The 57,671-nt window shown below is 41.7% G+C and carries 52 protein-coding genes and 1 other RNA gene (2 of these 53 cut by a window edge); 15 read left to right on the forward strand and 38 right to left on the reverse strand.

Annotated features, from left to right (window positions below; translation table 11 throughout):
- From C9J48_RS03495 to C9J48_RS03515, 6 genes are all read right to left on the reverse strand, one after another.
- Positions 1 to 780, reverse strand: the 5' portion of a protein-coding gene (locus tag C9J48_RS03495) for a M28 family metallopeptidase (protein WP_006231040.1). 363 nt of this gene lie to the left of the window's left edge; the window shows 780 of its 1,143 coding nt (coding positions 1-780); its start codon is at positions 778 to 780; the stop codon falls past the left edge of the window.
- A 671-nt stretch (positions 781 to 1,451) separates the two neighbouring features.
- Entirely contained in the window at positions 1,452 to 1,736 is a 285-nt protein-coding gene (locus tag C9J48_RS03500; RefSeq protein ID WP_006231039.1) for a hypothetical protein, read from the reverse strand.
- Positions 1,737 to 1,894: 158 nt separating this feature from the next.
- Positions 1,895 to 2,050: a hypothetical protein gene (locus C9J48_RS27795; protein WP_086004183.1), complete on the reverse strand. Its 156-nt coding sequence runs from the start codon at positions 2,048 to 2,050 to the stop codon at positions 1,895 to 1,897.
- A 681-nt stretch (positions 2,051 to 2,731) separates the two neighbouring features.
- Complete coding sequence (locus tag C9J48_RS03505; protein ID WP_006231037.1) at positions 2,732 to 4,186, reverse strand: sucrose-6-phosphate hydrolase; 1,455 nt, start codon at positions 4,184 to 4,186, stop codon at positions 2,732 to 2,734.
- A 41-nt stretch (positions 4,187 to 4,227) separates the two neighbouring features.
- Positions 4,228 to 5,157 carry a fructokinase gene (gene cscK, locus C9J48_RS03510; RefSeq protein WP_107281037.1) on the reverse strand — a complete coding sequence of 310 codons (930 nt, stop codon included), beginning with the start codon at positions 5,155 to 5,157 and terminating at the stop codon, positions 4,228 to 4,230.
- Between the two features lie 191 nt (positions 5,158 to 5,348).
- Positions 5,349 to 6,788 carry a sucrose-specific PTS transporter subunit IIBC gene (locus C9J48_RS03515; protein ID WP_006231035.1) on the reverse strand — a complete coding sequence of 480 codons (1,440 nt, stop codon included), beginning with the start codon at positions 6,786 to 6,788 and terminating at the stop codon, positions 5,349 to 5,351.
- A 248-nt stretch (positions 6,789 to 7,036) separates the two neighbouring features.
- Between C9J48_RS03515 and C9J48_RS03520 the strand changes: the two genes are divergently transcribed.
- The gene (locus C9J48_RS03520) at positions 7,037 to 8,023 is read left to right on the forward strand and encodes a LacI family DNA-binding transcriptional regulator (RefSeq protein ID WP_006231033.1); all 987 of its coding nucleotides are present in this window, start codon (positions 7,037 to 7,039) and stop codon (positions 8,021 to 8,023) included.
- 49 nt (positions 8,024 to 8,072) lie between these two features.
- On the opposite strand, the gene C9J48_RS03525 is transcribed toward C9J48_RS03520, so the two are convergent.
- A complete protein-coding gene (locus C9J48_RS03525) occupies positions 8,073 to 9,446 on the reverse strand; it encodes a carbohydrate porin (RefSeq protein ID WP_006231032.1) in 1,374 nt (457 codons plus the stop codon).
- A gap of 470 nt (positions 9,447 to 9,916) precedes the next feature.
- Here C9J48_RS03525 and C9J48_RS03530 point away from each other — a divergent pair, with 470 nt between their 5' ends.
- Positions 9,917 to 10,621 carry an SGNH/GDSL hydrolase family protein gene (locus C9J48_RS03530; RefSeq protein WP_006231031.1) on the forward strand — a complete coding sequence of 235 codons (705 nt, stop codon included), beginning with the start codon at positions 9,917 to 9,919 and terminating at the stop codon, positions 10,619 to 10,621.
- Between the two features lie 354 nt (positions 10,622 to 10,975).
- Here the strand turns inward: C9J48_RS03530 and C9J48_RS28390 are convergent, their stop codons facing one another.
- Both C9J48_RS28390 and C9J48_RS03540 read right to left on the reverse strand, forming a co-directional pair.
- Positions 10,976 to 11,059 (reverse strand): hypothetical protein, encoded by an 84-nt coding sequence (locus tag C9J48_RS28390; protein ID WP_107281059.1) that lies wholly within the window; start codon positions 11,057 to 11,059, stop codon positions 10,976 to 10,978.
- Between the two features lie 87 nt (positions 11,060 to 11,146).
- Positions 11,147 to 11,872 (reverse strand): TetR/AcrR family transcriptional regulator, encoded by a 726-nt coding sequence (locus tag C9J48_RS03540; RefSeq protein ID WP_006231030.1) that lies wholly within the window; start codon positions 11,870 to 11,872, stop codon positions 11,147 to 11,149.
- A gap of 292 nt (positions 11,873 to 12,164) precedes the next feature.
- On the opposite strand from C9J48_RS03540, the gene C9J48_RS03545 reads away from it, so the two are divergent.
- Together C9J48_RS03545 and C9J48_RS03550 are read left to right on the forward strand one after the other, a co-directional pair.
- Entirely contained in the window at positions 12,165 to 13,310 is a 1,146-nt protein-coding gene (locus tag C9J48_RS03545) for an efflux RND transporter periplasmic adaptor subunit (protein ID WP_242610836.1), read from the forward strand.
- 2 nt (positions 13,311 to 13,312) lie between these two features.
- Positions 13,313 to 16,372 (forward strand): efflux RND transporter permease subunit, encoded by a 3,060-nt coding sequence (locus tag C9J48_RS03550; RefSeq protein WP_006231028.1) that lies wholly within the window; start codon positions 13,313 to 13,315, stop codon positions 16,370 to 16,372.
- Between the two features lie 144 nt (positions 16,373 to 16,516).
- Here the strand turns inward: C9J48_RS03550 and C9J48_RS03555 are convergent, their stop codons facing one another.
- The 3 genes from C9J48_RS03555 to C9J48_RS03565 form a co-directional block, all read right to left on the reverse strand.
- Positions 16,517 to 16,798: a TnsA endonuclease N-terminal domain-containing protein gene (locus C9J48_RS03555; RefSeq protein ID WP_131541643.1), complete on the reverse strand. Its 282-nt coding sequence runs from the start codon at positions 16,796 to 16,798 to the stop codon at positions 16,517 to 16,519.
- 207 nt (positions 16,799 to 17,005) lie between these two features.
- Positions 17,006 to 17,102, reverse strand: an RNA gene (gene ffs, locus C9J48_RS03560) — signal recognition particle sRNA small type.
- Positions 17,103 to 17,268: 166 nt separating this feature from the next.
- Positions 17,269 to 18,000, reverse strand: a complete 732-nt coding sequence (locus tag C9J48_RS03565; protein WP_006231025.1) for a VP0952 family biofilm-associated protein — start codon at positions 17,998 to 18,000, stop codon at positions 17,269 to 17,271.
- 97 nt (positions 18,001 to 18,097) lie between these two features.
- On the opposite strand from C9J48_RS03565, the gene C9J48_RS03570 reads away from it, so the two are divergent.
- Positions 18,098 to 18,409 carry an MGMT family protein gene (locus C9J48_RS03570; protein ID WP_006231024.1) on the forward strand — a complete coding sequence of 104 codons (312 nt, stop codon included), beginning with the start codon at positions 18,098 to 18,100 and terminating at the stop codon, positions 18,407 to 18,409.
- A gap of 72 nt (positions 18,410 to 18,481) precedes the next feature.
- Here the strand turns inward: C9J48_RS03570 and C9J48_RS03575 are convergent, their stop codons facing one another.
- On the reverse strand, positions 18,482 to 18,901 hold the full coding sequence (locus C9J48_RS03575) for a YbaY family lipoprotein (protein WP_006231023.1): 420 nt from the start codon (positions 18,899 to 18,901) through the stop codon (positions 18,482 to 18,484).
- A 121-nt stretch (positions 18,902 to 19,022) separates the two neighbouring features.
- Between C9J48_RS03575 and tesB the strand changes: the two genes are divergently transcribed.
- Positions 19,023 to 19,892, forward strand: a complete 870-nt coding sequence (gene tesB / locus C9J48_RS03580) for an acyl-CoA thioesterase II (RefSeq protein ID WP_006231022.1) — start codon at positions 19,023 to 19,025, stop codon at positions 19,890 to 19,892.
- A 173-nt stretch (positions 19,893 to 20,065) separates the two neighbouring features.
- On the opposite strand, the gene C9J48_RS03585 is transcribed toward tesB, so the two are convergent.
- From C9J48_RS03585 to C9J48_RS03595, 3 genes are all read right to left on the reverse strand, one after another.
- The gene (locus tag C9J48_RS03585) at positions 20,066 to 21,844 is read right to left on the reverse strand and encodes a SmdB family multidrug efflux ABC transporter permease/ATP-binding protein (protein ID WP_006231021.1); all 1,779 of its coding nucleotides are present in this window, start codon (positions 21,842 to 21,844) and stop codon (positions 20,066 to 20,068) included.
- Positions 21,844 to 23,586 carry an ABC transporter transmembrane domain-containing protein gene (locus C9J48_RS03590; RefSeq protein WP_006231020.1) on the reverse strand — a complete coding sequence of 581 codons (1,743 nt, stop codon included), beginning with the start codon at positions 23,584 to 23,586 and terminating at the stop codon, positions 21,844 to 21,846. The genes C9J48_RS03585 and C9J48_RS03590 overlap by 1 nt, the downstream gene beginning before the upstream one ends.
- A 315-nt stretch (positions 23,587 to 23,901) precedes the next feature.
- A complete protein-coding gene (locus C9J48_RS03595) occupies positions 23,902 to 24,363 on the reverse strand; it encodes an Lrp/AsnC family transcriptional regulator (RefSeq protein WP_006231019.1) in 462 nt (153 codons plus the stop codon).
- Between the two features lie 180 nt (positions 24,364 to 24,543).
- Between C9J48_RS03595 and C9J48_RS03600 the strand changes: the two genes are divergently transcribed.
- Together C9J48_RS03600 and queC are read left to right on the forward strand one after the other, a co-directional pair.
- Positions 24,544 to 25,629: a PLP-dependent cysteine synthase family protein gene (locus tag C9J48_RS03600; protein ID WP_006231018.1), complete on the forward strand. Its 1,086-nt coding sequence runs from the start codon at positions 24,544 to 24,546 to the stop codon at positions 25,627 to 25,629.
- Between the two features lie 217 nt (positions 25,630 to 25,846).
- The gene (queC, locus tag C9J48_RS03605; RefSeq protein WP_006231017.1) at positions 25,847 to 26,545 is read left to right on the forward strand and encodes a 7-cyano-7-deazaguanine synthase QueC; all 699 of its coding nucleotides are present in this window, start codon (positions 25,847 to 25,849) and stop codon (positions 26,543 to 26,545) included.
- A 123-nt stretch (positions 26,546 to 26,668) separates the two neighbouring features.
- Here queC and prmB read toward each other — a convergent pair whose 3' ends face one another.
- On the reverse strand, positions 26,669 to 27,601 hold the full coding sequence (gene prmB / locus C9J48_RS03610) for a 50S ribosomal protein L3 N(5)-glutamine methyltransferase (protein WP_006231016.1): 933 nt from the start codon (positions 27,599 to 27,601) through the stop codon (positions 26,669 to 26,671).
- 53 nt (positions 27,602 to 27,654) lie between these two features.
- On the opposite strand from prmB, the gene smrB reads away from it, so the two are divergent.
- On the forward strand, positions 27,655 to 28,185 hold the full coding sequence (smrB, locus tag C9J48_RS03615) for an endonuclease SmrB (RefSeq protein ID WP_006231015.1): 531 nt from the start codon (positions 27,655 to 27,657) through the stop codon (positions 28,183 to 28,185).
- A 107-nt stretch (positions 28,186 to 28,292) separates the two neighbouring features.
- On the opposite strand, the gene C9J48_RS03620 is transcribed toward smrB, so the two are convergent.
- On the reverse strand, positions 28,293 to 28,655 hold the full coding sequence (locus C9J48_RS03620) for a hypothetical protein (protein ID WP_006231014.1): 363 nt from the start codon (positions 28,653 to 28,655) through the stop codon (positions 28,293 to 28,295).
- A gap of 229 nt (positions 28,656 to 28,884) precedes the next feature.
- Positions 28,885 to 29,355, reverse strand: coding sequence for a phosphohistidine phosphatase SixA (gene sixA / locus C9J48_RS03625; RefSeq protein WP_006231013.1), 471 nt, complete (start codon positions 29,353 to 29,355; stop codon positions 28,885 to 28,887).
- A 342-nt stretch (positions 29,356 to 29,697) separates the two neighbouring features.
- Here sixA and C9J48_RS03630 point away from each other — a divergent pair, with 342 nt between their 5' ends.
- Positions 29,698 to 32,463 carry an insulinase family protein gene (locus C9J48_RS03630; RefSeq protein WP_006231012.1) on the forward strand — a complete coding sequence of 922 codons (2,766 nt, stop codon included), beginning with the start codon at positions 29,698 to 29,700 and terminating at the stop codon, positions 32,461 to 32,463.
- A 249-nt stretch (positions 32,464 to 32,712) separates the two neighbouring features.
- Positions 32,713 to 33,072 carry a hypothetical protein gene (locus C9J48_RS03635; protein WP_006231011.1) on the forward strand — a complete coding sequence of 120 codons (360 nt, stop codon included), beginning with the start codon at positions 32,713 to 32,715 and terminating at the stop codon, positions 33,070 to 33,072.
- A gap of 372 nt (positions 33,073 to 33,444) precedes the next feature.
- Here C9J48_RS03635 and fadJ read toward each other — a convergent pair whose 3' ends face one another.
- Positions 33,445 to 35,592 carry a fatty acid oxidation complex subunit alpha FadJ gene (gene fadJ / locus C9J48_RS03640; RefSeq protein WP_006231010.1) on the reverse strand — a complete coding sequence of 716 codons (2,148 nt, stop codon included), beginning with the start codon at positions 35,590 to 35,592 and terminating at the stop codon, positions 33,445 to 33,447.
- Positions 35,592 to 36,902 (reverse strand): acetyl-CoA C-acyltransferase FadI, encoded by a 1,311-nt coding sequence (gene fadI / locus C9J48_RS03645; RefSeq protein ID WP_006231009.1) that lies wholly within the window; start codon positions 36,900 to 36,902, stop codon positions 35,592 to 35,594. The genes fadJ and fadI overlap by 1 nt, the downstream gene beginning before the upstream one ends.
- Before the next feature lie 711 nt (positions 36,903 to 37,613).
- Between fadI and C9J48_RS03650 the strand changes: the two genes are divergently transcribed.
- The 4 genes from C9J48_RS03650 (at position 37,614) to C9J48_RS03665 (ending at position 42,053) form a co-directional block, all read left to right on the forward strand.
- A complete protein-coding gene (locus C9J48_RS03650; protein ID WP_107281038.1) occupies positions 37,614 to 38,186 on the forward strand; it encodes a sigma-70 family RNA polymerase sigma factor in 573 nt (190 codons plus the stop codon).
- Complete coding sequence (locus C9J48_RS03655; protein WP_006231005.1) at positions 38,173 to 38,886, forward strand: DUF3379 domain-containing protein; 714 nt, start codon at positions 38,173 to 38,175, stop codon at positions 38,884 to 38,886. The genes C9J48_RS03650 and C9J48_RS03655 overlap by 14 nt, the downstream gene beginning before the upstream one ends.
- 321 nt (positions 38,887 to 39,207) lie before the next feature.
- Positions 39,208 to 40,443, forward strand: a complete 1,236-nt coding sequence (locus tag C9J48_RS03660; RefSeq protein WP_006231006.1) for an outer membrane protein transport protein — start codon at positions 39,208 to 39,210, stop codon at positions 40,441 to 40,443.
- A gap of 356 nt (positions 40,444 to 40,799) precedes the next feature.
- Positions 40,800 to 42,053, forward strand: coding sequence for an outer membrane protein transport protein (locus tag C9J48_RS03665; protein WP_107281039.1), 1,254 nt, complete (start codon positions 40,800 to 40,802; stop codon positions 42,051 to 42,053).
- 115 nt (positions 42,054 to 42,168) lie between these two features.
- Here the strand turns inward: C9J48_RS03665 and C9J48_RS03670 are convergent, their stop codons facing one another.
- From C9J48_RS03670 to C9J48_RS03750, 17 genes are all read right to left on the reverse strand, one after another.
- On the reverse strand, positions 42,169 to 42,981 hold the full coding sequence (locus C9J48_RS03670) for an MlaA family lipoprotein (protein ID WP_242610835.1): 813 nt from the start codon (positions 42,979 to 42,981) through the stop codon (positions 42,169 to 42,171).
- Between the two features lie 74 nt (positions 42,982 to 43,055).
- Complete coding sequence (gene ccmI, locus C9J48_RS03675; RefSeq protein WP_006231002.1) at positions 43,056 to 44,282, reverse strand: c-type cytochrome biogenesis protein CcmI; 1,227 nt, start codon at positions 44,280 to 44,282, stop codon at positions 43,056 to 43,058.
- A complete protein-coding gene (locus C9J48_RS03680) occupies positions 44,279 to 44,806 on the reverse strand; it encodes a cytochrome c-type biogenesis protein (RefSeq protein ID WP_006231001.1) in 528 nt (175 codons plus the stop codon). The genes ccmI and C9J48_RS03680 overlap by 4 nt, the downstream gene beginning before the upstream one ends.
- Complete coding sequence (locus C9J48_RS03685; protein ID WP_006231000.1) at positions 44,803 to 45,357, reverse strand: DsbE family thiol:disulfide interchange protein; 555 nt, start codon at positions 45,355 to 45,357, stop codon at positions 44,803 to 44,805. Before C9J48_RS03685 ends, C9J48_RS03680 begins: the two co-directional genes overlap by 4 nt.
- The gene (locus C9J48_RS03690; RefSeq protein ID WP_006230999.1) at positions 45,350 to 47,338 is read right to left on the reverse strand and encodes a heme lyase CcmF/NrfE family subunit; all 1,989 of its coding nucleotides are present in this window, start codon (positions 47,336 to 47,338) and stop codon (positions 45,350 to 45,352) included. Before C9J48_RS03690 ends, C9J48_RS03685 begins: the two co-directional genes overlap by 8 nt.
- Entirely contained in the window at positions 47,335 to 47,820 is a 486-nt protein-coding gene (ccmE, locus tag C9J48_RS03695) for a cytochrome c maturation protein CcmE (RefSeq protein WP_006230998.1), read from the reverse strand. The genes C9J48_RS03690 and ccmE overlap by 4 nt, the downstream gene beginning before the upstream one ends.
- Positions 47,817 to 48,023 (reverse strand): heme exporter protein CcmD, encoded by a 207-nt coding sequence (gene ccmD, locus C9J48_RS03700; RefSeq protein ID WP_006230997.1) that lies wholly within the window; start codon positions 48,021 to 48,023, stop codon positions 47,817 to 47,819. The genes ccmE and ccmD overlap by 4 nt, the downstream gene beginning before the upstream one ends.
- A gap of 7 nt (positions 48,024 to 48,030) precedes the next feature.
- On the reverse strand, positions 48,031 to 48,762 hold the full coding sequence (locus C9J48_RS03705) for a heme ABC transporter permease (RefSeq protein ID WP_006230996.1): 732 nt from the start codon (positions 48,760 to 48,762) through the stop codon (positions 48,031 to 48,033).
- A gap of 166 nt (positions 48,763 to 48,928) precedes the next feature.
- Positions 48,929 to 49,597 carry a heme exporter protein CcmB gene (gene ccmB / locus C9J48_RS03710; protein ID WP_006230995.1) on the reverse strand — a complete coding sequence of 223 codons (669 nt, stop codon included), beginning with the start codon at positions 49,595 to 49,597 and terminating at the stop codon, positions 48,929 to 48,931.
- Positions 49,598 to 49,602: 5 nt separating this feature from the next.
- Positions 49,603 to 50,253, reverse strand: coding sequence for a cytochrome c biogenesis heme-transporting ATPase CcmA (gene ccmA / locus C9J48_RS03715; protein ID WP_006230994.1), 651 nt, complete (start codon positions 50,251 to 50,253; stop codon positions 49,603 to 49,605).
- Between the two features lie 627 nt (positions 50,254 to 50,880).
- On the reverse strand, positions 50,881 to 51,315 hold the full coding sequence (locus C9J48_RS03720; protein WP_006230993.1) for a DUF2802 domain-containing protein: 435 nt from the start codon (positions 51,313 to 51,315) through the stop codon (positions 50,881 to 50,883).
- Positions 51,315 to 51,809, reverse strand: coding sequence for a chemotaxis protein CheW (locus tag C9J48_RS03725; RefSeq protein ID WP_006230992.1), 495 nt, complete (start codon positions 51,807 to 51,809; stop codon positions 51,315 to 51,317). Before C9J48_RS03725 ends, C9J48_RS03720 begins: the two co-directional genes overlap by 1 nt.
- 23 nt (positions 51,810 to 51,832) lie before the next feature.
- The gene (locus tag C9J48_RS03730; protein ID WP_006230991.1) at positions 51,833 to 52,972 is read right to left on the reverse strand and encodes a chemotaxis protein CheW; all 1,140 of its coding nucleotides are present in this window, start codon (positions 52,970 to 52,972) and stop codon (positions 51,833 to 51,835) included.
- On the reverse strand, positions 52,962 to 53,741 hold the full coding sequence (locus C9J48_RS03735) for a ParA family protein (RefSeq protein ID WP_006230990.1): 780 nt from the start codon (positions 53,739 to 53,741) through the stop codon (positions 52,962 to 52,964). Before C9J48_RS03735 ends, C9J48_RS03730 begins: the two co-directional genes overlap by 11 nt.
- Positions 53,742 to 53,751: 10 nt before the next feature.
- Positions 53,752 to 54,930: a protein-glutamate methylesterase/protein-glutamine glutaminase gene (locus C9J48_RS03740; RefSeq protein ID WP_006230989.1), complete on the reverse strand. Its 1,179-nt coding sequence runs from the start codon at positions 54,928 to 54,930 to the stop codon at positions 53,752 to 53,754.
- 86 nt (positions 54,931 to 55,016) lie between these two features.
- Complete coding sequence (locus C9J48_RS03745) at positions 55,017 to 57,254, reverse strand: chemotaxis protein CheA (RefSeq protein WP_006230988.1); 2,238 nt, start codon at positions 57,252 to 57,254, stop codon at positions 55,017 to 55,019.
- A 9-nt stretch (positions 57,255 to 57,263) separates the two neighbouring features.
- On the reverse strand, positions 57,264 to 57,671 hold the 3' portion of the coding sequence (locus C9J48_RS03750; RefSeq protein WP_006230987.1) for a protein phosphatase CheZ. It continues 309 nt past the right edge of the window; only the last 408 of its 717 coding nucleotides appear in the window; its start codon lies beyond the right edge, outside the window; the stop codon is at positions 57,264 to 57,266.

Raw genomic sequence — 57,671 nt, forward strand, 5'->3', positions numbered from 1 at the left:
ATGGATAATATATTTCGCATCCTCACCATTTACATCTATCGAAGCTTGTAACATAGCATCGCGGAATTTTGTCTCTGTTGTGTAATTGGTTTCGTTGAGGCCTAGTGATTCGCACTCACCCTTATATTCCTCATAATCAGAATGGGCAGCATGAACATAAACGATATCACCACCGCCAACTGTGTCATAGTTGATCATACCTATAACGTTATCTAGTTCGTCATTGTCTATGGCATTTTTGACGTAATGCAATGAACCATTTAAACCGTTCTCTTCAGCACCAGGAAATAATATACGGACGTTATAAGGCAGATCGGTTAGTTGGAGTTTTTCAGCAATTGCAATTGCGGCAGCAAGGCCTGCTCCATTGTCTGTCGCCCCTAAAGAGCCATGGTCTGACCCCGTGGAGTCATAGTGGGCAGAGAGTACAATTGTTTTATCCTGAGCTCCCTTCTTTTCAATAATATAATTATTCGAAATAAGTATGGTATCAACACCACCCACTTTTTTTGTGTAAGTAAAAGGTTGAATCGTTACATCATAACCAAACCCTGTTAGCTTATCGTATATCCATGCACCTGTTTCGAGTTCTTGTTGTGTGCTTGCTTCTCGTGCACCTATACCTTGTGTTTCATCAGCAATTTCGACCAAATAATCCATCGCTTTTGCGCCATAATCAATCTCTGCTGTTTTACCGTCGTCGTTATTATTATCGTTATTACAACCTGCAAGAGTAAGCGCTACCGCCAATGCGGAGCAGTAAAAAATTCCATTTTTCATGATCGTACCTTCTATTTATTATTGGTATATAAACAATCCATAGGTATTATCTGTAATATTTGGTATGCAACTGTGATATTCATCTTATTTAAATTTAAATTGTGATCTTTATTATTAAGGTGTGTGTTATATCACCTTTTCGAATTCTTGCTCTAATTAATCGTCATCATTACTTTATTGAAAATATATTCATTTATTATTCATACCATTAGTTCAACATAATAATAAAGAGTACATAAAAATAAACTTTACCACTTAACACCCCATTAATTAACTTTGCGATATACGCTACTAATTTTTGTATAAATAATCATTGATAAAGTCATGGTAAAATTTAAAAAGTTTTCACTAAATATTCATGAATAACAATACTTCTATAACCATTTCAATTTCGGCGGGCGAAAAAATAACTATGAACATAAACAGGCTAATTTTAACTCTGATGATATCAAATACTTTTCCTCCTCCTCATACTCTTATCTTTACGGCTAGCTGAAAACTAGCGTACAGATAACGACCTGTAAGATTTTTCCGAGATTATGATTACAACTTTTATAATAAACCGGTATCAAACGGACCTGATGTTACGACAAAAAAAGCCACCCAAAAAGGTAGCTTTACGTTCTAAATATCAACGAAAAATCCGTGCGACATAAGGTGTATTTTCAGTATTATTCTTTGATTACACCAGCAACTTTAGTTTGATCCATACCGATGATGCGATTTAACACACCAAGGAATGATGAGGTATCCGAAACCGTCGATTTAACTGTAACGATTTCAGCATTACTAGGTACTAAATCCATAGCACGCTCTTGCGTATCACCACCTGGGAATTGCAAAAACAACACATTGACACTTTCTGCATGCGCATCAAACGCTTTGTCTGTTTGATGAATACCAGAACAACCAGACAAACCGAAAGCAATTAGAGACAGTAATAATAATTTTTTCATTTTTAATCCATTTGAAACCCAATAAAACGATGTATTATTAAGCCATTAAAAGCAATTAATTGCAATGCGTAAGTTAAAGTATCGTGAAATAACTTTGTACGCTCAGAAACAAAAAAGGCCGCCAATTGGCAGCCTTTCGAAAAATCGCAGTTAAAATATTATTTTTCGTTTCTACATCCATACTTATCGCAAGTAACTTTTTCTGTTGAGGCAACCCAATGCTTTGAACGTACTTTTGTGTTAATACGACATCCTGTAGTTCCACCTTTAGCACCTTTATGTACGATACCTGTAGGGGTGTGTTTTACAGTCATTTTTTAATCCTTTTTGGTGATTAGTATAGATAGTATTGTTTATCTAATTAGAACGATATAGATAAAACCTTCTGGCAGGGCAATAAAAGACGTTATAGATGATGCATATTCGAGGTAGTAGCAAATATCAAACTCAAGATATGACTTAACGGTCATAACTTGATTCATCTTAGCACTGACAAACTTAAAAAGGTTCTTTTCGCGGGAGTGTTTTAACTTGCAGCAATACAAAATAGAGCTGTTTTACTACAAAAAATAGCTTATGGTGAAAACACCAAACGTGTTGCATGCGGCATAAGCCGACATAGTGTCACTAAACTGTCAGCATGTTAACACAATATCTGCACCGTTAGTGGACATAAATATAAAGCATTAAACGTTTGTTATAGTTGTTATCCTGTAATCATGGCTTGTACTGAGTAAATGCCAGGGAAACAAGAAGTTGGGCTACTACCTATTGCCCAAATAACATATTGAAAACTAACTAAAGATGGTGTGACCGAAAACGTTGCAATGTCAAAAATTAAACTAGAAGCAGACCCCCTGTAACTTCGAGTGTGATTAAAGATAGATGACCTAATTTGTCCAGAACAGACACTGCTTCATTGTAGGGCCGATGAATAACCTATCTGAAATAGTAAAGCACTGCTGTTTAGCAATGCTTTTTTAGTCAATGCCTAACTATTTCATGTTAGAAACGCTTAATGATTTCATTGGATAATAAGTCGGTTTAAGTGATGTAGATACTTTAAGGTAACTCAAATCGTCAATAAAGAAACGACTCGTCATCGTATGCTTACCATCATTAATAAATATCTCTATCACTGACTGATCAACATACATTTCAATTTGTTGGGTTAGGCTTAACCTTGGAGCTTTGCGAGTTAAACCGAACTCTTCAGCGTAAACTTCACTCATCTGTGAACGGTCGAGAATAAACTCAGCTTCCGTCCCTTTGAGTTCAATCTTATCTCCAACACTGTTCCCTAACTCAATAGAAAAATCCACGGTGTCGATATCAAGAGTTAAATAGAAACTATTGCTTGGTAGCTGGAGAACATCCTCAAATTCAATTGCCTCACCACGCAGCGCTTCTAACTCTTCTAACGCTTTTTGAACCATAAACCCATTTTCTATTCTCAGCTCTCTTGGGAGTGATAGCATTCCTGCCCATTCATGTTTCACCGAAGGGGTATCGATATCTGGTAACCCTACCCAAGCATAGAGAATGCGACGCCCTTTATCATCGACATAGGTTTGGGGCGCATAAAAATCAAAACCATAATCTGGCTGTCGAATACTTTGCTCGCCCTCTAGCTCCATAGAACTAAAGTTCAATCGGTCACCAATTAAGTAGGTCACGGAAAAAGCATTTTTAAAATCATAAGGATTAGACGATGACACACCTTGCGGTGAAAATAGCATCACAGCTTTTCCATCTAGTTCGAAAAAATCAGGACACTCCCACATGTAACCAAAATCATTGTACGTCGTTTTGATTGGTCCCTTATGCTCCCACTTAGACAGATCCTGACTATGATAAAGGATCATCGCCCCTTTTAAATCTTGTGTTTGAGCGCCAACCACCATGTAAAAATCATCACCTTGTTTCCACACTTTTGGATCTCGGAAGTGTTCTGTGTAGTGGTCATTTTCAATGATGATTCCTTTCTTTTCTATCTCACCTGCTGTATTCATCGTTGCGTAACATTGCGTTGGAATTCGTTTCCAATTCTCATCACGTTTATTGCCTGTAAAGAACAGCAATGCACTATCGTTCTCCACAATCGCGCCACCTGAGTACACGCCATGCGAGTCATAATCTTGATCTGGATGAATAGCGGCACCATGATCGGTGAAATGAATAAAGTCTTTGGTAGAAAGGTGATACCAGTACTTCATGCCATGAACGGGACCAACAGGCGTCCATTGATAAAAAATATGATGTTCACTATTAAAGTAGCACAAACCATTTGGGTCATTTAATAAGCCAAAAGCAGGGGCGATATGATAGTTTGGGTACCCATTATCAAGGCTTCTTTTTTCCGTCATCTCAGTGATTTGAGTATGGGAAATGTCCTCTAAACGACGATATCTTTGTTCAACCGTCCAGTTTTTCTTTGCTTCTCTAGCCATACACTTAAACCCGTTATTTCGACAGTGAGTGATTCATTTACCTAGGGCTTGTTGTTTATAAAATCAGACAGTTCTTTTTCGGTCGGAAGTGCACTCATCGCCCCCTTTTGAGTTGTGGCTAACGCGCCACAAGCATTTGCCCACAGGATTGCAGCTTGAATTGTCGAAGTGCTTTGCCACTCTGATGTTTGAGACAACTTCGCCAGTAGTCCACCAACAAACGCATCACCAGCACCTGTTGTATCTACGGGCTTAACGATCGTGCCCGAAACCAGCTCTCGTACTCCATCAACATCGATAAGAACGCCCTTAGCACCTTGAGTGACCAATACAAGCTTATTGCCAAAAGACCCAATAACATCTAGCCCTTCAGCAATGCTGTTCGTATCGGTAAGAAACGCCAATTCTTCTTCTGAAAATTTAACAACATCAGCAAGTTGAATGGCATCCAATACCACGGACTTAATCTCAGCTGGATTATTCCAAACTTCATCGCGTAAGTTCGGGTCGAAACTGATGTAACCACCTGCGGCTTTCACTTTTTTAAGTGCTGTTAATGTCGAAGAACGGCTTGGTTCATTAGCTAATGCAATAGAACATACGTGCAGCCATTCCCCGGCAATAAACTCTGGTACATCTTTGATCTGAGTAAATTGGTCAGCGCTTGGTTTAACCATAAACGTAAATGTTCGTTCACCATCTTCATCTAAATCGACTAATACCGTGGATGTACGCTGATTGTCGTCTTTAACCAAATAATGTGTATCTACCTGTTCGTCTGACAGCGTCATAGCCATGAAATGCCCAAAGGGATCATTACCAACACGACCAAAAAAGGCTGCGTTTCCACCAAGCCGGGAAATCGCAACCGCGACATTAGCCGGCGCACCACCCGGACACTTCAATAAGGTATTGCTTGAATCAGGGATCAGATCCACAACTGCATCCCCAGTAACCCATACTCGACTCATAATACTCACCATTGAAAAGACTAATCATTGCTCGCTGCTGAATTTGACCGGTCAGCAACAGGGATATTCTAAAAATGCTAGTCAAACTTCCGGCTTGACGAGCAGCCCTAAAACTAGGAAAAGAGAAGCTGCAAAAGGGGGAGCAGCTTACTCCGGAGGCAACAGAAATAAATGTCGTTACTAAAGATTGGTTAAGCGGTAATTTTTACATTTTGCTTAGCCCGCTCACGTAATCCTAAAACTATCGTTAAGCCAAATGCAGTAACAAATGCAATAAGCATCCCTACTACGTAGTAACCAATTTTATCTGGAGCAATTGAAATAATGCCCGGTATACCAGCAGCACCAAGAGCTTGTGCTTTAACGTTAAACATAGTGATAAACGCACTAGATAGACCAGCTGCCGTAATAGCGGCTATAAATGGGTAGCGAAGCTTTAAGTTCACACCAAACATTGCGGGTTCAGTAATACCTAACAGACCCGTTATGCCTGATGGAATTGCAATACCTTTCATCTTCTTATCTTTGCTCATTACACCAACAGCTAATGCTGCTGCACCCTGAGAGACGTTTGACATCGCTGCGATAGGGAAAATGAATGTACCACCAGTAATGGCTATATCAGCCAGTAACTGCGTTTCAATAGCAATGAAGCTGTGGTGCATGCCAGTAATAACAAATGGCGCATAAATAAAGCCAAATAGAGCTCCACCGATAAAACCAGCTGAGTTATATAGCCAGTTAAGACCATCACCCAATAAGAAACCAATATCACGAGTAAATGGACCAACAATAGTAAAGGTCAGAAAACCAGTAATAAAAATAGCTAACATTGGAGTCAGTAGGTTATCTAATACCGACGGAATAACTTTTCTTAAACCAAGTTCAACTTTCGCCAGAATGAAAGCCGCAACCAATACAGGAAGTACCGAGCCCTGATAACCAACCTTCTCGATCTCCAAGCCCATAATATTCCACACAGGAATCGTACCGGACACTGAAGCACCACCAAAACCCCACCCATTGAGTAAGTCTGGGTGCACCATCAACATGCCGAGAGCAGCGCCCAAAAATGGGTTACCCCCAAACTTTTTGCTAGCTGAGAACGCAAGCAAAATTGGCAAGTAGACAAAAGGCGCATTAGCAAAAGTATTGATCATGCTTGCAAGGTCAGTTAGACCAGGGTTTGCATCAATCAAAGAGAGCCCATCAATAAAAAGGCCCTGAGCGGTCAGAAGGTTGTAGATACCCATTAATAAACCACCAGCAACAATTGCTGGAATAATGGGTACAAAAATGTCAGAAAGACCTTTTACTGCGCGCTGTAAAATATTTTGTTTTTGTGCCCCCGCAGAAGCAACATCATTGGTCGACATTTCACTCATGCCAGTTAACTTTGCCATTTCTGCATAAACTTGGTTCACAATGCCAGAGCCAAAAATCACTTGATACTGACCTGCTATTTTAAACTGCCCTTTCACGCCTTCTAAGTTGTCGATTGCATTTTCATCAATCAAAGACTCATCGGCTACAGCCAAACGCAAACGCGTCGCGCAGTGCGCCAGTGCGGTAATATTGCTCTTGCCACCTAAATGAGTGATTAGCTCTTTTGCTATTGATGGATAATTCATTACAGACCCCGATTTTATATCTAGTTTAACTATGCTTGAATCTTTTTTGGGAACGTTTGCAATAAAGATTCTTGCTGATCCAGACTAGATCGTCAAAGGGAAACAACAAATTGTGTGAAATTGATCGTCTAAAAGTCTCCATCATGAGCAGAAAGCACTGTAGAATCGGCTTTAACAAAGGGGTTCATAGCTGAAAAATTGCAAACAATCCCAGTTTAATGAAAGTATAACGAGATGGATTAACGAAGATGGCAAGCCTACACGATGTCGCCCTAATTGCTGGGGTATCAAAATCAACGGTGTCACGAGTTATTAATGACGAGTACGGCGTAAAAGGCGCGACAAAGATCAAGGTACAAAAGGCTATTTCAGAATGTGGTTATATTCCCAATCAAGTCGCTAAAGATCTTAAATCACAGAAAACTAATTTAGTTGGCGTTATTGTTCCACGCGTCTCTTCTCACGCCACGGCGTTAGGGGTAGATGGACTGACTAGCATTCTTGATAAAGCAGGAAAGCACGTATTACTTGCCAGTACGCACCAAGAACATCAAAAAGAACTCGAATATATACAGATCTTTAACCAAAAACGCGTGGAAGGGATCATCCTATACGCGACACATCTCGACAAAACCCTTGTTAATGCGATTCAAATATCAAACGTACCAGTGATATTAGTGGGTCAAGATGGTTCTATGCATAATATTCCGAGTATTGTTCATGATGACTACCGCGTTGGCTATGAGGCAGGAAACCGACTGACAGCAAAAGGCTGTAAAAAAATTGGCTTTATTGGTGTTCAGGGCGACGATCTAGCGGTGGATAAGCTGCGCTCTCAGGGTCTAGCTCAAGCGCTTGAGTTTAACCAGCTCTCGTTACTCTTCCACGCTCGTGGAGACTTCTCCATCGAATCGGGTTACGAAACAGCGAAAGAATATTTAAGCAAATTCACCGAAACCGATGGAATTTTTTGTGCGACAGACCGAATTGCCATAGGAGCAATACGCGCAATTCAAGAAAATGGAATCACACCAGGAAAGGAGATAAAAGTGCTTGGTGTAGGTAACGACGAACTTGCTTCTGTTTGCACCCCTTCCTTATCAACGTTTAATTATGCTTTTGATAAAGCTGGTGAAAATGCAGCAAAGTTACTATTAGAGCGAATCAACAACCAAGGTTTCGAAATGAGTAAAGTGGTACTTACTTTTCAAAATGTTGAACGTGAGACCTGTTAATCGCTATAACAACGCCAGCCTCCAAGGCTGGCGAATTATGGTGTATCTTTTAGAACCACGTTTCCATTTGAAGCGCGAATAGTACTTCGCCACCATCACCCATGGTTGCAGCATCTGCATCAAGACTGACTGCGTAATCATTAAGATCTTCGCTCCAATCCACATAACTTACCGCAAAACGTAATTCAGGGCGGTCAAAGAATCCCTTACTGGTAGATAACTTCAAGGTTGGTGCAATCGTCGCTTTGTAGAAGCTACCACTCGCTTTATCTGTTGAGTTATCTAAGTCCATATACTGATATGAGCCTTCATACACCATCTCAAAGTTCTCAGTGAACTCTTGTGCCAGACGCAGATTGACAGAAGCCCATGCAAATTCATCATTTTTCTCAAAACGGTCTTGGCTATACTCCGCCATAAACGAAGGTGCCGCACGCCAATTTTCTGCAAAACGAGTCACACCATAGGTAAACGCACGAACAGCCTGAGCATTTTCCGTCAACAAGCCATTTGAACCAATGCCTTTCAACTCAGCACCCAGACCGTCTCCAAATAGTACGCCTGACTTAGCGAACCCTTCTCCTGCACCATAAAAGCTATCAGCATGGTAAGCCAACAAAGCATGGAAGCCTTTATCTGCCGAGCCTTGCGTCAGCTCTTTGTTATCTGAAGCCGTCATACCACTTAACATGAACTGCCAGTTACCTACCCAGTTGTTTATTGTTGCGATATAGTTTTCGATATCCGTTGATGAACTATCGATATTTCCAAAATCACGACCATAGATTGAGAAGTTAGCTTTCCAATCATCCGACAGTTGGACATCATAAACACCAGCTCCGGTACCTGATAAGAAAACAATATCAGAATCTAAGAAATGGATATCGTAGTTGGCACGATCAAACCGTTTTCCAGCCCAGAACGTTGCATTTGATAGTGCTTCAGAGTCACTAAACGCACGCAAGTTCGCTAACTCGGAGTATACCTGACGCACATTCAGCTGACTCTCTTCAGCCGTCCATTCATTGTTTGTTTCTACACTATCTGCCAGCATAATATGGAAGCGAGCACTAGAACCATCATCTAGATAACGATTATGAATTAGGTTTGCTTCCACATAGTTGTCATCTTCAACGCCTAAACGGCCAATTGGAGCGCCAATAGCACCTGCAGCAGTCATGTAGGGGCCAGTTCCCGTCGCGCCATTCAAGTTATCATTAATCAGCAAGCCCGCACGAGCATAGCCATGAAACTCAAAAGATGAGGCTTGGTCGCTTGCTTCTTCTGTTACTTGTTCCGTTTTGACTAAGCGTGCTTCTAGTTCATTAATGCGTTGTTCTAGCTCTGCTACATCTGTATTCGCTATTACTGAGGTAGATCCAAGCCCTAACACCACTGCTAAGGTAAGCGTATTCATTTTCATTGTTATATTTCTCCGTTTTGGATTGCAAATAGGCATCGAATTGCAAACGTTCCCATTCATACAAATACAAGCAGATGAAATATTATTCCTACTGTAAGCAGGCATATAAAGTAACCAGTAACTCATAAAGTGAACTGATTACTCGTACACTTTATAGTTACTCGAAGAATATACATAAATCTTCGGGAACGATCCCGAAACAATGTGAAAAATGTAATTCCAATCACGTTAATAGTCGTTTTCCATAATATGTAACGCAGTAATAACTGGAATTAGACGTCTTATAGCAATGGGAAGTATTATTAATGCATTGCACACCAGCCAATACAGAGGCATGAAGCACCATAACATTGACCTAGTGTTGCAAATGATTAGAGTTGATTGATCACGATACCTTCTCCACCCCATTAAGAAAAATTGGTTCTATGATTGATAAGGCTGGTGATGAATACATTTGATAAGGAGATGCCATGTTACATCAATTAGTACTATTGCTTATGGCTCCGGTATTATTACCGCAAGGGATTTCTATCCGTAAATCAACGCCTAGATTAAAAGAAGCGGCAGGTCCACGTCATGGAATTGAAGGACAAGGTAAGTCTCTTCGGCTGCTTCTTTTAGGTGATTCTGCCGCAGCGGGAGTTGGCGTTGAACATCAATCACAGGCGTTATCAGGGCAGCTTATTAGCGCGCTATGTGATCAATTTAGAATAGATTGGCAGTTAATCGCTAAAACGGGTGTTACGACAAAGAAAGTGTGGCGAAAGCTTTCAGAGCACCCTAAGCAAGATTACGACATTGTTATTGTCTCTTTAGGGGTAAACGATGTGACCACGCCGTTGAGTTCAAGCGAATGGATGAAGCAGCAAAAGTACCTCGTTGCTCAGTTACGTGATTACTTTTCTTGCCAACAAATTATTCTCACCAAGGTTCCTCCAATGGATAAGTTTCCTGCGCTTCCCAACCCGCTTCGTTGGTATTTAGGCAGTAAAGCCAAAGCCTTTAATCGAAAACTTGCACTCTGGGTTTCTACTCAAAATGATTGCGAAATAATTACCATTGAACACCAATTAGAACCCGATCAAATGGCGAGTGATGGATTTCATCCTGGACCTGAGATCTATCAACACTGGGGAAATGCTGTTGCTCAAGTCATTAGGGCACGCTGGTTATAACGGCATAGTTTGGCGGATGTCTTAATAAGTTGTTACGGTATTCGCCCTTGCCTTTACTGAAAATCATGCATTCAGAGTAGCAATGCAGAAAAATAGGCTATGACAGCTTATGATGCAAGTTATGACAAGAGGTAGGGAAAATATGTCAGCTTATGGTGCAAACTACAAACGCTGTTGCTTGCAGCATAAGCTGACATAGCACAACGAAACAATCAGCATGTTAACACAATATCTGCACCATTAGTTGACATAAATATGAAGCATAAGTCGACATAAACTTTACCGCTTTACCATTCCTGATTCCAACCTGTAAGATACTTTCTTACAGCCTCTAAATACCTAAGAACTTTACATCTATATAGGACACTTCTGAGTTACAATCGCAAATCTACTTACTGTATGATTATGAGTATCTACAACATAAACGGTACCATTGATGTCGTCAAAAGCGTTACATCAATAAGTAATTGACTACGAGATATCTGCTTAATAGCTACAGTAAATTAAGGAAAAAAGAAGCTAAATCTATCGTAAATCATTTTCGATGAGCACCAACTCAATTTCAGATAACTCTTCTCGTGTAACGGGTTCTTTCCAAGGGTAGCTATTCGTCATACGGATAGTCGCTCGCAGTAATGGGTGATCCAAAGTCAACGGTACATTAACGTTTGTCTTAGCTTCGTTAATATGAGTCTCATGCGGGTGGTTAAGGATTTGTGTATATCCAATATTTACGGCCCAATGCAGCAACATAAACTCTTCAATCAGAGCTTCTTTTTCTTCTTCTTCACAAAGTAATTCTTCTGAACGTACGGCCTCTCGTAGCGCACCTTGAAACTGAAGCCTAATTTCTGTTGACACTAAAGATAATTTAGTTAGCCATTTATCAGAGGCTTTGGCTAACAAGTCTCTGCTGCTTAGAAGCGTAAGTAGCTGATAAGAAAAAGAATAAGTATACATTGCTTCTTGTGACACAAGGTTAATTGCCACTATCTTCGCTGGAAGTGAATATGGTAGAGCAAGAATCTCTCGAATGACATTGGATGCTTGACTGTCAAGACGTACAGACAGAGCAACCAATACATCTTCTTTAGATTGAATATGCTTATAAACAGAGCCCATCGATAATCCGGCTTTTTTAGCAATCGCCGACATCTTAAAATCGATCAACGAAGTGTCGAGGATGCATTGTGCGGCAGCGTCTAAGATGAGTTGTTCTTGTTCAGCGATAGTGTGCTTAGGTGCAGGCATAGTGAACCTTCATTCGAATAATATTCGGATGAATGCTAATAAATCCCCCCACGTGAGTCAATCTTTATAGGTAAGCTGCTACGAATACGAAAACATTGTCAATGAATATAATTCTCACTCAAGAATACCATGTCTATACTATTGATATTTAAATATAAAAATAGAGTTCTTCTCCTTAATCCCCCCTGAATTTTAAATCTCTCTATTTGACAATAAATACTATGCATTTAGGATGTGAACCATGTTCGAATACCATTCGAATGCGATTATTGTAATTAATTGTGGTGAGTTTATGAAAAAGAAAAGGTCTTCATTCGCAGGTTGGCTATGGGTGCTATCAAGCTTAGTCTTGATTATCGGTGGATTGGGGTATTACAAATACAATCAAATAAAAGTAGCTATAGATATGGCCGCATCCTTCCCAGAACACTACGAAGTCGTCGATGCCACATACGTAAAAGTTTCGGATCATACACCGACTGTCAGCGTGCTTGGCAGTGCCGCATCGCCACTGCAATCTAATTTATCCCTAGAGCTGTCGGGGAAAGTTGCCTTTGTTGGTTTCCAACCGGGTGAAAAGGCTAATGCAGGAGACCTGTTATTTCAGGTCGATATTTCTGAAGAACGCGCTCGAATAAAGTCGGCACAAGCGCGCAAAAAACATGCTCAATCAGTACTTCAACGTTATCAAACCTTGTTGGAAAAAAAATCGATTAGCCAAGAGCAATATGATCAAGCTTATGCTGATCTTATCGTGGTTCAATCTGAAATTGAGGTACTACAAGCCACAATCAAACAAAAGACCATTGTCGCTCCATTTGATGGGGTGATAGGTCTTCATGATATCAAGTTAGGAGACTATGTATCTGCTAACCAAGTACTTTCAACTTTTATTGGAGACAGTGACAAAATCTGGGTAGATTTTAGCGTTCCACAATTTTACCCAGAGCTCAAAATAAGCTCTCAAATACGTGCGAGAAACATTGATTATCTTGGTACATCATCTTTCCAGCTGGCAACTGTCATAGCAAAAGACACACAAATATCGGATACAACTCGTAGCCTGAGATATCGCGCAGAGGTTAGCCGAACTCTCGCCCCCTACACACCAAACATGCCATTGGAAGTGCTCATTCCGATAAGTGATAACAAGACGGTATATCAAGTCCCTGTTACCTCTGTTAATCAAGATATTTATGGCTCATATGTCATGAAGTTAACCGCACTCAACAGTGAGCCCGGAGCTTACCGCGCAAAACGCGCTTCCGTACAAGTTATCTCAGAGATTAATGGCTCAAAGCTAATCACTGAAGGCATACATGAAGGTGAAAAGATAGCAACTGCTGGTGCATTCAAACTCTATGAAGGCTTGTTGGTACGCTCAAAGGAGGGCACTTCACAACAAGAGTCCTCACTGGTTGCAGCTGTTGGAGAATAATAATGGATATCTTTGTTAAAAAGCCCGTTCTTGCAATAGTCATTTCTCTGATCATTATCATTGCTGGAACCATGGCATCACAACGATTATCGATCTCGCAGTTTCCCCAGATAGAAAGTTCTTCGCTAGTTATCACCACTGAGTATGTTGGCGTGTCTGCTGATGTCGTAAAAGGCTTCGTGACGGAACCAATTGAAAGAGCTGCAATGAGCGTTCCTGGCGTAGACTACGTTGATTCATCAACGACGGCAGGAATGAGCAAGGTTACGGTATGGCTCAAACTCAACGAAAATAGCACTAATGCGCTTGCTGAACTCAACTCACGGCTCAGCCAGATCTCTTATGAACTGCCAGATGGCGTGCAAGACCCAAGTGTTTCCGTTGCCCGCGTCGACAGGCCAGGAGCCACTTTTTACCTGAATATTTCTAGCACAACAATGGACAGGGCAGAGCTCACCGACTTTTTAGAACGCGATGTAACACCTTGGTTTGCGTCTGTGTCTGGAGTTCAAAGTGCGGATGTACTTGGTGGACGCAAGCCAGCTATGCGTGTGTGGCTCGATCCTCTGAAAATGGCAAGCTTGAATATTGGTGCAGATCAAGTTCATCAGGCCTTAATCGACAACAATGTAATCGCTTCATTAGGTCATGTAGAAAGCGCTAGCCAAAACATAAGCATCATGAGTAATGCACTATACCAAAGCGCCGACGATTTTCGCCAAATGATCGTGAAAAAGAGTGGTGATACTTTTATTTACCTTAGCGATATCGCTCGTATAAAGCTTGGAGAGGATCGCGGCACCGACTCTGCACGCCTAGATCTTAGTGAGTCAGTTTTTATCGGCATCGTAACTTCACCTGGTTCGAACGAAATTTCAATTGGCGATGCATTATACAAGCAACTTGTGGTCACTAATTCACGCTTACCAGAAGGAACAAGCATCACCATTGGCTATGATGGCACTCAATATATGCGAGACGCACTCAAGGAAATTTTCACCACTCTTGTCGAAACGGTGTTGCTGGTAGGCGTAGTGATTCTGTTGCTAATGGGATCATTTCGAACGGCGTTGGTGCCTTTGGTGACGATTCCTATTTCGATTTTAGGTAGCATAGCAGCGATGCTATTAGCGGGTTTCTCACTTAATTTGCTGACCATTTTGGCAATCGTCTTATCTGTAGGGCTGGTTGTCGATGATGCGATTGTAGTTGTAGAAAATGTCGCACGTCATATGCGAAATGGTAAAGGCCGAATTGAAGCAGCACTAGTAAGCTCAAGAGAACTACTGCGCCCTATTTTTTCTATGACAATCACCTTGGCTTTAGTATTTGTACCCATTGGTTTTGTCGGCGGTTTGTCTGGTGCTCTATTTAAAGAGTTCGCGTTTACGTTAGCCATTGCTGTTCTTTTTTCCGGTATCGTTGCTATTACTTTATCGCCAATCATGAGTGCCTACGTCTCTCAAGAAAAGGGGCAAGAAAGTCGCCTAACGCACAAGGTCAACCTCATATTCGACCGATTGTCAGCGCGTTATGAGAATGGACTATATCGTGTTTTCTCTCATCACCGAGCCCTATTAACAGGAGCATTTGTACTATCTCTTTTGATCGTTCCTTTCTATATGTTTTCACAGCAAGAGCTTGCTCCTGTTGAAGACCAGAGTTCGCTATTTGTTATTTCTGAAGCTCCTTCAGGTGGTTCTTTAGACTATAGCAATCAATTTATGCAAAAGGCGGTCAGCTCTATCGAGCAAATGGAAGGCATAGACATGGTATGGCAGACTCTTACTGAGTCAGGCGGTTTCAGTGGAATTAACTTCGTTCCATACGACCAACGCCCATACTCAACCTCAGATGTTGTCCAAAATATTTACTTTGCACTCAAAGAAATCACTGGCTTAAGAGTTTACCCAACGTCACCGATGCCACTGCCGACGGCTGGGCAATTTGATGTAGAAATGGTAATTCAATCGCAAGACAGTTATACCAATATGCTGCCATATGCTTACCAACTGTTAGAAGCCGCGCACAAAAGTGGCAAATTCATGTTTGTTAATACGGACCTTAAGATCGATATGCCTCATGCCCGACTCGAGTTTGACAATACAAAAATGATGGACTTAGGGTTAACAACCAAAGCGGTAACAGACCAAATATCACTGATGGTGTCGGAACAAGACGTGACACGTTTTGATAGTAATGGTAAGGCCTATCGTGTGATACCCATGGTTGATGAGCAACAGCTAAATAGCAGTGAAACATTACTCACCCTACAAATAAAAACACCGAATGGCGATTTTGTACCGTTAAGTAGTATCGCAAACTTAGAGCAAACAGTCAGCGTACGCAGCGCGAACCGATTTAACCAACTTAACTCGTTTCGTGTTTTAGGTGGATTGGTGCCAGGGACAACACCCGATCAAGCGCTGAGTATTCTAGAGCAAAAGGCAGAGAAGATATTACCGTCTGGATACCAAGTGAACTATGCGGGCGGCTCTCGTCAACTCCGCCAAGAAGGAAACAGTTTATTCTCTGTGCTTGCCGTCTCTTTATTCATGGTTTACATGGTTCTAGCGATACAGTTTAACAGCTTTCGTTCGCCACTGGTTGTATTACTCGGGTCCGTACCCTTGGCCCTTGCTAGCGGCATGTCGTTCTCATTTCTTGGTATGACAACCATGAATATCTACGCCCAAATCGGTTTTATTACTCTCGTGGGTTTAGTCGCAAAAAATGGAATTTTAATCACAGAGTTTGCGAATGAACTTCAACAAAAAGGGTATCGGAAATTGGATGCTGTCGTACATAGCGCAAAGTTAAGGTTACGACCTATTTTAATGACAACTGCTGCGACAGTACTTGGTCACTTTCCTCTAGTTTTAGTGACTGGGCCAGGCGCAGAAGCCAGAAATAGTATCGGTATTATTTTGGTAGCAGGCATGTTTATCGGCACTATCTTTACCCTATTTGTGTTACCGGCAGTCTATTTGGCTCTAGCAGAAAATCTCGATAAATCCACAAACGGCTCCTGTGATGAGAGACAAGCCTTGTTAATTAAATAAACATTGAGGGAGCTGAGGCGAGTATCGCCGTTGTTGAGTTATGGCAGATGCTTCGCAAAGGTCAGATGAAAAATGCTGGAGATATGTCTGCTAGGGAGCAATTTTACTCCCTAGCGGCCTAATTGTATCTGGAAATAAGTGTTTCTACATTCCAATTCCAAGATGCAACAGAACCAGTTTTTGTGCTTTTTCCTGCTTAGCTTTAAAGCGTTGAAGAAAGTCTGGATTCAGGGTTTTCGCGAAAGGTTTCACTTCAATCCACTTAGCGGTATCGTTCTCAATAATCTGAAAATCAGGAGTATAAGGAAGATCTCGATCATCAAGGTGATAAATAAAACCTTCAGGCTGGGCAATAAAAGACGTTATCGATGATGAATATTCGAGGTGGAGGCAAGTATCGAACTCAAGATATGACTCAACTGTCATGACTTGATTCATCTTAGCACTGACAAACTTAAAAAGGTTCTTTTCGCGGGAGTGTTTTAGCTTTCGGCGGTACATAATAGACCAGCCCATTTGTCGTTTTACTACAACAAAAATAGCTTATGCAGACTTATAGTGCAATTTATGCAGGGTATTAGGGAAGATATGCAGGCTTATGGTGCAAACTACAAACGCTAGATGGGTGGAAGCCCCCACCAGCCACATCCCGGCACACACGTCACCTGCTGCGGTTGCTCCCTTCCGGGCCTGGCCGAGTTCACAGGTTAGTGTTGCGGGAGGACCAATGGGGGCCTCCATAGATTCTTTCAGTTCTGCTTGAGAACGGAAAAGATTATCTACCAAGGCCGCATACAATGCAAGGTGTTATATCACTTCACCGAATCAACTGCTGAATTATTACTCAAAGTGATTGATTGTGATAATAAGTGATTACGAATCAGCTAAGTATCGCCCTATACTTCTTCAGGATCTTCCAATAAGAATTCACCCAATAACGCTCCACCAAGTATTAATAGCCATGCAACTAAGACAGGGTTTGGCACGTCAAACTGCGGCACAATCACTAATGTTGCAAACCCTACTGCTGGTAATACCCAAGCCAAGCGTGGCACCCAATCTCCGACTTTCACCTTTTTCATACCTTGCAGTGCCGCAATTAACCCTGTAATACACAAAGCAACTAACGCAGCATGCTGTAATCCCCCAACCCATAGCGGTACCACTAAAAACAATGGCCACCACGTATTTCCTTCTACAGTGCGCCAAGAGCGAGCGGCATACCAAATAATACATACAGCAACAATTTGTACGACGGTAGCACCAACGCTACCGGGTAATTTCCCTTCACCTTGCAAGGCCATTAGCCCCACATCCATTGCAATAACAACAGAAACAAGTAATGCACCTAATTGCCAATTACTTTTAGGCGAGAAAGCGATAGAAAAAATAGGTAACATCATAAAAATGCTAATAGATAATGCTAAAGATTGATCTGGTAATACAGCACCAAAAGAGGCTAAGCCTATCAATAAAAGCCAAGCAGCGGCTCCACCTTGAGGAAGTAACCACAGGGCTGGAATCGCTAAAGCGAGAGCAGGTACATCGCCTTGACTATAACCTAGGGCAGTAACACCTAATACAGTCAAAACTATGCTGACAAAAACGAGTAACGCGGCATACAACATGGCAGCACCTCCTTGCGTTATCCGATAGTGTTATTGAAATACATTGAAAACAGCAGCTACCGGTCGATATCAAATTTATTTTACATCAGGTTTAAATATGGACGATTTTTCAGCTCAAATCTACACCCAAGTACATCAAATTCCATATGGAAAAGTGTCAACCTATGGAGAAATAGCTAAATTTTCAGGTTTTCCTGGTTATGCACGTCATGTTGGGCGCTTAATGGCAACATTACCTGAAGGGTCGAAAATACCTTGGTACCGAGTCGTTAATGCTAAAGGAATGATTTCGTTAACCGGTAATGATCTGATTCGTCAGCGAGAAAAATTGCTTGCAGAAGGTATAGATGTATCAGAAAGCGGAAAAATATCGCTGCGTCATTACCGATGGAACGGTAACCCAGTGTAGTAAAGAGTATTCTTTACCTTTACAGCATAATATTTTAATTAGGCTGTAAAGGTCGAATTCAGCTTGTTTCTTTTACTGTACTTTAACCAGCATTAAATCTAGATTTTGGGTTATAGCCGAATCTGTAATGACGTGGTTTGCGGTATCGGTAATAAATATCAATTTACCGTTAACTTCAATACGAGCACTAATCGCATAAGTATGATTACTTTTTATATCTTGGAGTTTATACCCAAGTGAAAAGTCATAAGGAGCTTGCTTACCTTCAGACATAAATGCCTGACTGCTAATGACTTCTGCAGCTACATCCATTTTAGATACATCAGATAAAGTCACTGTAATACGCGCATTATTAGGAAGCGCAATACGCTCACGATAAGCGATAGAGCCAGTTACTGTTCCCATATCATTGTCATTTGGCACTAAAGTAGTACACGCTGTAACAACAAGAGCTAAAATCAGCGTAAATAGTAGTGCAAAAAACTTTTTCATGATTAACCCTTAAAAACTAAAACTCCATTAAGCTGAAATGTAATTACTATTTAATAACACGTAAGTTTGTGTTCTAGTTTGGTAATAACTCCTTAATAATAACATGGTAATAGGATCCACAATGAGTAAAGAACTGAATGAACTTCTCAATCTTTTACAATTAGAACGACTGGAGCAAGGTTTATTCCGTGGTCAGAGTGAACATTTGGGTTTACCTCAAGTTTATGGTGGTCAAGTTATCGGTCAGTCTCTTTCTGCCGCAAAAGAAACGGTTGATAGCCTGCGACATGTTCATTCCTTTCACAGCTACTTTTTATTGCCTGGTGATCCTGAAAAACCAATTATTTACGATGTTGAAAAACTGCGTGATGGTAAAAGCTTCAGTACACGCCGAGTTAAAGCGATTCAAAATGGCAGACCTATTTTTTACTTAACCGCTTCTTATCAAGCAGAAGAAGCAGGATTTGAACACCAATCAACAATGCCTAATGTTGCGGGCCCCGAAGGGTTAGCATCAGAAAAGGAACTGGTTCAATCTATCGCACAGCATCTGCCGAAAAAAGCTGTTGAAACCTTTGGCCGTGACCGTCCTATCGAAGTGCGCCCTGTTACCGTTGTTAATCCACTAAAACCCAAAGCTGCAGATCCCAAACAATACCTTTGGATTAAGGCTAACGGTGAGATGCCGAATGATCCTCGTATTCACCAATATGTATTGGCTTATGCATCTGATTGGGGTTTTCTGGTTACTGCCTTGCAACCACATGGCGTTACGCTTTTAACCCCGAAAATGCAGGTTGCCACTATTGACCATTCGATGTGGTTTCACCGCCCTTTCCGTCTTGATGAATGGCTACTGTATGTTATCGAAAGCCCATCAGCCAGCGGTGCGAGAGGCTTGGTACGTGGTGAAATCTACAACCAGAAAGGTGAGCTTGTCGCTTCAGCCGTTCAAGAAGGTTTAATGCGTCAGCATCTAGCTTCTGATTAAAGTCGTTACCATTCGAATTTATATCTCATTTTATAAAATTGAATAATGAAGTCTGTCAGAACAGTGTAAAACACACTTCTTTTCAGGATTTTATTACTCCGCAATAAAAAGCAGCGGGGGATTATTCATCATAATCCCCCGCTGCTTTCTCTTTTTATCTATCTTATTATTTATTAAATAACGGCTATCGTTTCTTCTTCTAACTGATGCAAATGCTCACTCGCCTGTTGCAGTTGATACATCTGCCAATAATGCCCTTGCTCCGTCAACAGCTGCTGATGCGTTCCGCGCTCGGTAATATCACCACGATGTAACACCACAATTTCATCTGCATCCATAATGGTTGATAAACGGTGAGCGATAACCACAATGCTCATGTCTTTACGCAATACATCTAATGCCTGCTGAATTTTCTTCTCTGTTCCTGAATCAATATTTGCTGTCGCTTCATCTAAAATCAAGATTTTCGGTTTCGCCACCAGCACTCGAGCTAATGCAAGTAGCTGCTTTTGACCCGCCGACAAGTTCGCCTCTCCACTACCAAATAGCGTATCTAGACCGTCTGAATATTGTCGAATTTGCTCGGACAGCCCCACTTTGTCTAAAGCGCCCCAAATCACAGCATCTGTAACATTACGCCCTAATTGGATATTTTCCCGCACCGTGTCACTCAGAATATGCGGGTCTTGCTGCACCATCGCGATACCATCACGAAATACGGTTTTATGTAGCTCAGTGAGGGGCCGCTTATCAACCAATATTTGCCCTTGTGATGCAGGGTAAAACCCCATCATTAACGAGGCTAATGTGCTTTTACCACTGCCGGTATGCCCAACTAATGCCAGGAACCCACGGTGATGTAGGTGTATATCAATATTGTTTAAGACCGTCTGTTCGCCGTCGTAACTAAAACTGACATTCTGGCATTGTAATTCACCCTGTTGGATAGCTTGTTCGTCATCACCGTAGTCTTGCTGTTTTGCGTCGATCAAAGCAAAAATACGTTCACTGGCAACCAAGGCTTGCTGTAACAGCGACAACTGCTGGGTCATTTCAATTAATGGTTCAGTTACCCGCCCCAAGTAACTGATAAACGCATAAAGCACACCGACCCCGATTAACTCAACACCGCTCACGCCAAATAATGCGACCAATGATATTAAGGCGATTCCCGATAACAAATCGATGAGTGGCCGCAATAACAAACCGTTGAGCTTCATTACCCCGACTTGTGCCCGTAAATGATTATTGGTCAATGATGAAAATTGTTCGCTGAACGCACGCTCTTGGCGCATCAATTGAATTAAGCTCATTCCCTGAATAGATTCACTCATCGAGGCATTAATATCAGCCAACAAATCACGCATTTTTCGATAAGCATTGGCACTTTTCCGCTGATAAATCACCATAATAAAAATAACAATAGGCAATAAAATCAAGACAATAACGGTTAAACGCCAACTTAAGAAACTCATAACCACCAGCATGACACTGATCAGAGTGACATTTTTTAATACCGTAGCAATCACGAAGACATAAAAATCTTTAATTGATTCAGTATCATTGGTAATTCGCGAAATAAGCTTGCCCGTCGGCATGTAATCAAATGCTGATAATGGCTGATTAAGTACCTTGCCAAATAGCTGCTTACGTACAGTTTGAACCACGCCAATCGCAATCGTATTAAAGCGAATAGATTGAGCATACTTTAGCCCCGCGCCAATAATCATCAAACCAATATAGGCAGCAGCTAACATAGCGATGGCTTCTATTGGGTAATTATCTTTCGCAATATAGTTATCGATGAAATGTTGAATTAGCCATGGTCCTGATACATCGGCCAGCGCCCCTGCAAACAAAAGCCCAATAGCAATTGCCAATTTCTTTTTATCGTTCAAGGCATACCGTAATAAACGAATTAAAACAGCTTTGTTGACGGCTTTATTTTCCATTATGCCTCCTTGATTGCGCGTTCTAATTGCTGATAACGATGCATCTCTGCATACCAAGCATCATCTTTAATCAAGTTCTGGTGTTTGCCTTTCTCTACAACCTGACCATGCTGCAACACTAAGATTTGATCTGCTTGTTCTAATGCAGTTAAACGGTGAGCAATCACTATCACTGTTTGCTTTGTTTTCGTTGCTTGTAGATTCTGTAAAATCGTATGTTCAGTTTTACCATCAACCGCAGACAGTGCATCATCCAATACCAATATTTCGGCCTCAAGCAATAATGCCCGAGCAATAGCAATACGCTGTTTTTGCCCACCAGATAGCGTGATCCCTTTTTCGCCCACTAAGGTGTTATACCCTTCCGGAAATTGAAGAATATCGTCATCGATACACGCTAATTGTGCCGCATGGCGAATTTGCTCATGAGTGGCTTCAGGTCGACCAAGTGCAATGTTGTCAGCAATAGAACGAGAGAATAAAAATGGCGTTTGGCTAACGACAGCAAATCGGCTACGCCACTGATGTAAATCAGCCGTTTTTATTGATACATCTCCATACATAATATGCCCATGCTGCAATTCTTGCTGACGCAGTAATAACGCCAGCAGTGTTGATTTACCACTGCCTATGGGCCCTGCAACACCCAGCATCTGCCCTGCACTTAAATCAAATAGGACGTGCTGCATTGCCGCTTGTTCTTGTTTGCCCCAATGAAATCGCTCAATATCCACATGTAATGTTTGGCCTGTCATTTCAAGAGTATTTTCACCACTCACAATGCTCGGTTGTTGACCAAAGATATGCTGTAAACGTTTTAAGGCTGCCGAACCTCGCTCTAGAATATTGAATACCCATGCCAGTGCTAACATTGGCCAAATCATTAACCCTTGGTAAAGCGTAAACGCGGTAAGATCTCCCAACGTCAGCCGACCTTGCGATACCATATAACCGCCACCCGCAATACTAAGGAAAAAAGACATGCCAATTGTTAGCTGAATAACGGGATCAAATTTGGCATCGACCTGCTCAACAGCCAAGTTTTTCTGTCCGACAGCATCGACAACCGCGTCAAATTCCTGTTGCTGTCGTTGCTCTAAACCAAACGCCCTGATCATTCTGACACCGTTCAATGACTCTTGAGTTTTATCTGTCAGATCAGAAAATGCCGCTTGTGATTCAGAAAAACGTGTATGTAATTGCCGACCAAAACCAAAAACGATAAACGCCATAACCGGCATCGGTAACAAAGCAAGAATCGTGAGCTCCCAGCTTAGCTGCGTAGTCATTACCAGAATAACGGCTAACCCCATGATCAATGAATCTGCTGCGGTTAGTACACCTTCACCTGCCGTCATCACCACAGCATTCACATCATTGGTTGAACGCGCCATTAAATCACCCGTTTTATAGCGCTCAAAAAAAATGGGGGAATGGGATGAAAAATGACAATAAAGCCTATTGCGTAATACCGTGCCTAACTTTGCCGCAGCACCAAACAACCACACTCGCCATATAATGCGCAGTACATATACCAGGGTCCAGAGCAGTACAATTCCACCCAGCCACATAAACATAGTCGACGAACTCATATCACCCGATACGACACCGTCCACAATCCAGCCAATTGCACGCGGAGGAAGCAACTCAAAGGCAGACACTAAACACAGAATAAAAATAGCACCACTATAACGGCGCCACTCCTGTCGAAAAAACCAACGGAGTTGCCAAAAAACCTGCATATAGCCTCCCGAAATAGCTACTCTTTATCCACTTTTGATAAGTACTTTGATTCCACCCAGAATCATTTCGTTACTAAACAAATGAAAGGTAAGTTATAGATATAAGATGAAATAAGAAACAACCTGATAACACCTATTTTCAAGATGTTAGAGAGGAATTCAACCACAATATAGTGGTCAAATTAAAAACAGAGGTTAATCCTGCTTATATTACAAACAGGATCTAAAAGCATGTGCAATAAATCAACAACACACTAAAATACCAGATTTATAGCCAGAGGTTTATAGACCGCCATAGCTTATAAAGACAATCGTTTATAAAGGCAATGCGGTGGTATATTTTAGAGGCTCCATCGCAAACGTAGACGTCACATTGGTTAATCCTTCTATGCTGTTAACCAACTTCTTATAAAACTTATCAAATGCTGCCATATCAGCAACTTGTACCTTCATCATGTAATCATATTCGCCAGCCATGCGATAGAACTCCATTACCTCTGGAAATTCAGACACAGTCTCGACAAAACAGTGATACCACTCTTTCGAATGATTACTGGTTTTGATCTGCACGAATGCAGTAAATGATAGCCCCAGCTTAATAGGATCAAGTAAAGCAACACGCTTACGGAGTATTCCACTTTCTTCCAGTCGCTTAAGGCGTTTCCAGCAAGGTGTTGTTGTCAGATTCACCGCTTCTGCTAAATCGGCTAAGGCCATTGTGCCATTTTGCTGCAACAACCGAAGCAATGTTTTGTCAACGTTATCTAAATTGTTCATTACTTTCCCTTAAAACTCACAACGGAGAATATTTTTCTCCATTATGTGTATTTTACAATAAACAAAGCAAAGCTTTTTCTCTCAAGTGCAGTACTATAATTCTAACAGTAAAAATAAGAATAATACTTGGTCACAAAATGAATAATTAAATAAGCCTAATCAGACATTTAAGGATATAACATGAATAATGAATTGCAGCCTAAAAGCCGAAACCCTCAATGGATAAATAGCGCCATACGCAAAATTGAAGCCGACTACCAGCGATCTGCTGATACGCATCTGATCAAACTTGATATCGCTTGTTTAGAAGGCATCAATATTTATCTCAAAGATGAAAGCACTCACCCAACAGGCAGCCTTAAACACCGCTTGGCACGTTCATTGTTCTTATATGCGCTATGTAATGGCTGGATTAATGAAAATACCACGATTATAGAATCATCATCAGGTAGCACTGCGGTATCTGAAGCCTATTTTGCACGCTTACTGGGCTTACCCTTTATTGCGGTTGTTCCTCGTAAAACGGCTTGCAAGAAGATTGAACAAATTAAATTTTATGGCGGTCGTGCACACTTTGTCGATAGCCCAAATGCCATCTATGAAGAGTCTCATCGTCTGGCAAAAGATCTAAATGGCCATTATATGGATCAATTTACCTTTGCAGAGCGTGCCACTGACTGGCGTGGCAATAACAACATCGCAAACAGCATTTTTGAACAAATGCAGTTGGAAGAGCACCCGATTCCAACGTGGATCGTAATGAGCCCCGGTACGGGTGGTACATCTGCCACTATTGGCCGCTATATTCGCTACCAAATGCACGACACTAAATTATGTGTTGTCGACCCTGAAAATTCGGTATTCCACACCTATTTCAACACCCGAGATATTCATTTAACGAGTACGGTAGGAAGCCGTATTGAAGGTATTGGTCGCCCACGCGTAGAGCCTAGCTTTATTCCTGATGTTATCGACGAAATGCGCACCATTCCTGATGCAGCCAGTGTTGCCACTGTGCATTGGCTTGAAAATTTACTAGGTCGTAAAGCCGGTGCATCAACCGGAACAAACCTTTTTGGTGTACTGCAGTTAGCGAGCGAGATGAAAGCTCGTGGCGAAACTGGGTCTATCGTCACATTGCTTTGCGACAGCGGTGAACGCTACCTAGATACTTATTTTAACGCTGAATGGGTACAAGAAAACATCGGTGATATATCACCTTACCTAGCCCAATTAGCGGCATTTGAACAAACAGGTACATTGTAAATTAGCAATTTATTTGTCTGCCTATTTTAATTCATTAATACATTTATCTAATTTGTTGTGTTTGTAAGGTTTATACCTTTCGTTTGCCGTAGCTTGTCTACGGTTTTTTTTACACTTTTTTCCGTACTCGCTCTAGGGTACGATAGCTGCTCATCTACATATTATTGAGTCGGTACCGACTGTTTTTCGGTAAGGCTACAAATAAGGACACATTCCCATGCGTAAAGCTGTTGTCGTATTCAGTGGTGGACAAGATTCCACAACCTGTCTAATCCAAGCTATTGAGAACTACGACGAAGTGCATTGCATCACTTTTGATTATGGTCAGCGTCATAAGCTGGAAATTGAAGTGGCACAATCGATAACGAAAGAGTTGGGTATCACCGCCCATAAAGTGATGGATGTTGGTTTGCTTAATGAACTGGCCATTAGCTCTTTAACCCGCGACAACATTGCCGTTTCACACGAGCTACAAGCAAACGGGTTGCCTAACTCGTTTGTTCCGGGCAGAAATATTTTATTTCTAACGTTATCTGGTATTTATGCATATCAGATTGGCGCTGAAGCCGTTATCACTGGTGTATGTGAAACCGATTTCTCTGGTTACCCTGATTGCCGCGATGAATTTGTGAAATCTCTGAATCAATCTTTGGTTTTAGGCATGGATCGTGCGCTAAAGATCGAAACACCACTAATGTGGCTGAACAAAGCTGAAACCTGGGCCTTAGCCGATCAATACAAGCAATTAGACTTTGTGCGCGAGAAAACCTTAACCTGTTATAACGGTATTATTGGTGATGGTTGTGGCGATTGCCCGTCTTGTGATCTACGCCGTGCAGGTTTAGAAGATTACTTAACGAATAAAGATACCATCATGGCTGATTTGGTGGCAAAGCAGGCTGAAGGGCAAGCTTAATGTCGTTGTAACAAGCTAAAATGCACGTAGTTACAATTACATACAAAAAAACCGGAGCGCAGTGATGAACTGACTCCGGTTTTTTAATTCGACTATAAATCAGAAGCAATCACTCTTACACGATTAATCGCGGTACAGAGAGAACTCATCTTTGCAGTCTAGTAACTGTTGGCGTGTCATCATGAATACACCATGACCACCATTAGCAAATTCAATCCAAGTAAATGGGATATTTGGATATTGCTGCTCCATGTGAACCATAGAGTTACCTACTTCGCAGATCAGAATACCGTCATCTTTCAGGTAATCTGGTGCATTGGCAAGAATACGACGAACCAGTTTCAAACCATCCGTACCTGCCGCTAAACCAAGTTCTGGCTCATGGCGGAACTCTTCGGGTAGATTGTCCATATCTTCCTGATCAACATAAGGAGGATTGGTTACAATCAGATCGTATTTATCTTTAGGTACATCACGTAATAGATCAGAGCGAAGCGGAATAACCTGCTGCTCTAAACCATGGTCGTTAATATTTTGCTCGGCCACTGCCAGTGCATCGATTGAAATATCAACCAGATCCACTTCTGCATCAGGGAATGCATGTGCACAAGCAATACCAATACAACCACTACCTGTACACAAATCCATGATTCGTGTTGGCTCTTGTTGTAAAAACGGTTCAAATTGCGTTTCAATCAGTTCAGCAATCGGTGAGCGCGGTACAAGTACACGTTCATCAACAAAAAACTCTAAACCACAGAAATACGCTTTATTTGTCATGTATGACACTGGTGTACGGTCATTAATACGACGAATAACACGTTCAACCACACGTAAACGCTCACTGCTCGTCAGGCGTGAAAAACGCACTTCTGACGGAATATCAAGTGGTAAATACAGTGTTGGAAGTACAAGCTGAACAGCTTCATCCCACGCATTATCTGTACCATGACCATAAAAAAGACCAGCAGCATTGAAACGGCTGACAGTCCAACGTAGCATGTCTTGCAAAGTGTGAAGTTCATTGACAGCTTCGTCGACAAAAATCTTATCCAAAATAGCCTCCGAAAAACGCTACAATACCGCCATACAGATGTTGGAATTTCATTATGAGTAAAAAAAATCCTAACTTAGAAGATGAGTTGTCACTCTTCCAAGATGCGGTAAAAGGCGTAAAAAAGTTCACGCATGATACCATAATCACGCGGCGCCAACAGAACTCAAAGGTTGATAAAGCCAAGGTCTCGAGTAAAGAAACCCAAAACCACGAGTTTTATTTCTCTGATGAGTTTGAACCGCACCTAAATGAGCATGGACCTACCCAATATGCGCGCACTGGTGTGTCTAAATATGAAGTGAAAAAGTTACGACGTGGTATCTATGTACCTGACATGTATTTAGATATGCACGGTATGACGCAGCAAGAAGCAAAACGCGAGTTAGCCGCAATGCTAGCAGCTTGCATTAAAGAGAATGTGTCTTGTGCCTGTGTAATGCATGGCATTGGTAAGCATATACTTAAACAGAAAGCACCTTTGTGGTTGGCACAACACCCAGATGTAATGGCATTTCACCAAGCGCCTTTAGAGTTTGGTGGCAACGGCGCATTGTTAGTATTAATTGATATATCTGAACGTTAGTGCAAGCTATATACATTCAATACGCGATTAACCCCAGACTAAACATAACGAACACCTATCGTTCGAATGTTGTTGTCTGGGCGTTATCGCACAAAAAATAACGCTGATTAATACGTATATTTTGCTAATGAACCCACATTAATAACCTGACCCTCTTGAATCAGCGTTACTTCACCACTCTCACAAATCTGCATCCGTGTTTTCACTGATGATTCACTGTAATAATGCTCGCAAGATCCATTACGTGCACTATCGATACGTGAAAATATAGTAATTGAGCCTGCAACCATTAACCCACCCGGTGACGCAAAAGTCAGCGTACTGCCCGAGGTAGAAATACGCATCTCTTCGCTAATACCGTTAGCCCATTTAATCGCACCATTAGCATTGATCGTTGGTTTTTGAGGACCGCCCTGAACACAACCGACAAGTAATGCAGCACTAATAACTGCTAATATTTTAGTTTTCATTATTACCGTTTCTTCTATTTCAAATTGGGTATAAGAATAGTGTTCATTGAATAAGCTAAAAAAGCGGCAAAACAATGCACTTATGAGTAACCATAAGCAAAAACTGTTCCACTTAGTAATATTGCTCAATGAAGCTATATAATCGTAATGGCTTATGAATTAAAAAAATAAACAACGCTGATTCAACATTAAAATCAGCGTTTTACATTGTGGTGTTTTCATGGAGGGTTTATGAGGGCACGTCTTGCCATAAAAATTCAGCTACCTCGGTATCAGGATCGTAGTCAATAGCGGCAATCGCTGACGTCCTAAACATAGGAGGTTGTATACCTTTAACGATATCTGCCGTTAAGTATCCGACAAGAGGGAGATGAGACACCAACATTACGGTTTCAGGCCGTTCAATCGCAATCAATGCTTTAAGATAAGCAGCAACATCTTCTGAATCACCATAAGGCGTAATGTTATCAGCCGTTATGACTTTCTTCGCTTCAGGTAATTCAGCGGTCATCACTTGCCACGTCTGTTGAGCGCGCAGGTATGGACTAACCCAAACCAGATCGAGGTTACCCTCTAAATGCGTCGCTAACTGGCTTGCTACCTGCTTAGATTGCTGCTCGCCTCGAATCGTTAGAGGACGTTCAGCATCACTTGGTGCAAAGTTTTGAGCTTCACCATGCCGCATGATAAAAATTCGCATGTATCTTCTTATCCAATCATGAATACCTAACGCTATGCTAGCAACTTCAGACCAGACAGCATAGCCATTCAAGCAATTCTATTGCCATTCCGTGACAGTGGGGTCACTCCTCATATTGACTACTGCCACCATAGTAACTATTCACTTTATTTCTTCTCTTTATACTCAATAATTAGACAGATTGATCACTGCTCTAACAAGCATGCCTTTTATTTCATCACTTTTTATCGATTCAGCTGATTTAACATATAGATAAATAAGATAATCAGACGTATTTCCAATTTGCCAGCTTGCTGTATGAGGGTCATAATTACTTCATTCCCTTTGAAAAAGGTTCTTCCTGTGCACATTAGCCCCAACGACCATAAGCAGTACCGCTATTTAACCTTAGCTAATGAGCTCAAGGTACTTTTGGTGCACGATGCAGATGCACCACGCTCAGCGGCAGCGTTATCTGTTCAGATAGGTCACTTTGATGACCCTGAAGATAGACAAGGGATGGCACATTTTCTTGAACATATGCTGTTTTTAGGGACCGAAAAGTACCCCCGTATCGGTGAATTTCAAACATTCATAAACCGCAGTGGCGGCAGCAATAATGCTTGGACTGGCACAGAAAACACGACATTTTTCTTTGAAGTTAGTCCCCATGCTTTTGAAGAAGGATTAGATCGCTTTGGTCAATTTTTCACCGCGCCATTATTTAATGAAGAAGCCGTCGACAAAGAACGTCAAGCCGTTGATTCTGAATATAAATTAAAACTAAACGATGACGTACGACGCCTTTATCAAGTACATAAAGAAACCATTAACCCTAACCACCCTTTCACTAAATTTTCTGTGGGTGACTTAACCACGCTGGATGATCGAAATAATACGTCGATCCGAGATGAGCTATTACATTTTTATCAAACGCATTATTCAGCAAACAAAATGGGGTTAGTGCTGTTAGGCTCCCAGTCGCTAGATGAGTTAGAAGCATATACTCATGACTTTTTCAGCCATATCAATAATACCGGGGTAGCTAAATCAGAAATACCAGTACCTCTTGTAACCGAAAAAGAAGCAAAACAATTTATTCAGATTGAGCCGATAAAAGATGTTCGTAAACTAACACTCTCTTTTACCATGCCATCAGTCGATGCCTACTATCAGCAAAAACCTTTGTCATACATCGCCCATATGTTGGGTAATGAAGGCACTGGCAGCTTGATGTCCATCTTAAAAAGTCGGGAACTGATTAATACTTTATCTGCCGGTGGTGGTGTCAATGGCAGTAATTTTCGCGAATTTACCATCAGCTTAAACTTAACACTCAAAGGCCTTGAACATACCGATGATATTGTTAAGTCTGTCTTCCAATACATTGCATTAATACAGCAACAAGGCATGGAAGAGTGGCGTTATGAAGAAAAAAAATCTGTTTTAGAATTGGCATTCCGTTATCAAGAAAAAAGTCGCCCACTTGATACGGTAAGCTATTTAGTCATGAACTTACTGCATTATGCACCGGATGATGTCATCTACGGTGATTACATGATGGCTGGCTATAATGAACCATTAATACGCGATCTACTTGCCTACTTACGCCCAGAAAACATGCGATTAGTGCTAGCAGCCCAAGGTCAGCATTACGATCAAACGGCACAATGGTATGCTACGCCCTACTCCGTGACACCATTCACAAACAAACAATTAACTGACTGGATGAATGTTACTCTCGATCCTAAACTTCTTTTACCAGAAAAAAACCCGTACCTTTGTGAGCGCCTTACCCCTCATGAACTCGCACCTAAATCAGAGTTACCGCCACAATTAATTCAAGACTTACCTGGCTTTCGCCTTTGGTATAAGCAAGAGCATGACTTTCGTGTACCGAAAGGGGTTGTTTACGTTGCTATCGATAGCCCTCACGCAGTTAACTCTCCTCGTAACATTGTCAAAACACGCTTATGTGTCGAGATGCTACTCGAGGCGATAAACGAAAAAGCCTACCCCGCTGAAATTGCTGGTATGTCATATAATCTATACGCCCACCAAGGTGGTGTAACACTGCAACTGTCTGGTTTTAGTGAAAAACAACCCTTATTGATGAAGCTAATATTGGAATGTTTTGCCAGCCGTACATTCGATGAAAATCGTTTTAATAATATCAAGGCGCAAATGTTACGCAACTGGCGTAATGCGGCAGAAGATAAACCTATCTCGCAGCTGTTTAATGAGCTTACAGGCTTACTTCAACCCAATAATCCACCTTACCCGGTATTGATCGAAGCGCTTGAGTCTATCGGTGTTGATGAGCTTCCGGCTTTTGTTGAATCAATGTTTGCAGAGCTGCACATTGATACCTTCGTTTACGGAAATTGGTTAAAAGAAGACACACTACAATTAGCAGAAATACTCAAAGATGCATTCCGTGTTACCGACCAGCTTTATGGCGAGTCTCAGCGGCCACTGGTTCAGCTTAATAAGTCTGGTACGTTAAATTACGAGATCAATGGCAAGCATGCCGATTCGGCTATTTTAATGTATTACCAATCGCGCGAAGTTTCTCCACGTAAAATAGCGGTATACACGTTAGCTAATCATTTAATGTCGACCACCTTCTTTCATGAATTAAGAACGAAGCAGCAATTAGGCTATATGGTAGGTACAGCCAATTTACCTCTAAATCGCCACCCTGGATTAATTTTGTATATCCAATCCCCAGTAGCTGGACCATTACTGTTATCTGAAGCTATCGACGATTTTACTAATGCCTTTGCACTCGTATTATTAGAGCTCAATGAAGAACAATGGCAAGCAAGCAAACAAGGATTAATCTCACAAATTTCAGAGCCTGATACTAACCTTCGTAGCCGTGCTCAGCGTTTTTGGGTCAGCATTGGTAATAAAGACGAAACATTTAGCCAGCGTAAAAAAGTGATTGAAGCACTCAAGAACCTAAACCGTGCCGATATGGTCCGATTTATCGTCGAGATTGTAAAACCACGTACTGCAAACCGTTTAGTGATGCATTACCAAGGCCAAGCTCATCAAAACCTTGAACCTTTAGATCTAGGTCAACCAATTGAATCAATAGTTGAATTCCAGCAAAACGCACGCTAAAAACAACCTCTTTTCACAGCCTTTATTACAGTATTTATATCGTAATGAAGGCTGCTAAATAAATCTAAACCTCAGTTTTATTCACATATTGTCTCTACGAATCAGTTTTATTCATTAGCCATCGCAAGCATAACGGATTAATAATCATCGTTCAGTCGACAAGCATGGACACTCCGTCGCACCCATTTTTATAAACATAAACGCTCAATAATATTCCGTTTAAGAATGAGTAAGACAAAAGAGAAAGTCATGAATCAACACTGCCCACATTGCGAAATGGATATAACTGCGCCACCAATGAGTCGCTATAACGAAAGCTTTCATTGCCCACATTGTGCAAGTATCTTGTCGCACAATGAGTTTGATATTGTGTTTTATGCTGCCATTTTTATTACTGTCGCAACGCTGGCTTTAACACTCGTCTGTAACGTAAATAGCTTTGTTGCTCTGATACTATCAATGATTGCTTACCATCTATTGCGTCCCTCTTGTTTTGAGCCTCGTTTTCGCTTACGAAACCTTAATACGATAAAAAGAAGCAACCCATTAATCCTGCCTTCGTTATTATCGAGTATTAATTCGAAAAACCAACGACAGATGAAGCCATAGTTAATACTTCTATGGGATGGTTATACCCAAGCCACCTCAAGATGCAGGATTCATAGTGACCTCAACGTGTTTAATTCAAGGAAAATATGTGTAGGAATGGCGCTCCCTTTCAAACATATTTGACATAGAAGTAGACACGTTGAGTCACTCCCGAAGGGCGAGTTTTGTTAGGCTCTATACGCCGTTGCTAATTTTAAACGTAGAACCACTAAGCTTATAAATGAGCGCCTTGCCTAGAGCCCAACAAATTCTCGCTGAAACGAGCATCTTGAGGTAACTTGGGTATAAGCACTCATAAAAAAGGTCTGCCACTATAAAAAATAGGGCAGACCTTTGAATATCGAAATTGCATATCGTCAGAAAACACAGACGCTATGGATAGAAAGATTGCTCTTCATTTGCCATCGCAACCAACTTATCACACGGTGCAAAACGCTCACCGTATTTATCAGTGTGATCCTTTAGCATCTCTACCACCCTTTTAGCCCCTAAGGTATCCATATAGCGGAATGGACCACCAAGGAATGGCGGGAAACCGATACCGAAAATTGCGCCGATATCACCATCACGTGCTGATTTAATTACACCTTCATCAAGGCATCGTGCCGCTTCATTCAACATCATTAGCGTACAACGAAGTGCAATATCTTGCCCTGCGGCTTTTTGCTCGGGTTCCAAAGAAAGCAGTTTATAAACACTCTTATCAACTTCTTTCTTCTTCGTATTGTATAAGTAGAACCCTTTGCCGCTCTTACGCCCTTTACGATCATCACTCAGTAATAGATCGAATACATCCGGCGCTTTAAACCGTTCACCCAATTCAGCCAATAATATTGGGCTGATCTTCGCACCAATATCGACACCGACTTCATCAAGCAAAGTTATTGGCCCGACCGGGAAACCAAAATCCAATAATGAACGATCGATATGTTCAATTGGTTCACCACTTAATAGCACTGCAGCGGCTTCATTCATGTATGGCGCTAGAATACGATTCACATAAAAGCCCGCTTTATCAGCGACAACAATGGGGGTTTTACCCTGCTTCTTCGCTAATGCAACGACTGTCGCTATGGTTTGCTCGGAGGTCGCACTGCCATTTTCAGTGCCTTGATGAGGAATAACTTCAACCAACGGCATTTTTTCTACCGGGCTGAAATAGTGTAAGCCAACCACATTTTCAGGACGCTCTGCTGCAGCTGCGATTTGATGGATCGGTAATGACGATGTATTACTCGCAAAAATCGTATCATCCGATGTTTGCTGCTCAATGTCTTTTACCATTTGGTGCTTTAGATTAATATCTTCAAAAACGGCTTCTATCACCACATCGACATTCGTAAACCCAGTAAATGTTGTACCACCCGTAATACTGAACATTTTATTTTGTAGTTCAGCCTTACTAATGATTCGGCGTTTACGCTGCTTGTCGAGTAACTTGAAGTTATAAACAAGGGCATTTTTAATACCATCGTTTGATATGTCTTTAATTCGAACAGGATAGCCGGCTTTCGTTGCCGTTACATGGCTGATACCACCACCCATCAAGCCACCACCCAGCACACCCACCTTTTTGATTATTGCAGGTTGAGCGTCAGAACCTGATTCTTTTTTCATGGCAGTTGTAGCGAAAAATATGCTGCGTAATGCGGCAGATTCAGACGTCATCACCAGTTCACCAAAGCACTTGGCTTCTTGCTCTAAGCCTTTCTTCATACCATGTTGCAGACCATATTTGATTACGTCTAATATGGCGTCTGCGGCGGGGTAATTACCGCGGGTTTTTTCATGTGTTTTTTTCGCTGCTTGATCAAAAACAACAGAGCGACCCAGAGCATTGCCTCCCATTGCCCACTCTTGGAACGATCCCTTGCGTTTTGGCTTACTTTTCAAAGCTTGTTTTTCAGCGATATCAAGCAAGATGCTTAATGGCACTGCTTCTTCGACAATACCCAGCTTTTTCGCTTTCTTTGCACGTAGCTGTTTGCCCGTTAGAATCATATCTAACGCATTAGCCACCCCAATTAAACGCGGTAAACGCTGTGTACCGCCAGAACCAGGTAACAAACCTAACTGAACTTCAGGTAGACCTAAGCGTGTTTTATCATCATCACTACATACTCGGCTATGACAGGCTAAAGCGAGCTCTAAGCCACCACCTAAACATGGGCCATGAATGGCCGCGACTACATGAAACGGTAATGCTTCTAATTGACCAAACAGCTCTTGCCCTTTTGCGGCTAATTGCTGCGCTTCATTTGCCGTTTGGCATGCAGCCAACATGCGAATATCAGCACCAGCGATGAAGTTATCAGGCTTGCCGGAATACACCACCATGCCTTTGACATCTTTCTGTGCTTTCAACTGTGTAAGAACATCTGTTACTTGATCGACAAATGCTGACTGTAACGTATTCATTTTTTCGTTGGGTACATCAATTTTCAACCAAGCAACGCCGTTATCGCCAAACGTTAACGAGAAAGCGGAAGGTTGAGAGTTTGAAGATTCATGCTGTGTCATTATTCTGCCTCCAAAATCATTGCTGCACCTAACCCACCAGCAGCACAAGCGGTATTCAATGCAAAACCACCGCCACGACGTTGAAGCTCTCGCAGTGTTTGCGTAATCATTCGTGCACCTGTTGCAGCAAATGGGTGACCATATGCTAATGATCCGCCAAGCACATTGAATTTATCCATATCAATTTCACCAATCGCTTGGCTACGGCCTAGTTTCTCTTCAGCAAATTTCTTTGATCCAAACATTTTCACATTCGCTAATGTTTGCGCGGCAAATGCTTCATGCATATCAATTAATGTAAGATCTGACAAGCTGATACCAGCACGATCTAATGCCATTGGCGTCGCATAAGAAGGCCCCATCAGCATATCTTGCTCAACACCAATCGCTGAAAATGCATAAGATCGAATGTAACCTAATGGTTTTAGGCCCAGCTCTTTTGCTCGACCTTCTCGCATTAACAAAATAGCCGCTGCACCATCGGTTAATGGTGTACTGTTTGCTGCAGTTACAGAGCCAAATTTACGATCAAACGCCGGACGTAGCTTGGCATAAGATTCTAACGTTGAATCTTCACGAATATTATTATCTTTATCAATCCACTGCCCGTACGGTTCAGGGAAGGCTGTCATCACTTCGCCACGAATTAAACCATCTTTCCATGCTTTACCCGCTAAAGTGTGCGAACGGTACGCCAATGCATCTTGTTCTTGGCGAGTAATACCGTGGCTTTTTGCCATTTGCTCAGCAGTTTGCCCCATGCTAATACCCGTTGAATACTCAGCAACAGCAGGTGGTACAGGCATAAGATCTTTAACACTTAATGTACTCAGCAGTTTTAAACGCTTGCTCATTGTTCGCGCTTTACTCAACGCTAATAATGTTGCAGCTAGCTTTTTTGATACACCAATCGGTAATACTGACGATGAATCAGCACCACCAGCAATACCGATATCAATCGTGCCAGAGATAATACTTTCCGCCACATTCGCTGCCGCTTGAAAACTAGTTGCACAGGCGCGACTAACACTATAAGCATCTGTGCCAATGTGCATGCCCGTACCCAGCACAATTTCTCGTGCAATATTCGGCGCTTCAGGCATTTGAACCACTTGCCCAAAGACAACTTGTTCAATTAATTTAGGGTCAAAATCGAGCTCTTGGAGCATCTCATTGACAACCATTTTCCCCATATCGAGTGCAGGCACGCCATTAAAGGCAGTAGCCTGACGAGCAAACGGGGTACGTAATCCACTTACAACGGCGATGCGCTCACCCTGACGAGTGGTGAGGTTTTGGAGACGTGTCATCGCTACTCCTTATTAATGTTAGTTACCAGTTTAAAACTGCCAGTATTGGCATGCTGAACATAGCATGTACGATTTAGAGGTCAGACCACAATAATTGTAACCAAATTGTTATTAATTTCAAACGAATGTTTTATTTTTGTGGAGTAGAGACAATAAATGCAGATAATTTATAAGATGAAACCTAAGTCCCCTCCTAAAAACATATAAGATATAGATATTAGTTAAGACAAAAAGATAACAAAGAGATAAGTCAATATGAAGAAAGCCGATATACTATGGAGAAATAGCTAGGGGGAAACTAAAGTAAGTTGGTACAACTTAACATTCTATACTTTTATTTAGACAAAAAAAAACCATACCCTAAGGTATGGTCACTATTGTATAGACAGTTAAAAACTATCTAATCTAAGTATTAAGTCAATCAACATAAAGCCAATTGCAAATCAGGATAAACCTGATAAGAGAAAGTAAAGTCAGCCTTCAAAAGGAAGTTGTCATCTTGCTCAACAGACGATAAACACAGAATGTAATACTGTTCCACAGAAACTACATTCGTACTCATCATCAGATGACAGGGACTACTATAGCTTCCCGCTGAAGTCAGAGTTTGAACCAGATCAATTTTATGGCTGATTATTCATTTATTCGTGCATCCGATGAAAAAAAACGAACAATAATCGTGATGTCGACACCAAGTTAACGGGCAAATTCATGATTAAACAATTTTTCCGTAAGAAAACGCCAGATACCACGGTCTCTGTAGATATGAATAAACAAAGACGTTATGAAGCCCTTGTCAGGGCGTGGCATCGAGACTTATACCGTTATGCATATTGGCTATGCCATGATCCTCATATAGCAGAGGATTTAGTGCAAGAAACATGTTTAAGGGCTTGGCGTTCTTTAGATAGCCTACAAGATGACAAAGCAGCAAAATCATGGTTGATTACAATTTTACGTAGAGAAAATGCACGGCGTTTTGAGCGAAAACAATTCGATCTTGTCGACATTGATGACTATGCCATTGCTGATACCCATCAACAGGGAACAGAAATGGAAATGGAACAACAAATGTTGCACCGTCAAATTATGAAGCTCGCACCTGAATATCGAGAGCCTCTCGTTTTACAAGTAATGGCCGGTTTTAATGGCGATGAAATTGCAGAAATATTGGGGTTAAACCGCAACACGGTGATGACACGTTTATTTCGCGCGAGAAATCAGTTAAAAGACCAAATAGAAAAGCAATCTGAGCGGAGGGATCACCACAATGGACGATCTTGAATTCCGTCGTCGAATTCTGGCTGATCCAAACGATAACAGTCCAGATTTGTCGGCAGCTAGAAATGAATCAATAGTCAATCGAAAGTTATACGACGAGCTATTGCAATTGGATGCCCAGCTAGAAAAAGCCATGAAGGTCGATGTGCCCGATGACTTAGCCGATCGCATTTTATTTCATCAATCTGGGCAACCTAACGAAAAACCAAAAAGTAACCGTTTTCACATGGCTATTGCCGCATCCGTTGCGTTAGCAGTAGGTATAATGATCGGCCAATTTAATCACTTTTCGCTGCCTTCTGCACAAGCTGCGGGCATTGGGCAAATTGCGTTACAACATATCCACACCGAAGCGCCTTTTGTTAATACTGTTGATGAGTCTGTTAGCTTGCAACAAGTGAACGCGAAATTGTTACCTTTTGGTCCAAGCTTGAGTGATTTACCCGGACATGTTTCCTATGTAAACCACTGCGGGTTTGGCGACAAAAATGCGTTGCACATGGTAATGGAGACACCACAGGGTAAAGTCACGGTTTTCATCGTACCTGAAGTCAGCAAAACCATGACAGCATTTAACGACAAGCAAATGGATGGCATTGTGATGCCGATTAAAAATGCGAGCTTAATTGTGGTAGGAGAAAAAGGGCAAGACGTTATGCCTATTATTAAAAGCATTGAATCAGATTTACACTGGCAAATTTAACCTTCAAATCAACCAGTAAAATGTTCATCTAACTTAATGCTGCTTATAAGCCATCATTACTTTAAATAATGATGGCTTTATTATCACCACTGGTCTTACCACTGTAACTTTATGTTACACATGTTGCATATTTGGCGATTGCTTCTCCACCACCCCACTCAATTTATGTACACTCCCCTGGGTTGAACCTTAACTAATCGATAACAATCAACAAACTAACAACTGGTCAGATTTGATAGATCTGATAACACTCTTACAATCATCCGCGATCTATCAACATAGATAGACATGCAGTGTAAATGATTAGGAATAATAATAAATATGAACAAGAAGCGTCTGTTTACTAAAACGATGATTGCTACAGCAATCACACTAATGTCTCAGCAAGCCCTTGCTGCTGGTTTCCAACTTAACGCACAATCAGCAACCGGCCTTGGTCGCGCATTTGCTGGTGATGCTGTTATTGCTGATAACGCATCATCAATGTCGCGTAACGCCGCATCAATGTCTTTATTCGATGCGCCATCATTATCGTTAGGTCTTAACGTAATCGATTCAGATATTGATGTTAAGAATGCCACTTATAATGGTGTACCTACAGGTGGTTTAAATAGTAGTCTTGATGACCAATCCGTTGGTGACTCAACTTTAGTACCAAACTTTTACTACATTCACCCAATTAATGACCAATGGGCTGTTGGTGCTAGCATCTATTCAAACTTTGGTACCAAAACTGAATTTAGTAGCGACTACTCTGCCAATGAATACGGTGGTTTAACCGACGTTAAGAGCATTAACTTTGGCTTAAGTGCTTCATACCGTATTAACCAACAATGGAGTGTCGGTGCAGGTGTAGACGTCATTTACGGCGAAGGTAAACTTCAACGAAATGATCCAATACTTGAATCAGCGGTACTAAAGGGAAAAGTATTAGATGTTGATGCAGACGGTGTTGGCGTAGGCTTTAATCTCGGTACTGTATTTGAGCTAAATGATCGCAACCGTTTTGGTCTATCCTACCGTTATAGTCCAGAGCTAGAAACTGAAGGTGATATAACTTATGGCGGACAAGATCTTAGCTCACAAAAATTATTAATGCCTTTGCCTGACATGGCTGAATTTTCTGGCTTCCACAAACTGAATGACAAATTCGCTGTTCACTACAGCGTACAGTGGATTGGTTGGAGTGCATTCGACAAGTTAGCAACCGACGGTGGTGTGACACTTAATGATTACGAATGGAAAGACGGCTGGCACTATGCACTAGGTGGTACTTACTATCTAAACAATGACTGGACATTACGTGCCGGTTACATGTACGACACTAGCGCACAAGATGAGATCACATCGATTTCTGTTCCTGATTCCGATCGCCAATGGTTCTCTGGTGGCTTTACTTACCACTTAGATGCCAAGTCTAACATTGATTTCGGTCTAACTTACCTAGTAGGTAAAGATGTAGACGTCAGTGAGAATACTCCTGGCTACTCAAGCATTACAGCAACAACCCGTGCAAACGCATTGTTATACGGTATTCAGTACAGCCGTTCGTTCTAATTTCAGCGAACATATAACTGAATAAATCGATTAAGGGAGCCTGAGGCTCCCTTTTTTATTATCCATTTAATGTATTGTTTATAGACATAAAAAGCACATTACTAACAAAAAACAATCAATTGCCTCTCAATTTCAGAGTACAGTTGAACGCTGAAATACGCAATTATAGATACACGTGTACGCTCAATTATTATAATAAAAAAAGGATTGATGCTAATTTCATCGTATTATCGCCACTAATTTTCGATTAATCAGCATAAACGTCCAATTAGTACGCTAAAACGAATAAATAAATGAAGTATTTACTCTAAAGAGTATTATTCGCGGTATTAGAATTCAGCGAACAAAGCAGAACAATGAATAAGAATAAAATAACATTATCTTTAGCAGCAGCGTTAACACTAGGCATGAGTGCCAATACAGTGGCGGCCGGTTTTCAACTTGCAGAATATTCAGCAACAGGCTTAGGCCGTGCGTTTGCAGGTGAAGCGGCAATGGCAGACAATGCAGGGGCACAATTTCGCAACCCAGCAATGCTGACTTACCTTGAAGGTACACAAGTATCAATGGGGGCTATTTATGTCGACCCAAATATCGATGTTGAAGGCGAAGTAAATGGCACACAAACCAAAGCCAGCAATATTGCAAACTCAGCTGTTATTCCTAACTTCTACCTATCACACCAACTTAACGACAAGATCTTTTTAGGTTTAGCGTTTGGTACTAACTACGGCATGGAAACGGAACTTGCGGGTGATTACCAAGCAACTCAATTTGGTAACCAAGCGAAAGTAATGTCGATTGAAATTAATCCCAATATTGCTTATAAAATCAATGAACAGTTTAGTGTTGGTGGTGGTATCCGTTATGTTATAGGTGAAGGTCACTTCGGTGCTGCATTACCAAATAACGGACCAGACCTTAAATACATGGAAGGTGATGATACCGCATGGGGCTGGCAATTAGGCTCAGCATGGCAAATCAATGAGAATAACCGCATTGGTTTTAACTACCGCTCTGAAGTTGAGTTGAACTTAACAGGTAGCGCTTCTGGAGCCGTTTACGACCTTACATCAGCAGCACAAGGCAAAAAGCCAAGCGCAAGTTACGCAGGTAGCATGGCACTAACTTTACCTGCAACGGCAGAAATTGCGAGCTTCCACCAACTAACAAATAAAGTTGCTGTACACGCTAGCTTTAACTGGACAGATTGGAGTAGCTTTGACAAATTAGAAGCTAGCATTCCATCGCTATACGGCAATAATCCAGATCTAATTAAAGAAGAAAACTGGGAAGATAACTACCGTTTAGCTGTGGGTACAACTTACCAATACACCAATAAATTGGTACTACGCTCTGGTATTGCTTACGATACATCAGCAGTAAGTGATGAGCACCGTACACAAACAATTCCAGAAACCGATCGTCTATGGCTAAGTATGGGTGCTGGTTATAACTGGTCACAAAGCCTAACACTTGATGCTGGCTTCACATATATCTTTGCCAAAGATGCTTCAATGAACGAAGTAGATCCAAACCTTGGTCAATTTAAAGGTGAAACGACTGGCAACGTATGGCTAGTGGGTATACAGGCAAGCTACCGCTTCTAAAGCCCAGCAAACATCCATCTAAAAAGTAACTCATAAAAAAGCGACCGATTCTATTGGTCGCTTTTTTAATTCATCACTGCTCTATTCTTAGATACTAAACACTAGATTCTTAAATTTAGTAATCATCTATTTCATCTAAATAGTCGTCAAACAATTCTTCATTTTCTGGCTCATCTACAGGAATTTCACCGCCTGTCGCTCTAAAGTTTTTATGTTGAATATAAGCATCACGAGTAAATACATAAGGATCAGGTGAATCTTCCAACAATGCTTCTTGTTTAACTAACGCTGCGCGATCTTCCATGCCTTCAAATGCCCACTTACCTAAACTCTGCCAAAACGTGAGTAAACTTAGTGGTAAATAAAGACCATCGGCAGCATCACCAACACCTTCACGTAAGGTAACGGGGCCATAAAATGGCACCATAAAATATGGTCCATTACCAACACCGTAGTAACCTAATGAGTCACCAAAAGCACGATCGCCAGGAGTGGTAATATCAGCGGCAGAAGCAATATCAATCAAGCCAGCAATACCAAATACAGTATTAATCCAGAAACGGTTGAAATGAGTAACCGCATCTTGAGGGTTTTGCATAATAAGGCTATTCACCATACTTGCTGGCTCATCAAGATTCGATAAAAAGTTAGCAATACCTAACCGAACGGGATTGGGCGTGTAATCAACATATGCTAATGAAATTGGTCGTGCTAAATATGGGTCAAGATAATCATAATTTAAATCCCACATTACACGGTTAAACCCTTCTAATGGGTCATACACATCATTAACTGAATCGAATTCTTCAGCATTAATCTGTTCTGCAACATTTGTTGCAACTGTTTCTTTTTCCTGATTCTCAGGCGTATTAGCACAACCGACTAGGCTAGCTGTAAACAAAACAGAAAAAATAATATTCTTAGTCAAGTGGTTACTCATAGGTATAAAAAAGCAGACTGGATAATAATATCCAGCCTGCTTCATTTGTGCCAGTAATGTTATTAATATTGTTTATTTATTGTCACAATAGTAGAAGCACCTAACGATAAGACATCACTTTGTCCGTACCAATCGCCTTGCTTTGTCATAACATTTCCATCTGAATCGATACGAGCCTTCACAATCATTTCTGATAAAGACGACATTTTACGCTCAGGTATCATACTGTCGTTATCATCTAGCGTTACCGTTACAGGGAACTGAGATGAAAGCGGTATACGACGAGCCGCAATTGGCATCGGTGCACCATCAGCAGAATGAACCGAAAGAATAAGGAAGCCTTGCGCTGGTAATGAGACAGCAGGATCGAGCGTAACATTAACCGTTACACTATCAGCCGAAACATCAACCGCATTCACTTTATCAATACGTGCTTGTGCTCGCTCAATACTACGTGTCAGCATGTTTGCACGCGGGTCATTCTCACCTATGACATTTTTCATCATGGTCCAATACGACACTGCCTGCTGGTACTCATTTCGTTCAAAAGCATCGAAGGCAAGTAATGACAATGCACGAACATCACTTGGATCGCGTTGCACGACTGAACGTAGTATCTGACGTGCAAAATCACCTTGATTAGAATCACCAACCAACATTAGCGTTTGCGCGTAACCTACCTTGATTTCAGGGTTGCTAGGATCAAGCTTATAAGCACGGAGCATTGCACCTTGTGACGTTTCAGCATCACGGTTCGCCATACCAATACGGCCTAGTAATAGCCAACCAGTCGCATCATTTGGGTTATCGTGTAAACGAGTACGCAAAGCAAGTGTTAAGTCATCCATTTCTTGATCACTTAACGGTTCTGCATTCTGACCATCCATTAAACGCTTTGACAGTTCAGGTAAACGCGATACCGTCTCTTGCCAAGCTTCAACTTTATTCAAGCTGCCAACACTTAGGTACATACCGTAACAGATACCAACAAGCAAAATTAGACCTGGAAGCACCATTAATGGGCTAATTCCAACAACTTGTTGTTTCGCCTGCATAGGTACATCATCAAGTAGTGACTGTTGCAGTTCAGAAACCAGCTCATCTTGATTAACAACCAAGCCTTCACTGTTTTCTTCCTCTAGTTCGCTAATGCGATCTTTAAAGAAAGCTTTGTTCAGTTCATCGCGGCTAGCTACATCGTCTTGTTCTTTCCCTTTATACATAGGAATAACAAAGATAGCGCCTGCAATTAAAACCAAAATAACTGTTATAATCCAAAACAGTGTCATGATTTCACCTTACCGTTTTTATTCTGAGGGTGTTGCTCCGCTTTTTCTTGCAGCTCCATCTCATTTAATAGTTCTTTGAGACGTATTTCTTCATCTGCAGCCAGTTTTCTTTTACTTTTAGCATCTTCCGTCTTACGAGAGCGAACAACTAACACAGTGAAACCAACAAGGATAAACAAGAAAGGCCCCATCCACAGAACTAAGGTAGATGCCATCAACGGTGGATCATACGTTACAAAGTTACCGTAGCGCGCAATCATATAGTCAATGATCTCTTGTTTACTCTTACCCTCTTCTAACATTTCAAACACTTTTTGGCGCATATCTTGCGCCAATGTTGCGTTAGAATCAGCAATCGTATTGTTCTGACATTTAGGGCAACGAAGGGTTGCTGTTAGGTCTTGAAACGTTTTCTCTTCTTTAGCGCTGCTAAACTTATAAACATCAATAGATGCAAAAGCAGGTAGCGCTGAAGTAACGATTAAGCCAAAAGCAAAAAACATGGCAATCACACGTTTCATCATCCTTTCGCTTCCTCTTGAAGTTCTTTAAACATTGGCTCTAATGTTTCAGCCCAGTTACGCGGGTTTACATCACCAACATGACGATAACGAACAATACCTTTAGCATCGATAAGGAATGTTTCTGGTGCACCATATACACCTAAATCCATGCCTAGCATACCGTTACCATCGAACAAGCTATGAATGTAAGGGTTGCCTAACTCATTAAGCCATTGAACTGCCTTTAGACGCTCGTCTTTATAGTTCAAGCCAATAATTTTAACGCCTTGACCTGCTAACTCATTAAGGTATTTATGCTCGGCATAACAAGTAGGACACCACGTTGCCCATACATTCAGCAGTAGTGGCTCACCTTTAAAAATGTCTTGCTCGTATAGTTTGCCTGCTTCAACTAAATCTTCCAATTTGAAGTTTGGAACAGGTTTACCCACTAGCACAGATTCAAGTTTTGTCGGGTCGTCACCATCTGCATTACGTGTAAGCTGAATCATGAAAACAACGGCTAACGCCAAAAACAGAGCCAAAGGTATAAATAAAATTTTCTTATTCATTTGTTACCTCTGCTTGCTTAGCTGTTGATTCTGTTTTCTCACTCGCTTTCTTACGAAAACGGTAACGTTTATCACTGATTGCAATTGCGCCACCAAGCCCCATTAACGCAGAACCAAACCAAATCCAGTTAACAAATGGCTTGTAGTAAATACGCACAGCCCAAGCGTTATCATCCAGCTTCTCACCCATAGCAACATATAGATCGCGGGTAACACCACTATCAATAGCAGCTTCAGTCATCATTGATCCAGCAGTACTATAAAAGCGTTTCTCAGCATGTAACGTCGTTACTGATTTACCATTACGCGTAACAGTAAAGTCTGCAATGTAACCATCGTAATTTGGCCCATCAGCATCACGTAAGCCGTCAAAGTAGAAGTCGTAACCTTGAACTTGCGTTGTTTCACCTGGCGCTAAACGAACATCACGCTCTAGATCGTAATTCGATACGAGTGTTATACCAATAATCGATACTGCTAGACCCATATGGCCCAATATCATTGCCCAGTGGCTGCGACCAAGCTTGCCTAAACCTGTCATAAAGCTATGACGGTGGGTTGCACGCTGATATAACTCAAAACCGTGCATTGTGACTATCCAAATAGACATTGTTAAACCAAGTACAGCCATTGGTTCTAATGAATCAGTAAAAATAGCAATACATGCAAAAGCTAAAGGTAACGTTATTGCACCAGAAATCAGCATTGGTTTACGTACATTAGCGACTTCGTCACGCTTCCAACGAACCAATGGACCAATGCCTAAAATAAAGGCAAACGGAATCATTAACCATGTAAACAAGGTATTAAAGAAAGGCACACCAATTGAGACGGAACCTAAGCCAATTTGCTTGTGAACTAACGGTAATAACGTACCGATAAGTACCACTAACAATGCTGCCACTAACAAGATGTTGTTGGAAAGCAATAAGTTTTCGCGGGAGAACAAACTGTAACTACCACGTGATTTAATCTTGCCACCACGTAATGCGTACAGTAGTAATGAACCACCAATAACAACGATTAAGAAGCCTAGAATAAACATGCCACGAGCCGGATCTGACGCAAATGCGTGAACCGAGACTAAAACACCAGAACGAACTAAGAACGTACCTAACAAGCTTAATGAGAAAGCTGAAATAGCTAATAAAACGGTCCACGCTTTAAACGTACCACGCTTTTCGGTAACCGCTAATGAATGCATTAACGCAGTACCTGCCAACCAAGGCATGAAAGAAGCGTTTTCTACTGGATCCCAGAACCACCAGCCACCCCAGCCAAGTTCATAATAAGCCCACCACGAACCTAGCGCGATACCTACTGTTAAAAATGACCACGCTGCAATTGTCCAAGGACGAGACCAACGAGCCCATGCAGTATCAAGACGACCAGTCATTAATGAAGCAATGGCAAAAGAGAAAGCAACAGAGAAACCCACGTAACCCATGTAAAGCATAGGAGGGTGAATAATCAAACCTGGATCTTGTAAAAGAGGATTAAGATCGCGACCATCTACAGGGAAATAAGGCAGCAAGCGTAAGAATGGATTTGAGGTAACAATGATAAACAGTAGGAAACCCACTGAAATCATACCCATTACAGCCAAAACTCGCGACACAGATTCGAGAGGCATATCGCGGCTAAAACGTGCAACAGCGGCAGCCCAGCCAGCCTGAATCAACACCCATAATAGAAGAGAGCCTTCATGCCCGCCCCATACGGCTGTAACTCGGTAATACCAAGGTAATAAGCTGTTTGAATTACTCGCGACATATGTCACCGTAAAATCATTCGTATAGAAAGACCAGCACAAGGTAATAAACGACACTGTCAGCATGCCGAAAATACCGTATGACAACGGCCGTGCCATACGCATCATTGGCTGGTTACCAATAGAGGCACCATACAATGGATAAATGCTGACTAAAGCTGACAGCCCTAGCGCAACAATAAGAGCAAATTGCCCTATTTCAGGAATCATTGAACACTACCTTGTTTTTGTTCATCTGAGTATTGAAGAGGTTCATGTGTCTTCTTCATCGCTTCAGCAACTTCTGGAGGCATATATTCTTCATCGTGTTTTGCTAACACTTCATGCGCTTCAATCGTCGTTGGGTTAACCAACACGCCTTGGGCAACGATACCCTGCCCTTCACGGAAGAGGTCTGGCAAAATACCGTTATACGTAATCGTGACAGCAGGGCCGACATCAGCAACATCAAATTTAACGATTAATGACTGTGGGTCACGCTTTACTGACCCTTCAACCACCATACCGCCTATTCGCAATCGTTGACCGACCTCTGGTTTAGTACCATCTGGTTTACCCTGTACTAACTCTGTTGGTGTATAAAACAAATCCATGTTTTGGCTTAATGCATATAGCATTAAACCAATTGTTGCGCCGAGGCCAAAGACAAGCGCTACAGCTAACGTCAGGCGCTTTTTACGTCTCGGATTCATAGTGTGTTCTCCAATTTTTTAGCTTCTTCAATTCGTTGCTCTCGAGCCATTTTATTATGTATATCCGCCAGTAGGCGCTTTCTTCTATTTAGGCTCGAAAATAAAATCCATAGTAATGCGATAGTCGAAATTCCGTATGCACCCCATACATATGATGCATACCCTCCCATCGCTAAAAAGTCACTGAATGATTCAAAATGCATCTTGGCCTCACTTCACTAAGTTACGTACCCAAGGTCGATGACTTTCACGGGCAATTATTTCATTACGGAGACGTACTAACGTCACAGCACCAAAGAAACATCCGAAACCAATCACATTGATCAGTAAAGGCCAGAGCATGCTGGAATCCATTGATGGCTTTTCAAATTTGCTAATCGTTGCACCTTGATGCAGCGTATTCCACCACTCAACCGAGTAGTGAATAATCGGTAGGTTAATCACACCAACAATAGCTAAGATACCCGCGGCTTTTGCTGCTGTTTTTTGATCATCAAACGCACTATAAAGTGCTATAACACCAAGATATAAGAAAAGAAGAATGAGTTCTGATGTTAAACGCGCATCCCATACCCACCAAGCACCCCACATAGGCTTGCCCCATATGGCCCCGGTTAGTAAGGCTATAAAGGTAAAAATAGCGCCAATAGGAGCCATGGCAGCAGCTGCCATATCAGACATTTTTACTTGCCATACCAGGCCAATAAATGCAGCAATGGCCATTGATAAATATGCTCCCATCGACAGCATTGCGGCAGGTACATGCAGATAGATGATACGAAAACTATCACCTTGCTGATAATCTGTAGGTGCGAACATTAACCCCCATATAGACCCTACAATCAGGGAGGAAAAGGCAATAATAGAAAACCATGGTAATAGCTTGCCGCACAAGCGGTAGCAATTTTCAGCTTTAGCGTAGGGATGTAACCACTTCCACATAAGTCCACTCTATTCAGTTTATAGTTGTAAGTACGTTGCAAATCTAACTGCATCTTTCATGCTGAGGATTAAAAGATAAATACCTCTGTTTGGTTATTTACACTTTTGATTAACCATTCATTGTCTTTGCTCAATAAATGGTTCTCCCTCATAAGTTCAATATTCGTTAATTCACACTGATACGTAAAGATGCCGCCACAGCGAAAGGCGATAAGGTTGCCGAACCCACCAACATTGCTCCCATTAACGCGAGTTGTCCGTTGTATGGCATACCTAAACTTGCTGCTTCAATCGCTGATGTTGCAAAGATAAGCACGGGTATATATAACGGCAAGATTAGTAGGCTCAATAATACGCCACCTTTTCTCAAGCCAACAGTTAGTGCTACACCAATGGCACCTAAAAAGCTCAATGTTGGGGTACCGATAAGTAATGTCAGTACGACCGCTTTCCAAGTTACCCAATCTAACGACAATAAAATCGCTAACAGCGGGCTAATAATCAACAAAGGCACACCCGTTAACAACCAATGCGCGATCATTTTCGCTAACGCTAATGCAGGTAAAGGTGTAGGCATTAGCAACATTTGCTCTAGTGAACCGTCGACAAAATCATCACGAAATAAACGCTCTAGCGATAACAATGCAGCCAGTAACGCAGCGACCCATACTATGCCAGGCGCAATACGCGCTAATAAATTCGGCTCTGGACCAACGCTTAACGGAAATAACGTAATCACGATGATGAAGAACCACAGTGGATTAAAAACGTCAGCTTGACGTCGAAACGCGATGAGTAATTCACGTCGCACCACTTGAGTAATAGCTTTTATCATCCTTGTTACTGCCCTAGCTTGATTTTTCGTAAATGGTTGCTGTCTGCAAACATGTCTTGGTGTGTAGTGAGTAACACAATACCCCCTCGTTCCACATGAGAGAGAAACAGGCTTTCTAACACTTTTACACCTTGCTTATCAATGGCAGTAAGAGGCTCATCAAGAATCCATAATTTATGGTTGCTAATCCATAACCTTGCGAGTGCAACACGCCGTTGTTGCCCTGCAGATAATTGTCCAGCAAGTACATCTTCACGCCCAGCAAGACCGACTTGTGCTAGCGCTTGCCATAAGCTTTTATCACCAAGCACGGGGGGATTTCCACTCATGTTTTGGTCAATACTTTCATTATGCATGGCTTGAAAGAATGCTAAATTTTCGTAAGCTGTCAGCTCTCGCTTTACACCTGTTTGGTGTCCTAAAAACAACAAATCTTGATAATAATCTTCACGAGCAGACTCAATACCTTCACTTTTCCAGCATACCTGCCCACTATCAGCACGCCCTAAACCAGCAATAATTCTTAATAATGTGGTTTTACCGGCGCCGTTGTGGCCTTCTATCTGGATTAACTCTCCAGAAGAAATCGTAAAACTCAAATTATCAAACAGTACACGCTCATCGCGAACACAACTTAGTTCTTCTACTGACAGCATATGAAATGATGCATCCTAAGTGACACAATTAATCCCGCATATTACCACATCGGCCTTCATTTTTGTTAGACGCTACGTTGCATAGATTTCGGATAAACCTAAGTAAATGTGATGTGGGTACGCATCTTTCACACCACAATTACCGCCATCATAAAAAACGCCAATAAGAATAGACAACAACAAACTAAAAAAGTGCAATCTTGTACGTTTTTTTTGCTTAATCTCAATCGGTTAACGTTGCTGCAACATGTAATTTGAATAACAATGGCACTCACGAATTCAAATGTAAAACCAGCAAGAAACATTCCTTTACACTTACCTACAGAAATTGCAAATTAAGAAAGTCACTACCGGATACTAATGCACCATTTTTATATTTATAAACTATCTAAACCGTTCAGCACCGTAATAAAGTCCTATTAAAATATTAGCGTAAAATCAATTTATTTGGACGCAAAGCAAGAAAGTCCTAAAAATAATAATTCAGCGATTCATCAGTTTCTTACTTAAATTCTGCATTTATACCAATTCCATATCGCTATAAACGAAAAAACCCCTCCCAAGAGGGAGAGGCTTTAATTATTCATATCACATTAACGTTCATTATCAATGAGTCATTAGATGCGATTATCTACGCCTTGGTGGTGCTATTTTCTGCTGAAGTCGAAGCAATAATTCTGCTTCCGCTTTTGGTAAATCACACTCTTGCATGAGTTCATTAACGTCAGCACCCAACTCAACCATTTTACTGGCTCGGCTATAGAGTTTACCTTCAGGATCTTGCATCGCCATCTCACCTTGTCGATCTGAAAGTTCTTCAAGCTGCTGCGCCATATCTGCCATCTTTTGGCTCATGCCCATCGTACCAGCACGCAATTCGTTAAATTGTTTTGCAAAGCTTTCTTGCTGTTGGCGGGCATTTTTTAGCACAACTTCAATCGCTGAAAATTTCATTTCTAACGCTTGGCGAGCTGCGCGTTCTCTGCGCACCATAACAATCGCAAAAATGATTGTAACCAACGAAAGCGCAACGGGTAACCAAGGCATAATCTGGCTAAACATTATAAATAAGCCATCTCATCCCATTCGTCATCTGATAATAATTTATTCAGATCAACGAGAATAAGTAGCTCTCCGTCACGGTTACTTACACCTTGAATGAATTTCGAACTCTCTTCCGTACCAACACTTGGCGTACTATCAATCTCAGAGCTACGTAAATAAACAACTTCCGCTACGCTATCGACTAAAATACCAATCACTTGCTTATCAGCTTCAATGATCACAATACGAGTATTATCTGAAATTTCACCTGGCATTAAACCAAAGCGAGAACGCGTATCGATCACTGTGACAACATTACCACGTAAATTAATAATACCTATCACGTAATCAGGTGCGCCCGGTACTGGCGCAATTTCTGAATAACGTAATACTTCGCGTACCTGCATTACATTAATCCCATAGGTTTCTGATTCCAACTGGAAAGTCACCCACTGTAAAACTTGATCTGTGCCGTCTTCTTTTTGGATCTCGGCTACGCTAACCTGCGACATACTGTTTCCTTTTAGTCTCACGCTCATACAATACTCTTAACATCTAATCCCTCGTTTAACATCGAGATGAGAGCATTAACATGAATTAGAGCACACATTTTTTCTTTAACCATACCGGCAAGCCAAGGGCGTTTTCCCGCCTTCTCCCTCCACCGAACACTTTGTGAAGTCAGTACTTCAGTGCCATGAAGTTTATCACAAGCCAAACCCCATTTACTGTCACCTAACATCACGATATAACTAAAATCATCTTTATAATCGTCATTTTGCAGTTTGTCTGCCATCACCCAGCGAGCAGTATCAACCACATCGAATTGCTGCTCTTTGCTGGTAAGCAAGCCAAGATACCAAGCTGGCCGCCCCATTAGATGGTTTAAATCCATCATTTGGTGGATACCACCAAGCTCAGTCAATGCCACCGCAAAGGTAACACCACAGACTTCAAAAAATAACGCTTGAAACTCTTGTTCTTTATCTAATTGATGCCATTGCTCTGGTGGTTGTTCACCACCCACTTTCAGTTGAGCGACAACATCTATATTTGTATCCGCTACTTCTGATATAGGTTCACTCGTTACGACGTCAATATCATCAGATAGAGTAAATTGTGGCTCTTCTTGCGCCACCGTCAGTAATTCTGCATCGACCTCTACAGTAATAGCATTATCTATTTCTACCTCAGTCTCAGTCTCAGTCTCAGTCTCAGTCTCAGTCTCAGAGTCTGTCGATACCGATGTCATTTGACTCAACAACCGCTGAACACTATTCAATTCTGAATAATTTTCGTCACACGTCGCTTCTTTTACGAAAGCTCGCGGTGATTCTGATAATACTTGCTCGCCGAGCATTGATGGTTGTACATCTATCGTAACCACTTGTTCAGGATCTGGCTTCGATGCTGATGTCCAATCTAGCCCTTGGTGTGCTTTCTTCGACCAGCTATCCACATTGGCTAAAATAGGCTGTTCAGCTAAAGGGGAAAGTGCTGGGGCTAATTGTGCATCAGCATCATTATCTCTCGATTCAACCAGTTGTTCAAAATCAAACGGAATACTGGTTTCATCAGAGGCGACATCATCTTCAACAACAGAAGGCTCTACCAGTAAATCGTTAAAATAATCATCCAGCGCTTGTTCACTGGATAAACGACTTTTATCGTTCATCTTGATCCAACCGCTCTAAATAATTTAATAATGTTTTATACGCGAAAACACCACGACAATTACGCGCAAACAGTGACGGTGGCATATGCTTCATGCTTGCATCACGAAACTTCGTATCTATCGGTACTGCTGATGCCCATACTTGATCAGGAAAGCGCATTTTTAATTCTTGTAATGTCTGCAATGAGGCGCGAGTACGTTTGTCGTACATCGTGGGCACAATACTTACCTTAAAACCTGATGGACGTGACTTTTGCATAATCTGTAGTGTTCGCATCATACGTTCAAGCCCTTTCATAGCGAGAAATTCGGTTTGAACGGGGATCAAAATACGATCACTGGCCGCTAATGCATTCACCATCATTACCCCTAATACCGGAGGGCAATCAATCAATACATAATCATAATCTTCGGCTAGGCTATTCAACGCTTTTTTAAGTACTAACCCCATACCACCACGGCTTCCCATCACACGATCTAAGGTCGCCAGAGACATGTGAGCCGGAATAACATCAATATTTTCAAACGCTGTATTAAGGATTAACGGCTGTACCGCGCTTCGAGTCACCTCTGGCAGCTGAAATAAATCGAAAAGACTTGCAGGCACTGAGTCTGAATCAAATTTTAAATATGTCGTCAACGAAGCATGCGGATCGGTGTCGACTAATAACACACGTTTTTTCCGCTCACTTAATAAACCAGCAAGAGTGACTGTCGTGGTCGTTTTACCGACACCACCCTTTTGATTCGCTATGCTCCAGATTTTCAAAGCCGACTCCTTACAGTCCAACTTCCACTAAAATACGTTCAGCAAAACGTTCTAGTGGTAAATCTTCCGTTGAGATACCGGCTTTTGCAACAGCTTGTGGCATACCGTAGACAACACAACTGTCTTCATCTTGTGCCCAAACAGTTGAACCATGAGTCTTTAACATTCGCGCACCTTCACGCCCATCAGCCCCCATACCAGTAAGGATCATCGATAATACTTTATCGTTATAAACCTTAGCGGCAGAGCCAAATGTTACATCTACGCACGGTTTATAGTTCATGCGATCGCCGCCATCCAATATGCGAAGGCGGGCAGAACCGGGTCTACCCTCAAGCATCATTTGCTTGCCGCCAGGTGCTAAATAGGCTACACCAGCACGCAATGTATCGCCGTCTTCTGCTTCTTTCACACTAATTTTGCTCAGATTATTCAAACGAGCAGCAAATGCAGCAGTAAACGTTGCAGGCATGTGTTGAACTAACACAATTGGGTACGGAAAGTTTACAGGTAATTGTGTCAATATTTTTTGCAATGCAACAGGCCCCCCCGTCGATGTACCTATTGCCATCAATTGGTATTTTTTGCCTGATGCTTTAAAGCGCGCCGTTGGCTTCGCGGCTGAGTGCATCGTTTGTCGAGTCGTCGAAGTCGGTGTTACGCGAGCCGCTGAGGTTCGAGCTGTTGTCGTTAGAGCAGCTTCGCGAGTTACTGCCGCATTTACAGGTGCTGAATGTCGGCTAACAGGTGCAACAGCGGGTGCCGTTCTTGGCGGGCGGCGCATAAACATGCGTTTACGTGCTAATTCGCCAACACGCTTTTGCAGCAAACTAATTGCTTCATCGCGATTTCGTGCAATATCTTCAAATTTCTTAGGCAAGAAATCTAAAGCTCCCGCATCTAACGCATCAAGTGTCGCCTTTGCCCCTTCTTGGGTTAGCGATGAAAACATTAGAATAGGCGTTGGCAGTACCTTCATTATTTCCCGAACTGCTGTAATGCCATCCATTACAGGCATTTCAATGTCCATGGTAATAACATCTGGTTGCAGTTTCTGTACTAATTCAACTGCTTCTTTGCCATTAACCGCATTGCCGATTACCTCTAAACGAGGATCTGCATTAATAATTTCACTTACTCGGCGACGGAAAAAACTGGAATCGTCCACCACCAAAACTTTAACTGTCATGTAGTTATAATCCCGTATCTACCTGATCTTAATGGTTAGGGGCATTGCCTTACCCCTAACATTATAATAATGAGTGATCAGGTTAATTAGTTTCCAGCGTAATGCTTTAATAAATTAGGCACATCAAGAATAAGTGCAATATGACCATCACTTGTAATGGTTGCACCTGCCATACCTGGCGTACCTTGAAGTAAATCATCAAGTGGCTTTATCACGACTTCTTCTTGACCAATTAACGTATCGACCACAAAGCCTACACGTTGGTGACCAATCTGTACGATAACCACATGGCCATGTACGCGTTCGCTCTTCACCGCAGCTTTACTACCTGACAACCAATCTTGGAGGTAAAACAGTGGAATCGCTTTCTCTCGTACAATGATGGTTAATTGCCCGTCAACTTTATTCGTTTTACGCAGATCTAAATGGAAGATCTCATTCACACTAGCTAAAGGCAATGCAAAAGGCTGTTCAGACACACCCACCATCAAGGTCGGAAGTATGGCTAGAGTCAGTGGAACTTTAATATCAATTCGGGTACCTTTGCCTAAGGCGGAATCAATATAAATTGAACCATTTAATTGGTTAATCGCTGTTTTAACAACGTCCATACCCACACCACGACCCGAGATATCTGAAATCTCTTTTTTGGTAGAGAATCCCGGTGCAAATATTAGGTTATAGGCTTCGTTATCTGATATTCGAGAGGCTGAATCAGCATCCATTACACCACGTTCGACTGCAATTGCGCGTAATCTGTCTGCATCCATACCGCCACCATCATCTTCAATGGTCAGCAATATGTGATCACCTTCTTGAGACGCTGATAACAAGACAGTGCCTACAGATGGCTTGCCTGTTTTTGCTCGAACATCTGGCATTTCAATACCATGATCGACAGAATTTCGCACCAAGTGAACCAATGGATCAGCAAGTGCTTCAACCAAGTTTTTATCAAGATCGGTTTCTTCACCACGCATTTCCAACACGATGTCTTTCTTTAAGGTACGTGCTAAATCTCGTACGACACGAGGGAATCGACCAAAGACTTTCTTGATTGGTTGCATGCGGGTTTTCATTACCGCACCTTGTAGATCTGCCGTGACTACATCAAGGTTAGCTACCGCTTTTGACATGTCTTCGTCATTATTGTTTAGCCCTAAACTGACTAAACGGTTTCTAACTAAAACAAGCTCACCCACCATATTCATGATGTTATCAAGCGTTGCGGTATCGACACGCACTGTTGAATCTGCTTGGGCTTTCGGTTTCACTTTTTCAGGCATAACTTGTTGAGATTTACGTTCAACAACTGACTGAGAAACCACCGCTTCAGCAACTACCTTTGCAGTAGGCATAACAGGTAATGGCTGAGTAACAACTGACGTATTACTTTCAGCTATCATTGCTTCAATAGGCTTAGTCGCGGCTTCTAATTCTTCTTCTGACGGACCTTTACCACTACCATGTAATTCATCTAACAGACGTTCAAATTCATCATCTGACATTAAATCATCATCACTAGCGGCTACATCTAGCGGGGCTGCTACGGGGATAGGTTTGGGCGTAGATTCTGGCGTCGTGGTTTGGTTCAATACAGGGCTGTTCCCAACACCATGCAGTTCATCCAATAAACGTTCAAATTCATCATCAGTGATATCACCGCTTTCTGCTTGAATTTGAGAAATTACACTTATGCCAGCAGCTGGTGCTGATTCTGGCACCTCTAGGCTGGCGGTTGGGCTCATACCTTCGCCGTGAAGTTCATCAAGCAGACGATCAAATTCGTCTTGTGTCATATCATCGACTGAGTCGCCAGCCATAGCAGATGTATTACTCTGAGCTACTGGTGGTGTTACAGCTGATAACACTGGTGTTTCGACAACAAGAACAGGTTCAGCAGTAGGAATTGGCTGAGTAAGTTCTTCCGCAGTAGGCGCCTTACTGAAACGGTGCATCGCTTCAAGTAGACTCGGCTTGGCTGGGTCTAATGGTTCACGCTCTTGAACTTGCCCAAACATGATGTTGATAGCATCTAACGCTTCAAGAATAACATCCATCAGTTCAGATGTTATCTTTCGTTTACCGGTTCGCAATAAGTCGAACACGTTTTCTGCACCGTGGCACGCATCGACAAGTTCAGCTAAAGAAAGAAAACCAGCACCGCCTTTTACTGTGTGAAATCCACGAAAAATGGCATTCAGTAAATCTGAATCATCAGGATTACGCTCTAGCTCAACGAGCTGCTCCGAAAGCAACTCTAAAATTTCCCCAGCTTCAATTAAAAAGTCCTGTAGGATATCTTCGTCTAAATCAAAGCTCATATTTTTCCCCTAAAATCCAAGACTTGATAGCAAATCGTCAACATCATCTTGCGTAGACATAACATCTTCACGCTCTTCTGCATTAACAATTGGACCTTCAGGGGTCAGCGCCGCTACCGTGAGGGTTTCTGCTCTATCGTCTTGTTCCATGCCAAAAGCTTTAAGAATATCAACCAATCGATCTTCAACTTCATGTACTAACTCAATCACACGACGAATAATTTGTCCGGTAAGGTCTTGAAAGTCCTGTGCCATCATTATTTCTGTCAGTTGATTGCGAAGTTCACTACTATCACCTTCAACCTGCACCAATAGATGATCAATGTCGTGGCACATTATTTTGAACTCTGAGAGTTCAATTTTGCCAGCCATTAAGCGCTTCCACTGAGGGTGAACTTGAAGCAATGTTTCATGAAG

The organism is Photobacterium profundum, from assembly GCF_003026285.1.
Taxonomy (GTDB): domain Bacteria; phylum Pseudomonadota; class Gammaproteobacteria; order Enterobacterales; family Vibrionaceae; genus Photobacterium; species Photobacterium profundum.

Coding starts and splice junctions, on each gene's coding strand:
- C9J48_RS03500 (WP_006231039.1), bottom strand. CDS start 1,736: ATGAAAAAATTATTATTACTGTCTCTAATTGCTTTCGGTTTGTCTGGT.
- C9J48_RS27795 (WP_086004183.1), bottom strand. CDS start 2,050: ATGACTGTAAAACACACCCCTACAGGTATCGTACATAAAGGTGCTAAA.
- C9J48_RS03505 (WP_006231037.1), bottom strand. CDS start 4,186: ATGGCTAGAGAAGCAAAGAAAAACTGGACGGTTGAACAAAGATATCGT.
- cscK (WP_107281037.1), bottom strand. CDS start 5,157: ATGAGTCGAGTATGGGTTACTGGGGATGCAGTTGTGGATCTGATCCCT.
- C9J48_RS03515 (WP_006231035.1), bottom strand. CDS start 6,788: ATGAATTATCCATCAATAGCAAAAGAGCTAATCACTCATTTAGGTGGC.
- C9J48_RS03520 (WP_006231033.1), top strand. CDS start 7,037: ATGGCAAGCCTACACGATGTCGCCCTAATTGCTGGGGTATCAAAATCA.
- C9J48_RS03525 (WP_006231032.1), bottom strand. CDS start 9,446: ATGAAAATGAATACGCTTACCTTAGCAGTGGTGTTAGGGCTTGGATCT.
- C9J48_RS03530 (WP_006231031.1), top strand. CDS start 9,917: ATGTTACATCAATTAGTACTATTGCTTATGGCTCCGGTATTATTACCG.
- C9J48_RS03540 (WP_006231030.1), bottom strand. CDS start 11,872: ATGCCTGCACCTAAGCACACTATCGCTGAACAAGAACAACTCATCTTA.
- C9J48_RS03545 (WP_242610836.1), top strand. CDS start 12,165: ATGAAAAAGAAAAGGTCTTCATTCGCAGGTTGGCTATGGGTGCTATCA.
- C9J48_RS03550 (WP_006231028.1), top strand. CDS start 13,313: ATGGATATCTTTGTTAAAAAGCCCGTTCTTGCAATAGTCATTTCTCTG.
- C9J48_RS03555 (WP_131541643.1), bottom strand. CDS start 16,798: ATGACAGTTGAGTCATATCTTGAGTTCGATACTTGCCTCCACCTCGAA.
- C9J48_RS03565 (WP_006231025.1), bottom strand. CDS start 18,000: ATGTTGTATGCCGCGTTACTCGTTTTTGTCAGCATAGTTTTGACTGTA.
- C9J48_RS03570 (WP_006231024.1), top strand. CDS start 18,098: ATGGACGATTTTTCAGCTCAAATCTACACCCAAGTACATCAAATTCCA.
- C9J48_RS03575 (WP_006231023.1), bottom strand. CDS start 18,901: ATGAAAAAGTTTTTTGCACTACTATTTACGCTGATTTTAGCTCTTGTT.
- tesB (WP_006231022.1), top strand. CDS start 19,023: ATGAGTAAAGAACTGAATGAACTTCTCAATCTTTTACAATTAGAACGA.
- C9J48_RS03585 (WP_006231021.1), bottom strand. CDS start 21,844: ATGGAAAATAAAGCCGTCAACAAAGCTGTTTTAATTCGTTTATTACGG.
- C9J48_RS03590 (WP_006231020.1), bottom strand. CDS start 23,586: ATGCAGGTTTTTTGGCAACTCCGTTGGTTTTTTCGACAGGAGTGGCGC.
- C9J48_RS03595 (WP_006231019.1), bottom strand. CDS start 24,363: ATGAACAATTTAGATAACGTTGACAAAACATTGCTTCGGTTGTTGCAG.
- C9J48_RS03600 (WP_006231018.1), top strand. CDS start 24,544: ATGAATAATGAATTGCAGCCTAAAAGCCGAAACCCTCAATGGATAAAT.
- queC (WP_006231017.1), top strand. CDS start 25,847: ATGCGTAAAGCTGTTGTCGTATTCAGTGGTGGACAAGATTCCACAACC.
- smrB (WP_006231015.1), top strand. CDS start 27,655: ATGAGTAAAAAAAATCCTAACTTAGAAGATGAGTTGTCACTCTTCCAA.
- C9J48_RS03620 (WP_006231014.1), bottom strand. CDS start 28,655: ATGAAAACTAAAATATTAGCAGTTATTAGTGCTGCATTACTTGTCGGT.
- sixA (WP_006231013.1), bottom strand. CDS start 29,355: ATGCGAATTTTTATCATGCGGCATGGTGAAGCTCAAAACTTTGCACCA.
- C9J48_RS03635 (WP_006231011.1), top strand. CDS start 32,713: ATGAATCAACACTGCCCACATTGCGAAATGGATATAACTGCGCCACCA.
- fadJ (WP_006231010.1), bottom strand. CDS start 35,592: ATGACACAGCATGAATCTTCAAACTCTCAACCTTCCGCTTTCTCGTTA.
- fadI (WP_006231009.1), bottom strand. CDS start 36,902: ATGACACGTCTCCAAAACCTCACCACTCGTCAGGGTGAGCGCATCGCC.
- C9J48_RS03650 (WP_107281038.1), top strand. CDS start 37,614: ATGATTAAACAATTTTTCCGTAAGAAAACGCCAGATACCACGGTCTCT.
- C9J48_RS03655 (WP_006231005.1), top strand. CDS start 38,173: ATGGACGATCTTGAATTCCGTCGTCGAATTCTGGCTGATCCAAACGAT.
- C9J48_RS03660 (WP_006231006.1), top strand. CDS start 39,208: ATGAACAAGAAGCGTCTGTTTACTAAAACGATGATTGCTACAGCAATC.
- C9J48_RS03665 (WP_107281039.1), top strand. CDS start 40,800: ATGAATAAGAATAAAATAACATTATCTTTAGCAGCAGCGTTAACACTA.
- ccmI (WP_006231002.1), bottom strand. CDS start 44,282: ATGACACTGTTTTGGATTATAACAGTTATTTTGGTTTTAATTGCAGGC.
- C9J48_RS03680 (WP_006231001.1), bottom strand. CDS start 44,806: ATGATGAAACGTGTGATTGCCATGTTTTTTGCTTTTGGCTTAATCGTT.
- C9J48_RS03685 (WP_006231000.1), bottom strand. CDS start 45,357: ATGAATAAGAAAATTTTATTTATACCTTTGGCTCTGTTTTTGGCGTTA.
- C9J48_RS03690 (WP_006230999.1), bottom strand. CDS start 47,338: ATGATTCCTGAAATAGGGCAATTTGCTCTTATTGTTGCGCTAGGGCTG.
- ccmE (WP_006230998.1), bottom strand. CDS start 47,820: ATGAATCCGAGACGTAAAAAGCGCCTGACGTTAGCTGTAGCGCTTGTC.
- ccmD (WP_006230997.1), bottom strand. CDS start 48,023: ATGCATTTTGAATCATTCAGTGACTTTTTAGCGATGGGAGGGTATGCA.
- C9J48_RS03705 (WP_006230996.1), bottom strand. CDS start 48,762: ATGTGGAAGTGGTTACATCCCTACGCTAAAGCTGAAAATTGCTACCGC.
- ccmB (WP_006230995.1), bottom strand. CDS start 49,597: ATGATAAAAGCTATTACTCAAGTGGTGCGACGTGAATTACTCATCGCG.
- ccmA (WP_006230994.1), bottom strand. CDS start 50,253: ATGCTGTCAGTAGAAGAACTAAGTTGTGTTCGCGATGAGCGTGTACTG.
- C9J48_RS03720 (WP_006230993.1), bottom strand. CDS start 51,315: ATGTTTAGCCAGATTATGCCTTGGTTACCCGTTGCGCTTTCGTTGGTT.
- C9J48_RS03725 (WP_006230992.1), bottom strand. CDS start 51,809: ATGTCGCAGGTTAGCGTAGCCGAGATCCAAAAAGAAGACGGCACAGAT.
- C9J48_RS03730 (WP_006230991.1), bottom strand. CDS start 52,972: ATGAACGATAAAAGTCGTTTATCCAGTGAACAAGCGCTGGATGATTAT.
- C9J48_RS03740 (WP_006230989.1), bottom strand. CDS start 54,930: ATGACAGTTAAAGTTTTGGTGGTGGACGATTCCAGTTTTTTCCGTCGC.
- C9J48_RS03745 (WP_006230988.1), bottom strand. CDS start 57,254: ATGAGCTTTGATTTAGACGAAGATATCCTACAGGACTTTTTAATTGAA.